The organism is Aeromicrobium sp. UC242_57 (genome assembly GCF_044452305.1).
In the GTDB taxonomy this organism is placed as follows: domain Bacteria; phylum Actinomycetota; class Actinomycetes; order Propionibacteriales; family Nocardioidaceae; genus Aeromicrobium.
Genome location: NZ_JBIOAM010000003.1, coordinates 907,052 through 961,502, shown reverse-complemented (window position 1 = coordinate 961,502; position 54,451 = coordinate 907,052). Strand labels below are relative to the sequence as shown.

Here is a 54,451-nt window from a genome sequence, read left to right as displayed (position 1 = left end):
CCGTGCCGTCGTCGCGATCCTCGAAGATCTCGACGGTTTCGCGAGCGCGCAGGAGATCCACGACATCCTCAAGAAACGCGGCGAGTCCGTCGGCCTGTCGACGGTGTATCGCAGCCTGCAGGCACTGGCCGATGCGGCCGAGGTCGATGCACTTCGCAATGACGACGGCGAGGTCCTCTACCGCCAGTGCAGCGCCGGACACCACCACCACCTGGTGTGCCGCGCGTGCGGTCGCACCGTCGAGGTCGAGGGTCCGACGGTCGAACGGTGGGCCGACAAGATCGCCGACGAGAACGGCTTCCGCGACGTCGCGCACACGCTCGAGATCTTCGGGACCTGCTCGGACTGCGCATGAACGTCCGCATCGTCGCCGGCGACCAGCTGACGGCGCAAGACGTCTACGACATCTGGAAGATCCGCGATGCGGTCTTCGCCTTCGAGCAGCACGTCGAGGACGTCGATGTCGACGGGCTCGACCTGCTGGCGACCACGACCCACCTGTGGCTCGCCGACGTCCACGGGCCCACGAGCTTACCTGCGGGTGTACGTGGCGGACGGCGAGCCCCACGTCGGACGGGTCTGCACCCGCAAGGACCATCGCGGCCGGGGACTCTCCGGACGCCTGATGGCCGAGGTGAGCAGGCTCTGGGGTGACCAGAGCCTGCACCTCAACGCGCAGGCGTACCTCGAGCGGTGGTACGAGTCATTCGGCTACGTGCGGACCGGCCCCAACTTCGACGACGCCGGTATCGATCACGTGCCGATGACTCGCCTTCCCAGCAGCCTCGACACCTGCTCACGATGTCTTCGATGTTGAAGGCAGGCAGGGTGTCGAGATTGCAACGCACCTCGGGTGATGCCAGCACCGCGACCTCACCACCAGTCGCCCCGGCATAGACCTGCACGAAGTCGGTACCCGCGATCGACACCGACCGTTTCACGACCTGGTTCAGCGTCGTCTCGAACTCCACAGGTGTCGCAGGACCGGGGGCCGACAGGCTAAGTCCACCGACCTCCAGCTGCTGCTTCGCAGCCGGGTCTGCACCGGCCTTGTCCTTGTCGCGGAACCCGGTCACGGTCGTGAACGTCGTGCAGGCCTTCGCCGACTTGAACATCACCACCATCGAGTCGAAGCTCTGCAGGGCGCGAGGATGGCTCTTGCCTCCCATCGTCACACTGACGTTCCGCGCACCCGCAGTGGCCGCGAAGTGCGGCGCCGTCGTCAGGTCGATCCACTTGTAGACCGCCGTCGTACGAGCCACACTCGTGCCGGCCCTGACCTTGCCCGACTTGGCCTTCACGACCCGGAAGCTCGTGTTGCCGCCCTTGACGAGCTTGGTCGTCAGCGCGAAGCTGCGGTTCGACTTGATCTTCGCCGTTCCGACCTTGCCCCACCTGCCACCTGCATACTTGCGCTGGACCGTGACCTTGGAACCCTTCAGGCCCTTGGCGCTCTGCCCCGATACCTTTCCGCTGACCGTGACCTTGGAACCGAGGTCAGCGGTCGACTTCGACAGCTTGACCGTCACCTTGAACGATTTCGGCGCTGCCTCGGCTGCCGTGACACTCCCGGCGGCCAGGACTACTCCGAGCGCCATGGCGCCCGCGATCTTCTTCATCTCTTCTCCCCATGCTCGTGTCCCCCGAGCGCTCGTGATCCTACCGAGCGCTTTCGCGGTTCTCGCACGGCCATGAGGGAGAGCTTCTCCCAGGATGTACATCAACGTACAGTGACGTACATGACGGTCTATCCCATCAGCAAGGCACGCGCCGAGCTCGCGGCTCTGCTCGACGAGGTCGAGCGCGGCGGCGAGGTCGTCATCACCCGCAACGGCAGGCCGGCGGCACGGCTGGTCAAGCCGGCCATGCCCAGCCCGCGCACGGCCGACATCATGCAGGCCGCCGATCGCATCTCGGTCGAGCTCGATCTCGCACGTCGTAGAAAACTCTCCCCGCCTGATCCCGACGCGCCCCCGGCCGACGCCTTGGTGTCAGGTCTGCGAGCCGATCGCGATTCCTGGTAGATGGACGCCTTCGACACCGACGTGCTGATCTATGCCAGTGTCGGTGATCCGAGGGGTCAGATCCTCGTCGAGGCCCATGAGTCACGCTCTGGCGACATCTCCGGAGTCGGTTCCACCCTCATCCTGTCCGAGGCCCTGGCCCTTGGCCCGGCAACACCCTCCGCCTTGCGGGTTCACGAGCTGATCGCCTCTCTCCAGCTGGTACCCGTCGACGCACGGATCGCCACGATCGGCGCAGCACTGCGCGCCAAGTATCACCTCAAGACTCCCGACGCCCTCCACCTGGCCACGGCGATCGCGGTGGGAGCCGACAGGTTCGTGACCGGCAACCGGCGCGACTTCGACCGCATCGGCGAGATCGACATCGTGCACCCCGATGGCCTGGCCTCGTAGACATCGTGGCGATTCGTCGCCTACCGCGCCGTGGCCACCGCGTTGATCGCCTCGACCACATCGCCCTTGACGACGATGGCGTAGTCGTCGACGGCGACTGCCACGGTCCTGAACCGTTCGGCATAGCTGAAGAAGTAGCTGCGACCGGCATCGATTCGTCCGGCCAGCCGGGTCGCCTCGTCGATGACGTGCTGCAGCGCCGCGACGACGTCGCGCGCAAGCTGATCCTGACCGCGCGGCACCCGGACGTCCTCGAAGTCCCCGCGGGCGCGAACCAAGGCCGGGATCAGCCGCTCGCGGACGGGCCTGCTGTCTCGCAGCACCCCGTAGCCGACGTGATCAGTGACCTGGAAGGTCAGCGCATCTCGGCAGGCCCGGATGAACTCCAGGGCCACATCGGCGCGCCGCAGCTCACGACGCAGGTCTCGGTAGGGCGTCAGGAACGACTGCTCCAGCCGAGTCGCCTCGGCGTACGCAGCCGACCGCTCGATGCCGTCCGGCGGAGCATCGTCCAGGCTCGGTGGATCGGCGATCGCGGCATCGACGACGCCGACCAGGTCTCCCGGGTCGTCCGCGTTCGAGTCGTTGATCGCCTCGACGACCTCGCTGTGCAGGGCACCGACCTGCCCGACGAATTCCTCGGCTGCCCGGTCGGCCTCGGCGACCCGGTCGGCCTGCGCGTGGTTCTGCACCACGACCATGACACCGATCACTCCCGCCAGCGCGAGCGTCACGAAGACAGGTCCGAAGACCGCCCAACGCCGTCCGCGCTCGTTCACGAGATCACGGTCGCAGTCCTGAGCGCGCAGCGCAATCGCCGGCTCAGCCCGTCAGGATCAGCCTGTGCTGGTCAGCCGGTGATGAAGGGCTGCACGCCGTGCATCCGCAGTCCGTACGTCATGGCATCGACGAGTGCCTCCCAGGACGCCTCGATGATGTTCGGCCCCCACTCCCACCGTGACCCACACGTTCTTGCCGTCCGTCGTCTCGATCAGCACGCGGGTCGTGGCATCTGTGCCGTGCCCCTGGTCGAGGATCCGGTACCCGGAAGTCGGTCAGGTGGAATCGTGCGACATCGGGATAGACCTGCTCGATGGCCTGCCGGAGCGCGTGGTCGAGCGCGTTGACGGGTCCGTTGCCCTCACCGATGACGGCCAGCCGGACGCCGCCTGCGGTCAGCTTGACCGTGGCCTCGGCCACCGCTTCGTCGCTGCGCACCGACTCGGCGAGCACCCGCCACGACTCGACCGTGAAGAACGACGGCCGGGCGCCATCCATCTCCTCGGCCAGCAAGAGCTCGAACGAGGCATCTGCGGGCCTCGAACGTGTAACCGGCCTGCTCCTTGGCCTTGACTAGGTCGGTCAGTCGGGCCAAGCGCTCTGGCTCCCCCGCGAGGTCGTAGCCCAGCCTCCTCGCCCTTGAGCTCGATCGTGGCCCGGCCCGCCATCTCTGAGACGAGCAGCCGCATGTCGTTGCCGACGAGTGACGGATCGATGTGCTGGTACAGGTCGGGGTCGACCCGGATCGCGCTGGCGTGCAGCCCTGCCTTGTGCGCGAAGGACGAGACACCCGTGTACGGCTGTCGGGCATGCGGCGGGTAGTTGGTGATCTCGGAGATGGCGTGGGAGATCCGGGTCGCCTCGGCCAGGTGGCCCGGCGGCAGGACCGGCATGCCCAGCTCGGCTCGAGGTTGGCGATGCACGTGACGAGGTCGGCATTGCCCGTCCGCTCGCCGTAGCCGTTGATGCACCCCTGCAGATGGGTCACTCCCGCCTGCACCGCAGCCATCGAGTTGGCGACCGCGCAGCCCGTGTCGTTGTGGGCGTGGATCCCGAGACGGGCACCCGTCGTCGCGACGTCGGCGACGATCTCGGACACCCAATGCGGCAGCATGCCGCCATTGGTGTCGCACAGCACCGCGACCTCCGCCCCGGCCTCGGCCGCGGTGCGCACGACCTCGAGCGCATAGTCGCGGTTGGCGCGGTAGCCGTCGAAGAAGTGCTCGAGGTCGACGAAGACCCGTTGGCCCTCGTCGCGCAGGTGGGTCACGGAGTCACGCACCATCGCGAGGTTCTCGTCCAGCGTCGTGCGGAGAGCGAGCTCGACGTGACGGTCGTGGCTCTTGGCCACCAGGGTCACGACCGGCGCACCCGAGTCGCGCAGCGCTGCAACCTGCGCATCGTCCGCGGCGCGCACCCCGGCCTTGCGGGTCGAGCCGAAAGCCGCGAGCGTCGCATGTCGCAGGTCGAGCTCCTCGGCCGCCATGCGGAAGAACTCGGTGTCCTTGGGGTTGGAGCCCGGCCACCCTCCCTCGATGTAGCCGACGCCAAGATCGTCGAGATGCCGGGCGATGCGGCTTGTCCTGCACCGAGAGGTTGAGTCCTTCTTGCTGCGCACCGTCACGCATCGTCGTGTCGTAGACGTGGAAGTCGCTGACCTGCTGCTGACCGGGGCTCACGGGGGCTGTGCTCACTGCGTCGTCCTTCGTCCTGGGTGCTGCGCTCGTGGTGGCTTGCTCGTGCTGGCTTGCTGTGCTGTGTCAGAGAAACAAAAAAGCCCCCAGGGTGTGGGAGGCAGCGCGTCGGGGGGTGAACTTCAGTTCCCGGCGCGCCTGTCGATAATGATCGAGATGCTCTGCATGCGGGTCAGTCTAGACTGATCGAGTTATGACCGCCAGACCCGTCCCCGCACGACGGGGCCCCATGTCATGTACGCCGTCATGACCAGTGAGTCCCTCGGCTCCGTCGATCCCGTCGCGATGCCCGCCCTCGAGCTGCTGCGGCACTACGGGACGTCCCCCGAGGCGCTCCTGCGCCTGCGGACCCGCCCCCACCAGTGGCTGGTCATGCGCGGGACGTCGATCGACGACGCTGCCTTCGTGCAGCGCGACGCCCGCATCGAGGCGCTCGAGCTGGCCGAGGCCCATGACGGGGTCGTGATCGACCTGACGATCCCCCGCGTGATCGAGCAGTCCTCACGGTCGGTGTCTCTCGCCCAGGCAACCCAGTGGTACGTCGTCGACTACGCCTCGCTCAACCACTCCGAGCTGCTCACGGTGGGACTGACGTCCTTCGGACTGCCCGAGATCGTGATGACGGGCGTCGACCAGTCACGTCACGCGATGTACAGCGCCGTGCTGGCAGGCCTCGTGCACCGCCTCATCGCGGAGTGGCCGGCCAACGACCCCGTCGGCGATGCCACGATCACGCTGCGCGACATCGCCTACGGGCTCGGCGAACCCGATGCGATCGAGACGCCGAAGGACCGGTCGATCGTCGCCGCCATCGAGTACGACGCGATGTCCGGATCGCTCCTGGTCCATCTGCGAGGCGACCCCGCCACGGCAATCTTCGCCTGACCGCCGGGCGGGACCGACCTTACGGAGTCGTCTCGGGACGCGGTGCGAGATTGGCCAGGACCTCGGGTCGCAAGATCGCCTCGAGCTTCTCGCGCGGCAGCAGACCTCGTTCGAGGACGAGATCGGCCACACCACGTCCCGACTGCAAGGCCTCCATCGCCACCTCGGTGGCGGCGGCGTACCCGATATAGGGATTCAGTGCTGTGACCAGGCCGATCGAGTTCTCGACCTCGCTGCGCAGCAACGCCTCGTTCGCGGTGATGCCGTCGACGCAACGCGTCGCGAGCACCAGCACGGCCTCCCGCAACCGTGAGATTCCGGCCGACAACGAGTAGCAGATGACCGGCTCGAAGGCGTTGAGCTGGAGCTGACCACCTTCGGCAGCCATCGTGACCGTCATGTCGTGGCCGATGACCTGGAAGGCGACCTGGTTGACGACCTCGGGGATCACCGGATTGACCTTGCCGGGCATGATGCTCGACCCCGCCTGGACCGGCGGCAGGTTGATCTCGTTGAATCCCGCGCGCGGACCGGATGACAGCAGACGCAGGTCGTTGCAGATCTTCGAGAGCTTGACCGCCACTCGCTTGAGGGTCCCGGACAGCTGCACGAAGGCACCACAGTCCTGGGTCGCCTCGATCAGGTCGACGGCCGTCTCCAGCGGAAGACCGGTCAGCTCGGCCAGGTGTCCGCACGCGATCGGGACGTAGCCGGCGGGTGCATTGAGCTGGGTGCCGATCGCCGTCGCGCCGAGGTTGATCTCGTGCAGCAGCAGCACTGCCTCGCTGAGCCGCGCCCGGTCCTCGCCGATCATGAGCGAGTAGGTGCGGAACTCCTGTCCCAACGTCATCGGCACGGCGTCCTGGAGCTGGGTGCGCCCCATCTTCAGCACGTCATGGAACTCGTCGGCCTTGCGGGCGAAGGACGTCTCGAGAACTTCCATCGCGGCCAGCAGGTCGTGGGTCGCGAGGATGATCGCGATCTTGACCGCCGTCGGGTAGACGTCATTGGTCGACTGGCTGAGATTGACGTGCTCGTTGGGGTGGATGAAGGCGTAGTCGCCCTTCTTGTGCCCCAGGATCTCCAGCGCCCGGTTGGCGATGACCTCGTTGGCATTCATGTTGGTCGACGTGCCTGCGCCACCCTGGATCACGTCGACGACGAACTCGTCGACGAGCGCACCGCCCCGGATCTCTTCACAGGCGCTGCGGATCGCACCGTACCGCTCGTCATCGAGCAGTCCCAGCTCGTTGTTGGCTGCGGCGGCGGCCTGCTTGACCGAGGCGAGCGCCGCGACCAGGTAGGGGCTCGTGCCGATGGGGATGCCGGTGATGGGGAAGTTCTCGAGCGCACGAAGGGTGTGGACACCCCAGTACGCGTCGAGTGGAACCTCACGGTCTCCGATCAGGTCATGCTCGGATCGTGTGGCGTCGGACATGGATTCTCCTAGGTAGGGGCAGCTTCTCCAGTCCAGTTGATCACAGATTGGATCCAAAGTGGTGAAGGTGGTGGGCAGGTGGTGCTGCCCCGCTGCCGCTACCCAGGAGTAACCAGAACGTACCCGTTCAGGAGCTGCGCGTCAGGCGCTGACCTGACGCAACCAGCCGTGCTTGTCCTCGGCCCGGCCGTACTGGATGTCGACCAGTGCCGACCGGATATCGGTCGTGATCTTGCCCGGCTCACCGTCGCCGCTGACGGCCTCGCCACCGTCCCACTTCAGAGACTTGACCGGTGTGACGACCGCTGCGGTGCCACAGGCGAAGACCTCGGAGATCGTGCCGTCGGCCGCACCCTCACGCCACTCGTCGATCGAGATCCTGCGCTCGACGACCTCATGACCCAGGTCGCGGGCGATCTGCATGATCGAGTCACGGGTGACGCCTTCGAGGATCGAGCCCGACAGCTAGGGGTGACGATCGAGCCGTCGGACTTCACGAAGTACAGGTTCATGCCGCCCAGCTCTTCGATCCACTTCTGCTCGACCGAGTCGAGGAACGCGACCTGTGCGCACCCGTGCGCGCTTGCCTCCTGCTGCGGCAGCAGGCTCGCGGCGTAGTTGCCTCCACACTTGGCCGCGCCGGTGCCACCGGCACCCGCACGCGAGTACTCCGACGACAACCAGATGGAGACTGCCTGCATCTCCCCCGCGAAGTAGGCACCGGCTGGTGAGGCGATGACCGAGTAGGTCACGTGCTGGCTCGGCCGGACACCGAGGAACACCTCGGACGCGAACATGAACGGTCGCAGGTACAGGCTCTTCTCGCCGCCGGCCGGGATCCACTCGCGATCGGCAGCGAGCAACGCCTCGATCGATCCGATGAACCAGTCGAGCGGCAGCTCGGGCAGGGCCAGACGGTGGGCTGAACGCTGCATGCGCTCGCCATTGGCCTCGGGACGGAACAGCCAGACCGAACCGTCATCGTGGACGTACGCCTTCATGCCCTCGAAGATCTCCTGCGCATAGTGCAGGACGGCTGTCGCCGGATCGATCTGGAGCGGACCGTAGGGGACGACGCGCGCGTCGGCCCACCCGGTGTCGGGGGTCCACTCGGACAGGAACATGTGGTCGGTGAAGTAGTTGCCGAAACCGGGCTCGGCCAGGATCGCAGCACGTTCGTCGGCGCTCCTGGGCGCCGGATTGGGCGTGAACGTGGATGCGAAGGGTTGGGAGGTCATGCTTGTCACGCTACAACTTTCTGGGTTCGATGGGAGAAACGGTCAGGCGACCGGTACGCCCGCGGCCGCACCCAGATCCGTGACACGCTGCGTGATGGCCTCTCCACCTCCTCGGTCGTACGTTGTGCTGCGCCGCGCGCGGCGATGTCGGCCTCGACTGCGGCAGTGATCTGCGCAGCAGCCTCGGGGAAGCCCAGGTGGTCGAGCAGCAGACCGGCAGACAGGATCGCAGCCGTCGGATCGGCCTTGGACTGTCCAGCGATGTCGGGAGCCGAGCCGTGGACGGGTTCGAACATGCTGGGTGCAGTGCCGTCAGGGTTGACGTTTCCACTCGCGGCCAGACCGATACCACCGGTGATCGCGGCAGCGAGGTCGGTCAAGATGTCACCGAACAGGTTGTCGGTGACGATGACGTCGAAGCGCGCCGGATCAGTCACCAGGAAGATCGTGGCGGCATCGACGTGCAAGTAGTCGACCGTCACGTCGGGGAACTCCGGCGCGATGGCATTGACCGTGCGGGTCCACAGATGACCGGCGTGCACGAGGACGTTGTTCTTGTGCACCAGCGTCAGCTTCTGGCGAGGCCGTGCTTGAGCGCGGGCGAAGGCATCGCGCACGACCCGCTCGACACCGAACGCCGTGTTGACGCTGACCTCGGTCGCGAGCTCGTGCGGCGTGCCGACGCGGATGGCGCCGCCGTTGCCGACGTACGGTCCTTCTGTGCCTTCGCGCACGACCACGAAGTCGATGTCGCCGGGGTTGCCGAGCGGTGAGCCCACACCCTTGAACAGCTTCGACGGACGCAGGTTGACGTAGTGGTCGAGCTCGAACCGCAGCTTGAGCAGCAGACCGCGCTCGAGCACGCCCGACGGCACACTCGGATCGCCGATCGCGCCGAGCAGAATCGCGTCGTGCCCGCGAATCTCCTCGAGCACCGAACCGGCAACGTCTCGCCGGTCGCGTGATAGCGACGGGCACCGAGGTCGTAGTCCGACGTGGCGAACGAGAGTCCGTGCGCGGGAGCGACGGTGTTCAGCACCTGGAGGGCCTGCGAGGTGACCTCGGGACCGATGCCGTCACCGGCGACAACTGCGAGCGAGAAAGACTTGGTCATGGGCGTCATTCTACGGTCGATGTCTCAGGATGTGAAACTTACGTATCAACATCCGGTCAGTTGTCGTCGGGTCGTTCGGACAGCTCGGGCTCGGCGGACGAGCGTCGTCGCGCAGGTGCGCGGGTCCCCGATTCCATCAGCTGCGGTTCCATGATGATCTCCTGTGAGTTCGGACGTGAAAGGCGGTGCGGGTCCGACGGGAGTCCGCCGTCCAGCACGCCACCAACGACCCGGGATCACCAGGAGTTCAGCGAGTGTGGGATCTGATCGAGATCACCTACCCTGCGGCGGAACGGCGGGCCAACGCCGAAACTCCGCGGCAGGGTGTAGCCCTAAGAGGCCCTGCCGCGGCAAGCGATTACTACAAGCTGCTTCCGCATGATGAGACAAGAGTAGCCCCTCGACCCACGAACCGGGCACACCTCTTCACGCGTGTCTCACCTTGTGGTCACGTCTCACGCAACGAGACATCCGATCCTCGACCAGGGGCACCGACGTGACACACTGGCCGCGTGAGCGCCCCAGCCGAAGTACCTGATCTCGTCGCGAGGGCTCTCGACCTCTCCCGGCAACGCGGATTCATCACCTCGATCCGCAACGAGACCGGACGCCTCCTCGCCTCGCTGGCAGCATCACGCACCGGAACCCTGGCCGAGCTCGGCACCGGGTGCGGCGTCGGATCAGCCTGGCTCTCCAGCGGTGCGCCCACGACCGCTCGAGTCGTGAGTGCCGAGCTCGATCCGGCCTTGGCCGGTGACGTGCAGAAGATGTTCGCCGACACCCCCCAACGTCGACGTCATCGCCGGCGACTGGTCGACGCTCGAGCAGTACGCACCGTTCTCGATGCTGTTCGTCGACGTGCGCGAAGTCATGGAGAGCGTCGACGTCCTGGCGAACCTGATGGAGCCCGGCGGGATCGTGATCCTCGACGACTTCATCCCGTCCGACTACTGGCCGCCGATCGTCGAAGGCCGCGTCGACACGGTGCGCGAGCAGTGGCTCACCGACGAGCGGTTCGCAGCCGTCGAGATGCTGATCGACGTCCACGCCTCGTTGATCATCGCGACGCGACGCTGACCTTCTCGGGCACCTGCACCGACGTCAGCGGCAGGAACAGCTGGACGAGCGGGCCGATCGTCACGGCGTACAGGACCGTCCCGACTCCGACCGTGCCACCCAGCACGAATCCGATCGCCAGCACCGTCACCTCGATCACGGTGCGCCAGAGCCGGACACTGCGACCTGTGCGGCGGACGAGTCCGAGCCACAAGCCGTCACGCGGTCCCGGACCCAGCGCTGCCCCGATGTAGAGGGCGCCGGCGAAGGCGTTGCCGACGACTCCCCCGACCAGCAGCAGGACCCGTAGCCAGAGATCGTCCGGCTGGCTGATCACGGCGATGCCGAAATCGGCCGCGAGCCCGATGATCACGACGTTCAGGACAGTTCCGATGCCCGGCATCTGGCGCAACGGGATCCACAGCAGGAGCACCACCGCGCCGGTTGCGATGACGACCTGGCCGAAGCTCAGCGAGACCTGGTTGGTGACACCTTCGTGGAACACGTCCCAGGGGTCGAGCCCCAAGGTGGACTCGACGAGCATCGCCATCGTGAACCCGTACAGGAACAGCCCCCACGATGAGCTGGAGGAGCCTCGCGACGAGCCCCCTCATCGCTGGAGCTGACGGTCAGCCCACGTGCCGAGCCTTCACGGTGGCTGCGTGGCGGCGGGACCGACCCGTAGCCGTCCCGGGCGATGACGATCCACAGGCGCACGACCGTCCACACGAGGGCAATCACCCCGACCACGACAAGAAGCTCGTTCATAGGTCCACCGTGCACCAGATTGGCCCTTGAATACATAGCCAATTGTGGAACACTGGCCTCATGTCCGTGACACTTTCCGCGCACCGTCTCGCCAGCCTGCTGGGCGATCTCGGCAGCGGTGGCCCCGCCTACCGCCTGATCGCCGAACGGATCCGGTTGCTCGTCGTCGACGGCCGGGTCGCCGACGGCAGCCGACTTCCGTCCGAGCGCGAGCTCGCCACGGCCCTCGGCGTGAGTCGTACCACGACGACCCGGGTCTATGCGGAGCTGCGCGAGAACGGCATCCTGCACTCACGCCAAGGCTCCGGCAGCGTCGTGCGGGTCCCACTGCAGGCATCGAGTGCCAGCAGCCTGATCATCACGCCCGACGACGCCGACACCATCGCCTTGACCTACTCGGCGCCCGTCGGCCCACCAGGACTGGCCCGAGCCTTCGAGGCGGCCGTCGCCAAGCTTCCCGGGCTGCTCGCCACGACCGGCTACCTGCCCGACGGACTCCCGGTCCTGCGAGAGATCCTCGCCCAGAGGTACACCGACAGCGGCCTGGCGACCGATCCCGGCCAGATCATCGTGACCAGCGGCGCGATGGGCGCCATCTCGCTGCTCGTTCGGGCGCTGATCTCCCCCAGCCAACGAATAGTCGTCGAGGGCACGAAGCTATCCCCACGCGCACGACGCGTTCGAGTCGGTCGGCGGGCGTCTCTCGCCGCTGCCCGTCCACAGCTCACCGTGGGACCCCGAATCACTGACGTCAGTCCTGAACGGCTCGCCGCACCAGGCCGCGTACTTCATCCCCGACTTCCACAACCCGACCGCCGCTGTCATGACGGATGACGAGCGCTCCCGCTGGGCGCATGCCATGCGACGGCACGACGTCGTGCCCATCGTCGATGAGTCACTCCGGGAGATCAATCTCGACGGCGTCGAGTGCCCCCCGTCTTCGCCAAGTACGACTCGCGAGCCGTCCTGATGGGATCGTCGTCGAAGGCGTACTGGGGCGGGCTTCGGGTGGGGTGGATCCGCGCACCGCACGACCTGGTCATGCCGCTCGTGCAGGCCAGGATGATGGATGATCTCGGCACGTCGGCCTTCGACCAGCTCGTCGTCGCCGAGCTGTTGGCTGATGGCGGGCAGACTGCGGCCGCCGGGCGGGCGCGACTCCGCAGCGCTCGCGATCATCTCCTGGCCGAGCTCGCCGGCCAGCTGCCCGACGTCGAGGCGCCGTGCCCCACCGGCGGGCTCAACCTGTGGGTCACGCTGCCCGAACGGATGTCATCGAACTTGACCACGGCAGCTGCCCGTCACGGCCTGCTGCTGACGCCGGGCCCCCGGTTCTTCTCGCATGCGAGCGCCGCAGCCGAGCGGCACCTGCGCATCCCGTACACGCAGTCGCACGAGACCCTGACCGAAGCCGTCCACCGGCTCAAGCTGGCGTACCAAGAGGTCCTCGGCAAGCCCCGCCCCGTCCACTCCACCCGCCGCAACGAAACCCTCGACATGATCGCCTAACCCCCATCCCCCTGACGAGGTAGTTATGGCCCCGTGACGAGGTGGTTAGCGCCCCGTGAGGAGGTGGTTGTGGTCTTTCCGACCGAACCAGTTCGCCCTTCCTAGGACGGTAACCACCTCGTCGGAGGGCGGCAACCACCTCGTCAGGGTGGGGTGGGCCAGGTCTCGTGGCGCCAGGCGGCATCCCAGAACATCCACTCGAACCGGGTCGCTCGCCGGTAGGCCGATTCGAGCTCGACCAGATCCGATGATGCTCCGCCAGCAGCGGCCACCTGGTCGAGATATGCCTCGGCTCGACGTACTGCCGCGTCGAACTCCGGCGCAGCATAGGTATCGATCCACGCCGCATAAGGATGCTCGCCCGACGGGCGCCGGGCCAGGACGTGCCGGCCGACCTCGGCGTAGACCCGGAAGCACGGCAGCACGGCAGCAAGTCCCACCTCGAAGGAGCGGGTCGTGGCAGCGGACTCCAGGAAGCCCGTGTACGCGACACAGGTCGGACTCGGCTCGGGAACGCTGTCGACATCGGGATCAAGCCCCCGCGGTGCGAGGAAGTCCCGGTGCCAGCTCCCGCTCCGCCGAGATCGCGCCAGCAGCAAGCGGATGCCATCAGCTCGGTGCCCTCAGCGTCGCCGGCACGCGCCGCGAGCTGGGCCAGCACGCGGGCGTAGCGGTCCAGGTAGTGCGCGTCGTCGACCAGGTAGCGCGCAAAGACGTCAGGCGGCAACGATCCATCGATCAGGCCGAGCACGAACGGATGCTCGCAGATCGCGGCGTACCAGTCGCCGACCGACTCCCAGAGCCGTTCGGACGCGCTCACCGGCCGATCCGATGATCGACCGGGCCGTGTCCGCTGCCGATGTCGAGGCTCATTCCCGCCACCAACGCCCTCGTCAGATAGTCCTTGGCCCCAGCGACCGCATCGGCGACGCTGCGACCCAGGACCAGGTGCGAAGCGATCGCCGACGACAACGTGCACCCCGTGCCATGCGTGTGCACCGTGTCGACGCGCGGAAACCGCCAGACGTTGCACGGCGTCGTGCGACACGAGGACGTCGACGCTGAGATCGCCGGGCAGATGTCCGCCCTTGACCAGCACGTGCTGCGGGCCGACTCCAGCAACACCCGACCCACGACGTCGAGGTCGTCGAGCACCGAGATGTCTCGACCGGCCAGCACCTCGGCCTCTGGCACGTTGGGGGGTCACGACTGTCGCCAACGGCAGCAGCAGGTCGCGGATCGCCTCGACGGCATCCTCGGGCACCAGCCGATCACCCGACGTCGCGACCATGACGGGGTCGAGCACGACAGCCGGGACGGGTCGATCACGCAGCATCTCGGCAACCGTGCGGACGACGTCGACGCTGCCCAGCATCCCGATCTTCACCGCCCGGACGTCGAGGTCGTCGACGACCGCCCGGTACTGCGCCGCGATGAACTCGGTCGGCACCGCGTGGATGCCCGTGACGCCGAGGGTGTTCTGCACCGTCAACGCGGTGATGACGGTCGCGCCGTACACGCCCAGCGCACTGGCGGTCTTCAGATCGGCCTGGATGCCCGCCCCGCCCGACGGGTCGGAGCCCGCGATGGTCAACATCACGGGGGTGCGGCTCATGCGTGCACTCCCCTGGCCTGCAGAGCGTCGTCGACGGCGAGCCGCAACGAGGCCGCAGCCCCAGCCGGGTCGTCGGCAGCACAGATCGCGCTGACCACTGCCACGCCGTTGGCTCCCGCCGCGATGACGTCACGTGCATTGGCAGCGTCGATGCCGCCGATCGCGATCAGTGGCAGTCGGCCGCCCAGTCGCTTCGCGAGCTCGCGGACCCCATCGAGACCGAACGGAGCGGTCGTGTCGGTCTTGGTCGGCGTGGCCCACACCGGGCTGGCCGCGACGTAGTCGCAGGCCGCGAGCTGCACCGCATCGTCGAGCTGCCTCAGATCGTTGACCGACCAGCCGATCACGGCGTCTTCTCCTAGTGCTGCGCGCGCTGTGACCGGATCGGTGTCGCCGACCCCGACGTGCAAGCCGTCACCGGCGCGCGCCGCGGCGACGTCGTCATTGGCGAGCACCGCGACCGAGGCCGGCAGGGCGGCCCGCAGAGCCGCCACTGCTGCCAGGCGGTCGGCCGACGTGCCGGACTTGTCTCGCACCTGCACGCACGTCGCGCCGCCTGCAACGGCAGCCGTCACGACCGAGCCGAGATCGTCGCAGGAAGGATCTGTGACCAGGTAGAGCCGCAGATCGATGCTCATGACTCGACGATCCGGACCGCAGCCAACCGCTCGTCGTCGAGCATGGCGAGCCGTCGAGCAGGCGGACACGGAACGTGCCCGGTCCGGGGGCGTTCTTCCCCGCACGCTCCCCTGCTACGGCGAGCATTGCCATCGCGGTCACCGACGCGTCGAAGGGGTCGTCCGCCACGGCGCAGCACGCGGCGACGAGCGCCGTTGCCGAGCAGCCGAGGGCCGTGACCATCGGCATCAGCGCATGTCCGCCGTGGACGACTGCGGTGCGCACGCCGTCGGTGATGACGTCTTCGACTCCCGTCACGACCACGACGGCCGACAGCTCTCTGGCGAGCGTCCGAGCGCCGTCGAGCGCATCGAGCGAGGCCGCCTGGCTGTCGACGCCCCGGCCACCGGCCTGGGACGTCGCGATGGCGAGGATCTCGCTGGCGTTGCCACGCACGACCGTCGGTGCGTGCCGCAGCAGCTCGGCGACGATGTCGCGCCGATACGACGTCGCGCCGACGGCGACCGGGTCGAGAACCCACGGGGTGCCGACCTCGCGCGCCGACTGTGCGGCGGCGGTCATGCCGTCGACCCACGACGGCGACGGTGTGCCGATGTTGATGCCGACGGCCGAGGAGATCCGCGCGAAATCACCGGCCTCGTGCGGATCGTGCACCATCGCCGGGGAGGCACCCACGGCGTTCAGCACATTGGCCGCGACGTCCATCGAGACGTAGTTGGTGATGTACTGCACCAGCGGCGACTTCTCGCGGACCGCAGCAGCAATCGTGGACGTGACAGTACTCGTCATGAGCAGGCTCCCTCGCGCCGGTGTTAACCGGATCAGGTTCGGCGGGTCTCATCTCAGCCCCCTCGTGGGGCACCCCGGCCTTGCGCCTCGAACCTATCGCACCCATTCCCCGTCCCGCTGAAGAGGTGCTTACCGCCCCGCCGCGAGGTACTTGTCGCCCCCGTGAGGGCAGCAGCCACCTCCCGGAGGGGCAACAACCACCTCCTCGAAGGGCAGTCGGTACCTCCTCGGAGGGCGGTAAGTACCTCTTCAGGGGGAATGGGGAACGCCCCGCCCGGATGGTCCGGGCGGGGCGTCGAGGTGGAGCTGGTGACTAGCGGGCGGCCTGGCCGTCGACGTAGTCAGCGTCCTGCTGCTGCCAGCTGAAGTGCGAGCGCAGGACCTTGCCGGTCTTCTCGATCGGGTGTCCGGCCTCCTTCTCACGCAGCCTCCAGGAACTCCTTGGCGCCATTGTCCTGGTCGTCGATGAAGCGCTTGGCGAACGTGCCGTCCTGGATGTCGGCGAGGACGCCCTGCATGCGCTCCTTGACACCTGCGTCGACGACGCGGGGGCCGGAGACGTAGTCGCCGTACTCGGCGGTGTCGGAGATGCTCCAACGCTGCTTGGCGATGCCGCCCTCCCACATCAGGTCGACGATGAGCTTGAGCTCGTGCAGGACCTCGAAGTAGGCGATCTCGGGCTGGTAGCCGGCCTCAGTCAGCGTCTCGAACCCGGCCTGGACCAGGTGCGACATGCCACCGCACAGGACAGCCTGCTCGCCGAAGAGGTCGGTCTCGGTCTCTTCAGTGAACGTCGTCTTGATGACGCCGGCGCGGGTGCCGCCGATAGCCTTCGCGTACGACAGGGCGATGTCCCACGCCTTGCCGGTCGCGTCCTGCTCGACCGCGATGATGTCGGGGATGCCGCGGCCGTCGACGAACTCGCGACGCACGGTGTGGCCCGGCGCCTTGGGCGCGACGAGGAGGACATCGACACCGGCCGGCGGCGCGATGTAGCCGTAGCGGATGTTGAAGCCGTGACCGAAGACGAGAGCATCGCCGTCGACCAGGTTGGGCTCGATCGACTCGGCGTACACGTGACGCTGCACCTGGTCGGGCGCGAGGATCACGATGACGTCAGCCTCTTCGACGGCCTCGGCGACGTTCAGGACGCGCAGGCCCTCGGCCTCGGCCTTGGCGCGGCTCTTGGAGCCTTCGGGCAGACCGACGCGGACGTCGACGCCGGAGTCACGCAGGTTGAGCGCGTGGGCGTGGCCCTGGCTGCCATAGCCAATAACCGCCACGTTGCGACCCTGGATGATGCTCAGGTCTGCGTCGTCGTCATAAAACAGTTCAGCCACGGGGACTTCTCCTTGAGACTTTTCTTGTATGGGTGAAAACTTGGGGATTTCAGCTTGCCTGCGAGCCGGGGACGGCGCGCAGCGTGCGGTCGGTGATGGAACGGGATCCGCGACCTATGGCCACACGTCCGGACTGGGCGATCTCGCGGATGCCGAACGGTTCGAGAACGTTCAGCATCGCGGTGAGCTTGCCCGCGTCTCCGGTCGCCTCGATCGTCACGGCATCGGTGGCAACATCGACAACTTTAGCCCTGAACAGATTGACGGTCTCCAGCACCTGTCCGCGGGTCTGCGGATCGGTCTTGACCTTGATCAGCATGAGCCACGCTCGACCGCGCTCGCCGAGTCGAGCTCGACGATCTTGAGGACGTTGACGAGCTTGTCGGCTTGCTTGGTGACCTGCTCGAGCGGCAGCTCGTCGACGTTGACGACGATCGTCATGCGGGAGATCTCGGGGATCTCGGTCGGGCCGACGGCCAGCGAGTCGATGTTGAAACCGCGCCGCATGAACAGGCTGGAGACCCGCGCGAGCACACCGGGGGTGTTCTCGACCAGCACGGACAGAGTATGTGAGGTCACGATGAAACTTCCTGCTCGGAGTGACGGTCGCCCACATGCGACCAGGTGATCGGACGGAGCATCAGAGGTCTTCCTCGTCCCACGCGGGAGCGAGGTCGCGCGCAATCTGGATGTCGTCGTTGCTGGTGCCGGCGTGGACCATCGGCCAGACCATCGCGTCGCGCTCGACGACGAAGTCGATGACGACCGGGCGGTCGGTGATGGCCATGGCCTTCTCGATCGTCGCGTCGAGGTCGGCCTCGTTGTCGCACCGCAGGCCGACGCAGCCGTACGCGTCGGCGAGCTTGACGAAGTCGGGGATGCGGCGGGCGCCGATCGACTCGGGACCGGTGTGCAGGTCGGTGTTGGAGTACCGCTTGTCGTACAGCAGGGTCTGCCACTGACGCACCATGCCGAGCGACGAGTTGTTGATGACGGCGACCTTGATCGGGATGCCCTCGATCGCGCAGGTGGCGAGCTCTTGGTTGGTCATCTGGAAGCAGCCGTCGCCGTCGATGGCCCAGACGACCGATCCGGGCAGCCCGACCTGGGCGCCCATCGCGGCGGGCACGGAGTAGCCCATCGTGCCGGCGCCACCGGAGTTGAGCCACTGGCGCGGACGCTCGTAGTCGACGTAGTGGGCAGCCCACATCTGGTGCTGGCCGACTCCCGCGACGTAGGTGGCCTGGGGTCCGGCGAGCGCGCTGATGCGCTCGATGACTGTCTGTGGCGCCAGGCCCTCGGCGGGCTTGTCGTAGCCGACCGGGAACTTGGCCTTCACGCCGAGCATCTGGCTCTTCCAGGCGCTGTAGTCGCCCTGGATCGCATCGTCGGCTGCCTGCTTCTGCAGCACCGACACGAGATCGGCGATGACTTCGCGGCAGTCACCCACGATCGGCACGTCGGCCGTGCGGTTCTTGGAGATCTCGGCGGGATCGATGTCGGCGTGGATGATCTTGGCCAACGGCGCGAAGGTCGCGAGCTGGCCGGTCACGCGGTCGTCGAAGCGCGCACCGAGCGAGATGAGCAGATCGCTCTTCTGCAGGGCCATGACGGCGGCAACGGTGCCGTGCATGCCGGGCATGCCGAGATGCAGCTCGTGGGAGTCGGGGAAGGCACCACGCGCCATCAACGTCGTGACGACCGGAATCTGGGTCAGCTCGGCCAGCACCTTGCAGCTCGGCGGCCGCATCGGCCTTGATGACGCCGCCGCCGACGTAGAGCACGGGTCGCTTGGCCGCAGCCATCAGCCGGGCGGCTTCGCGGACCTGCTTGCCGTGCGGGCGGGTCGTCGGGCGGTAGCCCGGCAGGGCCAGCTCGCTGGGCCAGCGGAACGTCGTGCGTGCCTGCAGGGCGTCCTTGGCGATGTCGACCAGCACCGGACCCGGGGCGGCCCGAGCCGGCGATGTGGAAGGCCTCGGCGATGACCCGCGGGATGTCGGCGGCGTCGGTCACGAGATAGCTGTGCTTGGTGATCGGCAGCGTGATGCCACGGATGTCGGCCTCTTGGAAGCCGTCGGTGCCGATCAGGTGAGTCGCAACCTGACCGGTGATCGCGACGATCGGGACCGAGTCCATGTAGGCGTCGGCAATGGCCGTCACGAGGTTGGTCGCGCCGGGGCCGGAGGTCGCCATGCAGACGCCGACCTTGCCGGTGACCATCGCGTAGCCCTGGGCCGCGTGTCCGGCGCCCTGCTCGTGACGTACCAGGATGTGCCGGATCTTCTCGGAGTCGTACAGCGGGTCGTAGGCCGGAAGGATCGCACCGCCGGGAATACCGAAGATCGTGTCAACCTCGGCATGCTCCAGCGCGCGCACGAGGCTCTGCGCCCCGGTGATCTGCTCAGAGATCTGCTCGGTCATGTGTTCTGGTACCTCACTGTTTGTCTCATCGTAAGCCGGTCGCCATTGATCGATCCTGCCCGGCCGGTCGCATAAAAAAATCCCTCGGCCCGGAGGCAATCGAGGGAGACGCGCGACCCGGCTAGGTCAATCGCGTCAGCTGTTTACTACGAGAATCTGGATCTGCACCCCCTTATTGTTGTCTCCCTGGCCGAGATGGTCAAGTCGTGAGACAAGTCGTACCACCATATGGACCAGTCGCCGGAAAAACTATCGGTGACAGGGAGTCCCTGTTCCAGGCTGCTTGCCGTACTGGCACCATTTCTCCTTGGCACCACTTCCGTGCTGGCCCGCACACCATGACGCGGTCCACACCCACCATCGAGGGGAACTATGAAGAAGACACTGTGCGCGGCGATCGCGGCGGCCGCCCTGACCCTGACCGCTGCGTGTGGCGGCGGCGCCGACCGCCCCAGCGCTGACGAGATCTCGAAGGCACTGTCGAGCGACAAGAGCGCCCTCGGCACATCGGTCCCCCAAGAAGGCCGCCGACTGCATGGCGAAGGTCTTCGAGGAGTCCAAGCTCTCCGACAAGACACTCAACGCACTGGTCGAGGGCGACAAGGACTACAAGAACGCCGACGACACCAAGGTGCTCACCGAGCTGACGCCCAAGCTCGGAGAATGCGCCACGGCTTCCTGATCAGCAGCCTGCAGGACGACGGCCCGGACGGTGAGATTCCGTCCGGGCCGTCGTCTGTCACGGCAGTGTCACCAGGGCGATGCTGCGTAGTCCTTGAGGAACACCCCGTGGATGTCTTCGCCGGCCTCGCCTCGGATGATCGGGTCGTAGACCCGTGCTGCACCGTCGACCAGGTCGAGGGGCGCCTTGAAGCCCTCTTCGGCCAGGCGCACCTTGGTGGGGTGCGGGCGTTCGTCGGTGATCCAACCGGTGTCGACCGCGGTCATGAGGATGCCGTCCTGCTCCAGCATCTCCCCCGCGCTCGTGCGCGTCAGCATGTTGAGTGCGGCCTTCGCCATGTTGGTGTGCGGGTGTCCTGGCCCCTTGTACCGACGGCTGAACTGGCCTTCCATCGCCGAGACGTTGACGACGTAGGTGCGTCTGGCCTCGGCCGAGGCCATCGACGGTCGCAGCCGGCTGACCAGGATGAACGGCGCCGTCGTGTTGCACAGCTGGACTTCGAGCAGCTCGAGCGCATCGACCTCGTGCACCCGCTGGGTCCAGCTGTTGATGTCGACGGTGTCGGGCACAAGTCCCCCGGCGTCGATGCGCTCGAGGTCGGCTGACCCGGCGGTCAGCGCCAACGAGGTGAGCTCTTCGGCCGTGTGCGAGTCACCCGCCAGCACCGGATGCGCCGACACCGAGCCGACCAGCGCTGCTGGGTGAGCGTCGCTGGTGTGCCCGAACGTCAGCAGCTCCCGGGAGCGGGCCGTCGGGCAGCGGCGCCGACTCGGCCTCTGCCAAGGGGGCGTACGCACCGGGCGTGCGACGGACGGTCTGCGCCGCGTTGTTGATCAGGATGTCAAGCGGTCCCTGCTCGGCGACCGAGTCGGCCAGGCCGACGACCTGGGCCGGATCGCGCAGGTCGATGCCGACGATGCGCAGCCGGTGGATCCAGTCGGCACTGTCGTCCATCGCGGTGAAGCGTCGCACGGCGTCATGCGGAAACCGGGTCGTGATCGTCGTGTGGGCCCCGTCGCGCAGCAGTCGCAACGCGATGTACATGCCGATCTTGGCCCGGCCACCGGTCAGCAGTGCTCGCTTGCCGGACAGGTCGGTGCGGGCATCGCGCTTGGAACGGTTGAGCGCCGCGCAGTCGGGGCAGAGCTGGTGGTAGAACGCGTCGACGATCGTGTACTTCTGCTTGCAGATGTAGCACGGCCGCGCGACCATCAGCGTGCCTGCCGTGGCCCCGGCGGCGTTCGACACCAGCGGGATGCCCTCGGTCTCGTCGTCGATACGCGTCGGTGAACCGGTGGCCGTCGCGGCCACGACCTCGCGGTCGGCCGCCGCTATCTGGGCTCGCTTGTCGAGCCTGCGCTGCTTCTTGACGTCCTTGTAGAACTTGCCGCACGCACGCCGCAGGGCCACATAGGCCTCGTCGTCCTCGGCCAGGAACTGTGCCTCGCCCAAGACCTTGAGTGCTGTCGCGAGCTCGGTGTCGTCGAAGTCTGCTGAACGCGGCGATGGCATCTGACCATTGTCCCCGACGCTCAGCGACGCCACCGCCGGGGCCGCTTGCGTCGGTAGATCACGAACCCATCGGGCAGCGCTGCTCGGATCTCTGCCGGGACGTCTGGCCAGGCGAGGACGTTGACGGCCTTCACTCCCAAGCCCACGGGGTTCCTTCCCACCAGGTCGACGGCTGTCGCCACGACAGCAGGATCGTCGTCACCACCGACGAACGTGTACGCCAGGCATCCCAGGGCAGGGCTCTCGTCGACCGTGTAGACGAAGGCGCGCACCTCGCTCACCGTCTCGCTGCTGGCGGCTGCCGCCACAGCTGGTCGAGGTGGGGTCCGGCCAGCTCGTCCCAGGACGTGACCCGCACAGCCGCCTCGGGCGGGAACGGCACGACGAGGGGCTTGAGCTGGGCGACCTGCGCTGCGCTGGCCGTCATCCCGTCGGGGCGCTCTGGGTCGACCACGACGCCGATGCCCGCTGGCACCAGGGCCAGGAGCTTCACGGACCGAGATCCACTTCAGCTCCCACGACTCGACGTGCAGGGCGTCGGTCGCACGCACCTCGCTGCTCCACACGCACACCATCTGCTGGCCCGGCGCCGGCTCTGATCCCGACCAGACGCCCGAGGACCGGTCGATTCCGACCAGCACCCGGGCGAACAGGAAGTCCCACTTCGTCGCGAAGACGGGGTCGCTCACGACCAGGCCTCTCGACCGTGGATCACCGGACGTCAGCCGGTGATGGCGCCATGAGCCGCCGACGAGACGAGCTTGCGGTACTTGGCCAGGACACCAGTCGTGTACTTGGGCGGCAGCGGCTCCCAGCCGACCTTGCGGGCCTCGAGCCCGTCGGCATCGACCGCGACGTCGAGACGCTTGTTGGCGACGTCGAGGGTGATCTGGTCACCGTCCTTGATGAACGCGATGGGTCCCCCGTCGACCGCCTCGGGAGCGACGTGTCCGACGCACAAGCCGGTTGTTCCTCCGGAGAAGCGCCCGTCAGTCATCAGCAGGACGTCCTTACCGAGTCCCGCGCCCTTGATGGCACCGGTGATCGCGAGCATCTCGCGCATGCCGGGGCCACCCTTGGGGCCCTCGTAGCGGATCACGACGACATCGCCCGCGACGATCGTGCCGTCTTCCAGCGCGTCCATGGCCTTGCGCTCGCCGTCGAACACGCGAGCCGTGCCGGTGAAGACGTCGGAGTCGAATCCGGCGCTCTTGACGACCGCACCCTCGGGTGCCAGCGTGCCGTGCAGGATCGTCAGTCCACCGGTCTTGTGGATCGGCTTGTCGATGTCGCGGATGACATCGCCGTCGAGCTCGGCTCGATGTGGGCCAGGTTCTCGGCCATCGTCTTGCCCGTGACGGTCAGGCAGTCACCGTGCATCAGACCTGCATCGAGCAGTGCCCTCATGATGACCGGGATGCCGCCGACCTTGTCGACGTCGTTCATGACGTAGCGGCCGAAGGGCTTGAGGTCGCCGAGGTGCGGCACCTTGTCGCCGATGCGGCTGAAGTCTTCGAGCGTGAGGTCGACCTCGGCCTCCCGGGCGATGGCCAGGAGGTGCAGGACGGCGTTGGTGGATCCGCCGAGCGCCATGACGACCGTGATGGCGTTCTCGAACGCCTCCTTCGTCAGGATCTGGCGGGCCGTGATGCCCTGGCGGAGCAGCTCGACGACTGCCTCGCCGGACGCGATCGCGTAGTCGTCGCGGCGGCTGTCGATCGCCGGCGGGGCTGACGAACCGGGCAGGCTCATGCCGAGCGCCTCGGCCGCCGAGGCCATCGTGTTGGCGGTGTACATGCCACCGCACGCACCTTCGCCGGGGCAGATGGCGCGTTCGATCTTGTCGACCTGCTCGCGCGACATCTTGCCTGCCAAGCAGGCACCGACGGCCTCGAAGGCGTCGATGATCGTGACGTCCTTGCCGTCGACGTTGCCGGGCATGATCGAGCCGGCGTAGACGAAGACGCTCGCGAGGTCGAGCCGTGCGGCCGCCATCAGCATGCCGGGCAGGCTCTTGTCGCAGCCGGCGAGAAGCACCGAGCCGTCGAGGCGCTCGGCCATCATGACGGTCTCGACGGAGTCGGCGATGACCTCGCGGCTGACCAACGAGAAGTGCATGCCCTCGTGGCCCATGGAGATGCCGTCAGAGACCGAGATCGTCCCGAACTCGAGCGGGTATCCGCCACCGGCGTGGACACCTTCCTTGGCGCGCTTGGCCAGCCGGTCGAGCGACAGGTTGCAAGGAGTGATCTCGTTCCAGCTGGACGCCACGCCGATCTGGGGCTTGACCCAGTCGTCGTCGCCCATGCCTACCGCGCGAAGCATGCCTCGCGATGCGGTGGCCTCGAGGCCATCGGTGACGGTGCGGCTGCGCGGCTTGATGTCGATTTCGTTCTCGGGCATGGTCCAAGATTACGGCGCGGCTTCGATCGACTGCGTGGTGGCGTCCAGTTGACGATGCGAGGATTCACAACATCAGCGCAGGGCTGATATTCGGCGAGTATCAGTGACGGGCTACTTGACCAGCGGGACGAAGACGAGCGCGAGCATCCAGCTGACGAAGCTGCCGACCAGCACGTACTCAGCCTTGTTGCCCGATGCGTCGGACCTGGAGATCTCGGGGAAGCGGACGATGCCCTCGGCCGCGACGACGGCGGCGATGGCACCGAACTGCCCGGCCAGGGCCATCGAGAAGATGAACCACCGCTCGAGCGGCCCCAGGATGCGACCGCCCTTCAGGGTGTTCTCGCTCTCGAGCACGTGGGGTCCTGAACCGGCGAGCACGAGTCGGACCACGACGTTGGCCGAGCTGTGCAGGAACACCAGGCAGCTCGCCGCCAGGACGAACCGTTCGGCGCCCACGTCGTCGAGCGCCGCAATGTCGAGCGTGTGGTACCACCTCACAACGGCACCGCCGTCGGGCCGCAGGTGCTGGCCGAAGGCGAGGACTGTGAGCACAGCGCCGGCAAGCACGCCGATGCCGCAGGCACGGGCGCGCGTGAAGGGCAGTGACGGGACGACCAGCCACGCTGCCAGCACGAGCAGCAGGACGATGACGATCCACCAGGCACCCGGCGGCAGCCCGATCGCCCAGGCACCGAGGAGCGCAGCGGTCAGCCCCGCACCCAGGGTCGAGACGTGCGCCGGAACGGATGGCAGACGCAGCGGGCGCATCACGTCGGCGACGCCGACGACGAACAGCAGCAGAGCCAGGACGAGCATCATCTCAGGACTCCAACAGCCGTGGCCGGCGATCAGCGCGAGCCCTCCGCTGCTGCGCAGGTTCTGCGACACGGCGCCCTGGGTGATGCCCTCAGCAGCAGCCAACGACTGCTGCGTCTCGCCCAGCAGATGGCCGAGAGTCAGTCGACGGCTGCGGTCGCTCAGCGACGTCACGAGCCGTCCCGTGCCAGGAGGGCGGCGTTGACGACACCGGCGTCGACTGTGGCTGGATCAGCAGCGACGAACCAGGTACGCAGCGTCTTGTTGCGGCGCGTCTCACGTCGTTTGGCCTCCTCGATCGCCTCGCGGGCCGACCACCACGCCGAACCGTCCTGGGTCAGACCGTAGTCGGACCGACCGACAACAACGACGTCGCCGAGGCCGATGCCGAATCGGCAGTCGAGCCCGTCGGGCAGGCTGAGGCGCAGCAGCAGGGTGGCGCGAAGCGCCGACCGAAGATCGGTGTAGACGGCCTGGAACTCGTCGCCGATCGTGGGAGCGAGCTCTTGGATCGACGGCTCCCGCTGGTTGACCCGGTCGAGAACGGCGACCAGCTCCGCTGCAACACCGCGCGATCGGCTTGCGCGCGCGACTTGACGACGTCACCGATGAGCGCGACGGCGGTCTGGGGAGCGGACATGGATATCAGGCTACCACTGATATATGAGAAATATCAGACCATGTCTAATATGGCTGTCCGGCACAATAGGATCGTGACTATCGCCTTCGTGACCAGCTCTCACCCACCGGCACCTCGACCCGACCTGCTCCTGCTCGGTGACGCAGCAGCCGCCCGTGGAGCACAGGCCGACATCGTCGTGTGGGACGACCCGACCGTCGACTGGACCAGCGCGACCACGCCGTCGTGGTCCGCTCGTGCTGGGACTACATCGCCCGCCGCGAGGAGTTCCTCAGCTGGGCCTCGTCGGTCCCCCGCCTGCACAACTCGCACGACATCCTGACCTGGAACACCGACAAGGTCTATCTGCAGCAGCTCGAGGCCGCCGGCGTGCCCATCATCACGACGCAGTGGGACGTCACGACGGGCGACGACATCGGTGACCACGCCGAATGGGTCGTCAAGCCGACCATCTCGTCCGGGTCGAAGGACACCGCCCGCTGGGCGAGCCGCGAAGAAGCGTGGGCCCACAGCGCCGAGCTGCGTCTCGGCCGGACGCACGTCGATGACCCAGCCGTACATCGCATCAGTCGACGACGAGGGCGAGACCGCGATGCTCCTGTTCTCAGGAACGTTCTCCCATGCCATCCGCAAGGGACCGTTGCTGGCCGCCGGCGAAGGGGTCCGCCAAGACCGCGACAGCCGCGAGGCCATCACGCCACGCACCCCGACGCCTGCGCAGCGCGAGCCCTCCCAGCACGTCCTCGACGTCACGAGGTCGCTGCTGGGGCTGGCTGCACCGCCGCTGTACGCCCGGGTCGACCTGCTCACCGCCGCCGACGGCTCCCCCGTGCTGATCGAGCTGCAGCCACCGAGCCGAGCCTGTTCCTGCCGCAGTCCGGCGGTGGCAGCCGAACGCTTCGTCGACGCGGTGCTTGCGCTGGTCTGAACCGACGTGGACAATCGGCGCGTGCCACCGACCAGTCCCAGCTTCGTGCGCTACCACGACGTGACGAGCGCCGACGGCACCCGACTGCGGGCCTGGACCAACGGCGCTGAAGGGCCGACCGTGCTGCTCTCCAACGGCCCCGCACCAATCCGCACGCCTGGCCGTCGCTGCTGCAGCCCGACTGCGGCATCCACGTCATCTCGTAGAACCACCAGGCGTCGGCGGGTCGGAGCGTCCCGCCGATGATCGCGTCGACCTCGATGCCTTCGTCGAGGACGCGACCGCCGTCATGGATGATGCCGGGTCGAGTCGTGCATCGTGCTGGCCTGGTCGGCCGGGGTGACGATCGCCTTCAAGCCGCTGCCCGACATCCCAGCGCGTCACCGGAATCCTCGCGGTCGCCGGCGTCCCGGGCAACACGTTCGGGACGATGCTGGCGCCGCTCAAGATGCCGCCGACCATCGCACGAGAGCCATGATCACCCTGACCCGTGCGGCAGGCCTGTCGGGGTCGGCCCTGGCGCTCCCCACCCGACGCATCCCGTGGACCCGCCACACCGCCGATCTCGTGCGCCTGACCCGGTTCGTCAACCCTGCGGCGGACCCTGCCCAGCTGAGCACGCTGATGAAGGAGTTCTGCACGACCCACCCGGCCTGGTACGCCGAGCTTCGCGATCGGCGTGTCAGAGCACGCTCGGGTCACGTTGTCGAAGGATCGACGTGCCGGTCACGTTCATGGCCGGCAAGTGGACGTGTTCGTGGGCGCAGCAGCGCGCTCAGTGGCGGCGCGGCCCAGCGGGTCAAGGGCTCGCGCTACCGCGAGCTCGACGCGACGCACTTCCTTCCCCTGGAGTTCCCCGACATCGTGCTGAACGGCTCCTCGACCTGGTCAGGCGCGTCAGAGCCCAGAGCTGAGCGAACGGTCGACGTCACCCCGGTCGACCATGATCCGGTTACGTCCCTCGGCCTTCGCCCGGTACAGCAGCGCGTCGGCTGCCCGCACAGCCCGGATCCGCCGCACGGGTGACGCCCGCGCTGAACGTCAGACCCGATGCGTGGGTCGACCACGCCTCACGGATCCTGTTCAGCACTGTTGCGGCCTCCGCGAGGGTCGCCTTCTCGAGCACGATCACGAACTCTTCGCCGCCGTAGCGAAACACCGTGTCGCCGGACGCACCCCCGCCTGCAGGACCGAGGCGAAGTCCATCAGGGCGACGTCGCCAGCAAGGTGGCCGCAGCCGTCGTTGAACTGCTTGAAGTGGTCGATGTCGATCATCGCCACAGCGCCCTCGTCACCAGCGCGTTCGAGCCGCAGATCGAGGTCGGAACGGTTCAGCAGCCCGGTCAGGCTGTCCGTCGTGGCCAGCAGCTCCAAGGCCCGCTGCTTGTCACGCAGCTCCATGATCAGCTTGGCCGGCACCTCCGCGCAGATGATCCACACCGCAGCGGCGATCGGGAGCCGCACAGCGCGCCATCTTCGGATCGAGGTCCTGCACCTGGAGGAACAGCAGCGCTGCCGGCGGCAGGAACCAGAAGCCTGCCGGACGTGGCGGCTGGCTCAGACCGATGAACAGGAACGACAGCACGACCAGCCCCATGACCAGGCCTGCTGCCTGATGTGCGACGCGGTCGAGCGCGAAGATCCCCGCGCACAGCGAGAAGGGCCACACCATCAAGGACCAGCGTTGGTGGATCTGCTGGGTGACGACCAACACCGCCGTCACCAAGGCCGTCGCTGCCACCACGGCGAGGAGTGCGAGACACGCATCGCGGCTCGACTCGTCGGTGACTCCGGTCGCGACCGCCAGGACGACGAAGCAGCCGCCGAAGCGGATGCATCCCTCGGCGATGCCACACCGATATGGCATCTGTGCTTCTCATCAGGTATGAGTCTCACGGGTCTCCCTCCCTGGACATCCCGAAAGCCTAGACGCTGTGACGCAGCCCCGCCCTCCGGATCAGGAGGACGGGGCTGCGTCGGCGACGTTGCTAGGACAGCTTCTCGAGGATCAGCCGCCGGACCCGGCCCGCGTCAGCCTTGCCGCGCGCATCTCCTTCATCACCGCACCGATCAGGGCACCGGCGACGCCGAGGTTGCCGCCGCGGATCTTCTCGGCTGCGTCAGGATCGGCTGCGATCGCACGATCTGACGGCCTCCCCCAGCGCACCGTCGTCGGAGACGACCTCGAGGCCTCGCCCGATCACGACCTCTTCAGCCGGTGCCCTCACCGGCGATGACGCCGTCGAAGACCGAGCGCGCCAGCTTGTCCGTTGATGCGGCCCGCATCGATCAGGCCCTGGGATCTCGGCTACCTGTGCCGGCGTGATGCCGAGGGCGTCGATGTCGGTGCCCGACTCGTTCGACCCGACGGGCCATCTCGCCCAGCCACCACTTCTTCGCGGCCTGTGGCGTCGTGCCGGCCTCGACCGTGGCGACGATCAGGTCGAGCGCACCCGCACCGATCGTGTCGCGCATGTCGAGGTCGGAGAAGTCCCACTCGGCCTGCAGGCGCGCGCGGCGCACGGCCGGTGGCTCGGGGCAACGTCGCCGCAGCCCTCGACCCACTCGCGCGACGGCGAGACCGGTGCGAGATCGGGCTCGGGGAAGTAGCGGTAGTCGTCGGCATCGGACTTCTCGCGGCCCCGACAGCGTCGTGCCCGTGTCCTCCTGGAAGTGACGCGTCTCCTGGACGACCTTGCCGCCCTCGTCGAGGATTCCGGCGTGCCGCGAGATCTCGAAGCGCACAGCGCGCTCGACCGACCGGAACGAGTTGACGTTCTTGGTCTCCGAACGGGTGCCGAGCACCGTGGAGCCCTTCGGCTTCAACGACAGGTTGACGTCGGCGCGCAGCGAGCCCTGGTCCATCCGGACGTCGGACACGCCGAGTCCGCCGATCAGGTCGCGCACGTGCGAGACGTAGGCCCGAGCGACCGCAGGTGCCTTCTCGGCCGGGACCTCGATCGTGCGGGTCACGATCTCGATCAGCGGGATACCTGCCCGGTTGTAGTCGACCAGCGAGAAAGTCGGCACCGTGGATGCGGCCGGTGGAGCCGCCGACGTGCAACGCCTTGCCGGTGTCCTCCTCCATGTGGGCGCGCTCGATCTCGATCCGGAACGTCTCGCCGTCGACCTCGACATCGACGTAGCCGTCGAAGGCGATCGGCTCGTCGTACTGCGACGTCTGGAAGTTCTTCGGCATGTCGGGGTAGAAGTAGTTCTTGCGCGCGAACCGGCACCACTCGGCGATCTCGCAGTTGAGCGCCAGGCCCATGCGGATCGCCGACTCGACGGCCTTCGCGTTGACGACCGGCAGGGCGCCCGGCAGCGCCAGGCACACCGGGCAGACCTGGGTGTTCGGCTCGGCGCCGAACTCGGTCGGACAGCCGCAGAACATCTTCGTGGCGGTGTTGCAGCTCGATGTGGATCTCCAGACCCATGACGGGGTCGTAGCGGGAGATGGCCTCGTCGAATGGAACCAGTGTCTCGGTCGTGCTCATGCGCGGACCTCCAGCTCGGGCGCCTTGGACAGCAGCGTGCCGCCCCACTTGTCTTCGAGCAGCCGCTCCAGCGCCGCGGCCGCGTTGTACAGCCGGTCGTCGGCCTTCTGCGGGGCCAGGAACTGCAGCCCGACCGGCAGCGCGTCCTCGTCGGCCAGACCGACGGGCAGCGACAGTCCGGGATGCCGATCAGGTTGGCCGGGATCGTGGCGATGTCACCGAGGTACATCGCGAGCGGATCGTCCAGCTTGTCGCCCAACGGGTAGGCCGTGGTCGGCGACGTCGGCGAGACCAGCACGTCGACGTCGGCGAAGGCTGTCGCGAAGTCGCGGGCCAGGATCGTCCGCACCTTCTGCGCCGAGCCGTAGTAGGCGTCGTAGTAGCCGCTGGACAGGGCGTACGTGCCCAGGATGATCCGGCGCTTGACCTCGTCGCCGAAGCCGGCGTCACGGCTCGATGCCATGACCTGCTCAGCACTCGGGTCGTCGACCCCTGCCGGTGCGACCCGGACGCCGTAACGCATCGCGTCGAACTTGGCGAGATTGCTGCTCGCCTCGCTCGGCATGACCAGGTAGTAGGCGCCCAGGGCGTACTTCAGGCTCGGGATCGAGACCTCGACGACCTCGGCACCTGCGGCGGTCAGCAGCTCGACGGCCTCGGTGAACCGGGCGTTGACACCAGGCTGGAAGCCCTCGCCGCCCAGCCCTTGACGACGCCGATCTTCAGCCCCGCCACATCGGCACGACGCGCGGCCGCGACGACGGCCGGGACCGCCTCGGGGATGCTGGTCGAGTCCATCGGGTCGTGCCCGGCGATCAGCGTGCAGCAGCGCCGCATCCAGCACGGTACGGGTGACCGGACCGGCCTGGTCGAGGCTGCTCGCCATCGCGACCAGGCCGTAGCGGCTGATCCCGCCGTAGGTGGGCTTGACGCCGACCGTTCCGGTCAGCGCACCGGGCTGGCGGATCAGCCGCCGGTGTCGGTGCCGACTGCCAGCGGTGCCTCGAAGGCGGCCACGGCAGCGGCCGAGCCGCCGCCGGATCCTCCGGCACGCGGGTCGTGTCCCACGGGTTGTGGGTCGGGCCGTAGGCGGAGTGCTCGGTGGTCGAGCCCATCGCGAACTCGTCCATGTTGGTCTTGCCGAGGATCGGGAGGCCTGCGGCCTTGATCTTGGCTGTCACGGTCGCGTCGTAGGGCGGGATCCAGCCGTCGAGGATCTTGGAACCGCACGTCGTCGGCATGCCGACGGTCGCGAAGACGTCCTTGACCGCGATCGGCACACCGGCGAGGTACGAGAGCTGTTCGCCAGTGGCGCGGCGGTCGTCGATCTCGAGGGCCGTCGCGAGGGCGCCCTCGGCGTCGACGTGCAGGAAGGCGTGGATGTCGCCGTCGACTGCTGAGATGCGATCGACCAGCGCCTGGGTCACCTCGACCGAGGAGACCTCCTTGTCGGCCAGCATGTGGGCCAGGTCGTCGGCGCTCAGCCGGGTCAGGTCACTGTCTGTCATGACTCCCCCAGGATCTTGGGCACGAGGAACCGCTGCTGGTCGGACGCCGGCGCAGCAGCCAGGGCTGCCTCGGGGGTCAGGCTCGGGCGGACGACGTCTTCGCGGAACACGTTGTCGACCGGCACGGGGTGACTCATGGCCGGCACGTCGGCTCCGGCGGCCTCCTGCACGCTGGCGACGTGCTCGAGGATGGCAGGCAGTTCAGTGGCGAGGTGGTCGAGCTCAGCGTCACTGAGGTCGATGCGGGCGAGGCCGGCCAGATGGGCGACGTCGTCACGCGAGATACCCGTTGCGGGATCGGACATGCAGTTTCCTTGCGTGGTTGGTCTTGCAGGTCGAAGGCGTTGCAAGATTCCATCCTAGTGACCCGCACACCCGCACACTTGCGGGCACCGGCCCGAGCCTCAAGCCTGTTCAGATAACGGGGTTCTCTGACAAGATGTGGGCCATGTCAGACTCCCGCACCTCGCAGATCCGGCACGCCGGCTTCACCTTCGACGTCATCGACACCGGCCCGATCGATGGCGATCCGGTGGTGCTCCTGCACGGCTTCCCCCAGCGCGCGACCTCCTGGGCCGCCGTGTCAGAGCGATTGCACACAGCCGGGTTCAGGACGTACGCGCTCGACCAACGGGGCTACTCTCCCGGTGCACGTCCGGCGTCCCGGTTCGGCTACAAGATCACCTCGCTCGTCGCAGACGCCAAGGCGCTCATCGACCACATCGGCCGTCCCGTCCACCTCGTGGGCCACGACTGGGCGCGGCCGTCGCCTGGGGCGTCGCAGCGCATCACCCCGACTCGTTGCGGACGCTGACCGCTGTCTCGGTCGCGCATCCGGGCGCCTTCGTGAAGTCGATGTTCAGCAGCTCGCAGATCTTGAAGTCGTACTACATGCTCCTGTTCCAGATCCCCTTCCTGCCAGAGCGCATGCTCAGCAAGCCGGGAGGTTTCGGCGAGAAGATGCTGCGCGGGGCCGGCATGGACCGGACGATGATCGAGACGTTCCGCCGCGAGATCGTCGCCGACGGCGCGCTGCGCGGAGGGCTCGGCTACTACCGCTCGATGTTCCTCGCCCCGCCGGGCGAGCTGAGCCGGCAGGTGCACGTGCCGACGACTTACGTGTGGAGCGATGGCGACGCCGCCTTGGTGCGCCGCGGGGCCGAGCTCACCCCCGCAGTACGTCTCGGCGCCGTACGAGCTGGAGGTCTTGCACGGCGCGACGCACTGGCTGCCTGACCAGAATCCCGACGAGGTCGCCGCGAGCATCGTCAGACGGGCCCGATCGGTCTAAGGCTGCTGGGCGCCAGATGTGCGTGCACCTGCGAGACCGCACCGGCCCCTTCGCCGCTGGCTGACGCGACTCGTTTCATGGAGCCGGAGCGGACGTCTCCGGCGGCGAACACGCCAGGAACCGACGTCTCCAGCGGCGCCGGCGGCATGCCGTCGCGCCACAGCTCCTTGGGGACGTCGCGTCCTGTGAGCACGAAGCCGTCCTCGTCGCGGCTGACCACGTCGGGCAGCCAGTCGCAGCCGGGCTCGGCGCCCAGCAGCAGGAACAGGCCGTCGGCGTCGAGCCGTCGACGGCTGCCGTCACTAGACAGCTCGATCCACTGCAGGCGTCCCTCGCCGCCACCGTCGACGACCCGGGCCCCGGTGCACACCGTGATCCGCCGCTGGGTCGAGATCTCGTCGATCAGGTACGCCGACATCGTCTCGGCCAGGCTCGCCCGCCGCACCACGATCGTCACCGAACGGGCGAACCGCGCCAGGTGCAGCGCGGCCTGTCCAGCCGAGTTGCCGCCGCCGACGATGAAGACGTCGCGGCCTTCCATCTCTCGGGCCACGCTCGTCGCGGCGCCGTAGTAGACACCCATGCCGACGAGGGTCTCCAGCCCGGGAACCCCGAGCCGCCGGTAGCGCACGCCGCACGCGATCAGGACTGACCGGGCGCGGAGGACCCCGTCGTCGTAGCTGACCTCGTGCAGGTCACCGACACGCAGTCCGGTGACGGCCCGGCCCGTGAACATCCGTGCGCCGAACCGGGTGGCCTGCAACCGGGCGCGAAACGCCAGCCGCATGCCGGAGACGCCCCTCGGGAAGCCCAGGTAGTTGCGGATCATCGAGTTCGTGCCCGCTTGACCGCCGACCGCTTCGGCGTCGAGCACCACGGTGCCGAGACCCTCCGATGCTCCGTACACCGCAGCTGCCAGTCCGGCTGGACCAGCACCGATGATCAGCAGGTCCGCGACGTGGTCTGCTCCGAGGGCGTCGGGGGAACCGTGAGAACGTCGCCGCGACGAGGCGCTCGTTCGCGCCACCGATGGGTGTACGGCCGTACGCGGAGACGATGGGCAGCCTGGCGCCCTCCCCCGCGGCCGCGACCAGGTCGCGCCCCACGTCGCTGTCGGGGCTGTGGCGGGTCCACGGAGAACCCATCCGGTCGAGGAAGTCCCGGATTCCGGCCACCTCGACCTGCGTGCCGTCATCGACGATCAGGACGCCCGCGACCTCCGGGGTCGAGGTCGTGGTCGCCCACTCCGACAGGTACTCGGTGATCGCGGTGTGGAACTCCTCGTCGCGTGGTGCCTGCGGGATGATCAGGTACGTGTCGAGGCGCCCCGCCGCCAGCTCGGGCCGCAAGACCTCGACCGCATCGCGGAACTGGCCGAACGGGATCAGCACGACCCGCTTGCTGCTCGGCGACACGGCGCGCAGCTCGTCGAGCAGGCCCGACGGGCCGTCTTCCAGGGCGAAGTCGATGCCGATCACCGCGATCTGGCGGCCTGCTGCCACGAGCGGCGGCAAGCTCCCGCACTCCGTCCGGGCCACTGACGGTTCGGACGTCGTAGTCGCGGGCGTAGCGGCTGCCGAACTCGTCTGCCAGGACGTCTCGACTGTGACCCGTCGCCACGAGCAGGATCACCGGGCTGGGGCGGGTCGACTCCGTCATGTCGCGAAAGTAGCACTGTCAGGCTGACCTCATGCCTCCACAGAAACCGACCGACGTCGGCCCGCTCGATTCGCTGGCGCTCCTGTGCGAGATCGCGATGGTCGTGCTGCTCGTCCTGGCCGGTCACGGATTCGACGACGGCTGGCGCGGTTGGGCCATCGGCATCTTCCTGGCACTGGTCGCGCTCGGCATCTGGGTGCAGTGGATGAGCCCCAACTCGGCGCGTCGACTCGAGAACCCCACGCGTCTGGTCGTGCAGATCATGCTGTTCATCACCGTGGCCCTGTATGCCGCTGCGGGCGGCCTGTGGCTGTGGGGCATCGGCTTCGCCGTGGCAGCGATCGTCGTCTTCGTGGCCCTGGCCGTCTCCGAGCTGCCAGAGGCTTGAGGTTCAGCTTTTCCGTCAGTGGAAGCTGGCGGACGCTCCTGAACGATCGTGCGGAGCCGTCGACCGGGTCGGTGAACGCCAGTCGGCAGCCAGCAGCTGCAGCGGGTGAGCGAAGTCGTCGACCGCGACGTCCTGCACGGTCGGATACAACGGATCGTCGACGATCGGGATGCCCAGCCCGTTGAGGTGGACACGCAGCTGATGCGTACGCCCCGTGCGCGGCAGCAATCGATACACGCCTCGGCCGTCGAGCTTCTGCTCCAGCTCGATCACGGTCTCGGCGTTGACCGGAGCATCTGGCACGACCTCGACCTGCCAGGAGCCCCGGCGCTTGACCAGGTGGTTGCTGACCGTGACCGGCAAGCGCAGGTCTGGGTCGATCGGCGCCAACGCGCGATAGACCTTGGTGACTTGGTCGTCCTGGAACAGCGTCTGATAGGCACCGCGCCAGCGCCGCTCGGTGGCCAGCATCAGCAGCCCTGACGTGATCCGGTCGAGCCGGTGCATGGGAGTCAGCTCGGGTAGCCCGCTGCGTCGCGCAGCCTCACCACGACGCTCTGCCGCACGTGCTGGCCGCGCGGGATCGACGACAGGAACGCAGGCTTGTCGATCACGACGAGCCGCTCGTCGCGGTGCACGACGTGGATCTCGCCGGGCACGTCGGCCTCGACGGGCAGGTCGCGATGGAACCAGATGAACGTGTGCGGCGTGTACGGATCGTCCTCCCCGACTGGTCGGAGGTCGGAGTAGACAAACCGCTTCTCGGCCAAAAAGCCGGCGATGTCGACCCGCTCGGGTAGCCGGTGCCGCAGCCACTGCCCCATCGTCGCCCACTGCTCTGGACGCGGCTTGTCGCGGTCGGGGGTGCGAAGCCAGGCGGCCCCCAGCCCGTGACGGGGCGGGAGCGGAGAACGTGGCGGCACCCGTCGAGACTACGGGGCTTCAGGTCGCGCGTGCGGCCCGGCAGTCGGGGTTGAACACCCGCTTCGTCGAGGGCGGATCGTTGACGAGCCGGGAGGCCGACGGCTCCGGACGTCTAGCCAGCTCGCCTCCGCAGTTGGGACAGACGCCGCGCAGGACGTTCTCGGCGCAGTCGCGGCACCACGTGCACTCGTACGAGCAGATCAGCACGTCTTGCGACAGGGGCGAAGGTCTCGGTCACAGCACTCACAGCTCGGCCGGATCTCAAGCATCAGGCTTCGGCCTCTTCGCCCTCTTCGTTCTCGCCGGAGTCTTCGGTCTGTGGCGGGCCCTCGGCGAGAAGCTTGCTCGAACTGCTCCTCGTTGAGGATCGTCAGACCCAACGCCTCGGCCTTGTCGGCCTTGGAGCCGGCGCTCTCGCCGACGACGACGTAGTCGGTCTTCTTGGAGACCGAGCCTGACGCCTTGCCGCCGTGGGCGATGATCGCCTCCTTGACCGAGTCACGGGTGAACCGCTCGAGCCGATCCGGTCACCACGATCGTGAGCCCTTCGAGCGTGCGGACGATCGACTCGTCACGTTCGTCGTGCATGCGGACACCGGCTGCGGCCCAGGCCTCGACGATGTCGACGTGCCAGTCGACCGAGAACCAGTCGACGACGGCCTCGGCGATCGTGGGGCCGACCCCTTCGACGGCGGACAGCCGTCGGCGCCAGCAGCCCGGATCGCGTCCATCGAGGCGAAGTGCGTGGCCAGAGCACGCGCGGCGGTCGGTCCGACGTGCCGGATCGACAGCGCGACCAGCACCCGCCACAACGGCTGCGACTGGCCTTCTCGAGGTTGTCGATCAGGGCCAGGCCGTTGGCGCTCAGCACCCTGCCGTCGACAGCTTGGTCGACCTCGGTCTTCTTGGCGGCACGCGTGTAGAGCTCGGTCTTCATCAGGTCGTCGGCGGTCAACGAGAACAGCCTGCCCTCGTCGGTCAGCACACCGGCCTCGAGCAGCGCCGTTCGCGCCCTCCCAGCCGAACACCTCGATGTCGAAGGCACCACGGCCACCGACGTGCGTCAGCCGCTCCCGGCAGCTGCGACGGACACGACCGGGTGTTGGGACAGCGGAAGTCCTTCTCACCCTCCCGTGAGGGTGCCAGCGGCGTGCCGCAGGAGGGACACTCCGTCGGCATGACGAACTCGCGCTCGCTGCCGTCACGCAGGGCCACGACCGGGCCGACGATCTCGGGGATGACGTCGCCGGCCTTGCGCAGGACGACCATGTCACCGATCAGGACGCCTTTGCGCTTGACCTCGAACTGGTTGTGCAGCGTGGCCATCTCGACGACTGATCCGGCCACCGGATCGGCTCCATGACGCCATAGGGCGTGACTCGTCCCGTTCGGCCGACGTTGACGCGGATGTCGAGCAGCCGGGTGTTGACCTCTTCGGGCGGGTACTTCCAGGCGATCGCCCAGCGAGGCGCGCGCGAGGTGGAGCCGAGACGACGCTGGCGGTCGACCTGGTCGACCTTGACCACGACACCGTCGATCTCGTGGACGACGTCGTGCCGGTGCTCGCCGTAGTAGGCGATGAACTCTTCGACGGCTGCGAGATCAGGCACGACCTTGGCTCGGTCGCTGGTGGGCAGCCCCCAGGCCTTGAGCGCCAGGTACGCCTCGCTCTGGCGTTCGGGGCTGAAACCTTCGCGGTAGCCCAGGCCGTGGCACACCATCGACAGCGGCCGAGACGCGGTGACCGACGTGTCTTTCATGCGCAGCGTTCCGGCTGCGGCATTGCGCGGGTTGGAGAACGGCGTCTTGCCCGACTCGGCCCACGCGGTGTTGAACTCCTCGAACTCCTTGGTCGGGAAGAACACCTCGCCGCGAATCTCGACATAGGCCGGGACCGGGTAGTCGTCGGTGGCCGTCAACCGGTGCGGGATCGCCTTGATCGTGCGGACGTTCTCGGTGACGTCCTCGCCGACGCGGCCGTCGCCCCGCGTCACGCCACGGGTCAGCCGTCCGTCCTCGTAGGTCAACGAGATCGCGAGGCCGTCGACCTTGGCTCGCACAGGAACTCCGCGTCGTCGACGCCTTCGCGGATCAGGCGTCCATGCCAGGCCTCGAGCTCTTCCGCTGCTGAAGGCGTTGTCGAGGCTCAACAGCCGTTCGCGGTGCTCATAGGCCTCGAACGTCGAGGAGATCGCCCCACCGACCTGCTGGGTCGGCGAGTCGGGGGTACGGCTCGGCAGCCGTTTCTTCGAGCGCCTCGGCTCACGCATCAGGTGGTCGTACTCGCCGTCGGAGATCGTCGGCGCATCGTCGCGGTGGTAGCGCTGACGGTGCTCGTCGATCGTCTCGCTCAGCTGCTTGTGCTGCTGACGCAGCTCGTCATCAGTTGTCATGCTGCCTCATCAGGATTGACGGCCCGCAGACCGATCGAGCGCGTGGCCGCCACGAACCGCGCATCACGCGACACCATCGTCAGGCCGTTGTCGCGGGCGACGGCCAGGTGCAACGCTTCTGACGACCGGAGTCCGGCGTCTGCGTGGCACAGCGCCTCGGCGGAGGCGAAGTGCTTGGGCTCGATCGGCAACGTCGCCAACGAGTCTTTCTGGAGCCGCTCGAAGCCGGTGCGGGCCACGGCGCGCCCACGGTCGTCGATGTCTCCGGCTCGGCGCTTGAGCGACAGCGAGCTCGCGAACTCAGTCTGGACCCACGGCGAGATGAAGAAGTCGTGATGGGTCGCGAGCCATTGGCGCACCTGAGTGGCTGACTGCTCGGTCGTCAGCGCTGAGATCAGGACGCTCGTGTCGAGGTAGTGCATCAGTGCCCCTCGTCGCGCATCTGGCGGACAAGCCTCGGCGGAGTCTCCGGAGGTCGCCGGCAGACCCTTCGTCAGCCGTCGAACCACTCCATGGTGATCGGCATGCGCTGCCGTTGCTTGGGGATCAGGTCGGCGACCGGCCTGCCCCGTCTGGTGATCTGCACGTGCTCCCCCTTCTCCACCGCGTCGAGCAGCTCGCTCAGGTGTGCCTTCGCCTCGGCGACGCTGACCGACCGCCCAGGCTCGCTCATGACAACCTCCAGATGACCAAGTAGATGGTCATCTTAGTCGTCATCGCTGACGCGCACCATCAATCTAGTGGCGGCCACTGACAGCGTGCGCGAGCGCCAAGGCATGACGCGCCCACTGTGGAGAAGCTCCGGCCAGACCGCACGTCGGCGTGACCACGAGCCGGTCGGCGTACGTCTCCTCGTCGAAGCCGAACCGACTGAAGAACGTGTCGATGCGCTCTGCCAGAGCCTTCTCGGTGGTCCCACTGACATCGGTCGACGGCACCACGCCGAACCACAGGTCGACGCCCTTCTCGAACGTCTCGGCCCAGACATCATCGGGCCTGGCCAAGGAGAGGTCGAACGAGATCGCGGTGAATCCTGCTCCGGCCAGCAGCTCCACCGGGACGTCGGGCGCGCACGAGTGGACGACCGGCCGGCCGCCAGCCTCGGTGATCGCGTCGACGACGTTGCGCAGCAGCTGATCGGCCTCGGGCGGATGCACACTGCGGTGCCGTGACCAGCCGCTCGCGGTCGGGATGCCCCCGGTCAGCACCGCCGTGATCGCGGGCTCGTCGATCTGCACGACCACGTCGGCCTGGTCGAACCGGCGGCCCACTGCGGACACGTGCGTCCGGAGTCCTTCGGCGAGCGACTGGCTGATCTCGCGACGAGCACCATGGTCGGCGAGCATCTTGTCGCCCTTGGCCCGCTCGACAGCCGCCGCCAACGTGAGCGGACCGGTGACCTGGATCTTGATCGGCCCCTGGTAGCCCTGTGTCAGCTCTTCGGCGACATCGAGGTCGTGGAGCAGCAGCGATCGCGCCCGCCGGACGTCGGTTCCCTCCCCCACGCCGACCCGCCAGCCGTCTGGCTGCAGATCGGCCTCCAGCCCCTCGAGCAGCGCCAGAGTTCGGCCGATCATCCCGGCGTGGACGCCCCGTGCGGGGAGCTCGGGGACGTACGGCAGACCGCCGACCTCCCCCAGGACGATGCGCATCGACTCGGCGAAGTCCGTACCTGGCATCGAGCCGATGCCGGTGGCGAGTGCCATGGAGGTCCTGTTCTGTCGGTTCGATGCTGTGAGCGGTGACATGGCGACCCATCCCCGTCAGATGCGGTGACATGGCGACCTATCGCTGTCGGGGATACGTCGCTGCGTCACCGCCCGCCGGGACGACAGGTCGCTAGGTCACCGCGACGCGGGAGGTGGCGGAGATCGTGGCCGAACCGACGACGCGGGCGCCGTTGTAGATCACGCAGGCCTGGCCGGGGGCGATGCCGCTCGCGGGATCGATCAGCTCGACCGACACAGAGTCGCCCGAGACCGAGACCCTGGCCCGGTGCTCGTCGCCGTGCGCGCGCAGCTGCACCGTGCAGTCGAGCACCTCGTCAGGCGCCGTCCCGCACCACAGGGGCTTGATCGCGTCGAGGCGATCGACCAGCAGCCTTCGCGCGATCCGACCGTGACGGTGCCGCTGACCGGCTCGATGTCGAGCACGAAGCGGGGCTTGCCGTCATCGGCCGGAATGCCCAGCCGGAGTCCGCGGCGCTGCCCGATCGTGAACGCATACGCGCCGTCGTGCTCGCGCAGCACCGTGCCGTCGGTGTCGACGATCGTGCCGGGCTCGGGCCCCAGCTTCTCGCCCAGCCAGCCGGCGTTGTCGCCGTCGGGGATGAAGCAGATGTCGTGGCTGTCGGGCTTCTGCGCGACCTGGATGCCTCGACGGGCCGCCTCGACCCGCACGACGTCCTTGGTCGTGTCGCCCAACGGGAACAACGAGTGCGCCAGCTGCTCCTGCGTCAGGACGCCCAGGACGTACGACTGGTCCTTGCCCATGTCGATCGCCCGGTGCATCTCGATCGTGCCGTCGTCGGCGGTGCGCAGCTGGGCGTAGCGGCCGGTCGCGACGGCGTCGAAACCAAGCGCCAGCGCCCGATCGAGCACCGCTGCGAACTTGATCTTCTCGTTGCACCGCAGACAGGGATTCGGGGTGCGTCCTGCGGTGTACTCGGCGATGAAGTCGTCGACGACGTTGTCGGCGAACTCCTCGCTCATGTCCCACACGTAGAACGGGATGCCCAGCTCGTCGGCTGCTCGCCGGGCGTCGTTGGAGTCCTCGATCGAGCAGCAGCCGCGTGCACCAGAGCGGTAGGAGCGCGGATTGCGGCTCAGCGCCAGGTGCACGCCGGTGACGTCGTGGCCCGCGTCGACGGCGCGCGCAGCGGCCACGGCGGAGTCGACCCCGCCAGACATCGCTGCGACGACTCTCACGACGAGCTCCGCACGAGCGAGGCACGCTGCGCCCGCTGGTGGACGGCGGGCAGCGCCTCGATGAGTCGATCGACATCGGCCTCGGTCGAGGTGTGCCCCAGGCTGAACCGCAACGATCCGCGTGCAGCGACGTCGTCATAGCCCATCGCCAGCAGCACGTGGCTGGGCTGCGGCACGCCGGCGGCGCACGCCGAGCCGGTCGAGCACTCGATGCCCTGGGCGTCGAGGAGCATCAGCATCGCGTCGCCCTCGCAGCCCGGGAAGGTCACGTGGGCGATGTTGGGCAGCCGGTGTGCGGCTCCGGGCAACGGGTCACCGTTGATGATCGCGTCGGGCACGACCCGCACGATGCCCTCGACGAGTCGCTGGCGCAACGCCTCGATACGCGTGACGGTCTCAGCCTGGCGGGCGACGGTGACGTCGACGGCGGCCGCGAAGGCCGCGATCAGGGCGACGCTGACGGTGCCCGAACGCAGATCCCGCTCCTGGCCTCCGCCGTGCATCAACGGGTTCGCATCGATCTCGCGGCCGATCATCAGCGCACCCACCCCGACGGGACCGCCGAGCTTGTGCGCCGTGATCGTCATGGCGTCGAGGCCGCTGTCCTTGAAGCTCAACGGCAGGTAGCCGGCGGCCTGCACGGCATCGCTGTGCACCGGGATGTCGAACTCGCGGGCGATCTCGACGACGTCGGCGATCGGCTGCACCGTGCCCATCTCGTTGTTGGCCCACATCGTGGTGATGGCCGAGATGCTCAACGGATCGCTCGTGACCGCAGCGCGCAGGTCGTCGATCAGGATGCGTCCGTGCTTGTCGACCGGCGTCATCGCGACCTCGGCGCCTTCGTGCTTGGCGAGCCAGGTGACGGGGTCGAGCAGCGCATGATGCTCGATCGAGCTGAAGACGATGCGGTGTCGCGCCGAGTCCTGCGCGAGGCGCGACCAGTACAGCCCCTTGATCGCCAGGTTGTTGGCCTCGGTGCCGCCGGAGCAGAACACGATCTCGCTGGGGCGCGCGCCGAAGCGTTCGGCGATCAGCCGACGCGCCTCTTCGACGGTGCGGCGCGCGGCACGGCCCGAGGCGTGCAGCGAGGACGCATTGCCTGTGACGGCCATCTGCTCGAGCATCGCCGAGATCGCTTCGGGGACCATCGGCGTCGTGGCCGCATGGTCGAGGTAGACCGAACTCTGCCTGTCATTCATCGCGTGGCCAATCCTACGCGCACGACACAGAGCCGGACCGCGGTCATCCGGCATTGGTACTCTGACCGCATTCTGGCACCACTCCTAGGGGGAAGCATGGGAATGTTCGGCAAGAAGAAGAGCCGCGACGAGCGCACCGAGGACGCCATGAAGATGGCCGAGAACCTGGCCGCCGGCAAGGGGCTCACTGGCCGGCTCGGCAAGAAGCTTCATGGGCGCGGAGAACGCAGCCCTGCTCGGCCAGAGCCTCGACAGCGCCCGCGGCGCGCAGGAGGCCGCTGCCTTGGCCGCATCGGGCATTCCCAGCGTGCCGGCGACCGTGACCAACGTCAGCGACACCGGTCAGCTGATCAACTTCGATCCGGTGGTCGTCCTCACCGCGGCTCTCGCCGACGGTCAGGTCGTCACGTTGCAGACGCTGGTGTCGAAGATCCAGGTCCCCCGCATCGGCGACACCGTCTCGCTGATCCAGAACCCCGCCCAGCCCGGCACCTACGTGTATGCCGGGCTGACGCTGCCGCCGCCGACGATCTAGCTGCCGGGCCGGGGCTCAGGCCTTGGCCGTCACGTGCTCGCGGATCTGCGGGATGATCGACTCTCCGTAGACCCGGAGCGTCTCCTCCTTGTTGTCGTGCTGGAGGTAGCCGGCGAACTGGGTCACTCCGACCTCTTGAAGGGCCTTGAGCTTGGCGACGTGGTCGTCGACCGTGCCGAGCAGGCAGAACCGGTCGACGATCTCGTCGGGCACGAAGTCGGCATGGGTGTTGCCGGCCCGACCGTGCTCGTTGTAGTCGTAGCCCTCGCGGCCCTTGATGTAGTCGGACAGCGCCTGCGGTATTGCCACTCCCCCTGAGCCTGTCGAAGGGTCCCCGTACTTCGCCACGATGTCGGCGACGTGGTTGCCGACCATCCCGCCGAACCAGCGGCACTGCTCCCGCATGTGCGCCCAGTCGTCGCCGACGTACATCGGTGCCGCGATGCAGAACGACAACGACTCGGGGTCGCGACCGGCGGCAGCGGCAGCGTCCTTGACGCTCTGGATCATCCAGCGGGTGATGTCGACGTCGGCGAGCTGCAGGATGAAGCCGTCACCGACCTCTCCGGCTGCCTTGAGCGCCATGGGACCGTACGCGGCGACCCACACCTCGAGCGAGGTGTGCGTCGTCCACGGGAACCGCAGGGTCGATCCCTTGTAGTCGACGGCTCGACCGTTCGCGAGCTCGCGGATCACGTGCGTTGCGTCGCGCACCTCCTTCAACGTCGACGGCTTGCCGTTCGTGACGCGCACGGCAGAGTCGCCGCGTCCGATGCCGCAGACCGTGCGGTTGCCGTACATCTCGTTGAGCGTCGCGAACACCGAGGCCGTGACGGTCCAGTCACGGGTCGCCGGATTGGTCACCATGGGCCCGACGATGACCCGGTGCGTCTGCGCCAGGATCGCGCTGTAGATGACGTACGGCTCCTGCCACAGCAGGTGACTGTCGAACGTCCACACGTAGTCGAAGCCGTGCTCCTCTGAGAGCTTGGCCAGCTGGACCGTGCGCCACGCGGGGGGATTGGTCTGTAGAACTACTCCGAAGTCCATGTTTCTCCCTGGCTAGATGAGGTACTGCGAGAGGCCGCGCTTGACGAACTGGCCATGACCTTTCGTGCCGATGTAGGCGTTGTCGTCCACCACGACCGTCCCCCGGGAGATCACAGTGTCGACGTGACCGTCGATCTCGAAACCCTCCCATGCCGAGTGGTCCATGTTCATGTGATGCGACTTTCCTTCGCCGAATCCGATCGATGTGTGACCGTTCGGGTCGTAGACGACGATGTCGGCATCCGCCCCCGGAGCGATGACACCCTTCTTGCCGTACAGGCCGAACATCCGGGCCGGGGTCGTCGACGTGATCTCGACCCAGCGCTCGAGCGAGATCTCGCCGTTGACGACGCCCTGGTACATCAGGTCCATGCGGTGCTCGACCGATCCGATGCCGTTGGGGATCTTGGAGAAGTCGCCCAGGCCGAGGTCCTTTTGCCCCTTCATGCAGAACGGGCAGTGGTCGGTCGAGACCATCTGGATGTCATTGGTGCGCAGCGACTGCCACATGTGGTTCTGGTGGCCCTCGGCCCGTGACCGCAGCGGGGTCGAGCACACCCACTTGGCACCCTCGAACGTCCCCCATTCCTTGCCCTGTGCGGCGAGCTGTTCTTCCAAGGACAGGTAGAGGTACTGCGGACAGGTCTCGCCGAACACGTTCTGTCCGATATCGCGGGCCGCAGCGAGCTGCTCGACGGCCTGCTTGGCGCTGACGTGCACGACGTACAGCGGCGCCCCGGTCAGGTTGGCCAGCATGATGGCGCGGTGTGTCGCCTCCTCCTCCATCTGCCAGGCACGGGCGACACCGTGGAAGTACGGGTCGGTCTTGCCCTGGGCCAGCAGCTGCTCGACCAGGACGTCGATCGCGGGGCCGTTCTCGGCGTGCATCATCGTGACCATGCCCGAGCTGGCCGACTTCTGCATGGCCCGCAAGATCTGGGCGTCGTCGGAGTAGAACACCCCCGGATAGGCCATGAACAGCTTGAAGCCGTGATGCCTTCGTCGACGAGGCCGTCCATGGCCTGCAACGAGTCGTCGTTGACGTCGCCGATGATCTGGTGGAAGGCGTAGTCGATCGCGCAGTTGCCTTCGGCCTTGGCGTGCCAGGCCGCCAGGCCGTCCATGAGTCGTTGCCCGTAGGTCTGCACCGCGAAGTCGATGATCGTGGTGGTCCCGCCCCAGGCGGCCGCCCGGGTGCCGGTCTCGAAGGTGTCGGACGCCGCGGTGCCGCCGAAGGGCAGCTCCATGTGGGTGTGCGCGTCGATCCCGCCGGGGATGACGTACTTGCCGGTCGCGTCGATGACGCGGTCGACGGTGCGCGCCAGGTCGGAGCCCAGCAGGACCGATCCGGGTGCGAGCACCGCGACGATGACCTCGCCGTCGACGAGGACGTCGGCTGCTGAGCGGCCCGTCGCGGTGACGACCGTGCCGCCGGTGATGAGCGTGGTTGCCATGTCGCCCTCCCCCTTACGGCTGCGCGATCGCGGTGTAGGAGTCGGGCCGACGGTCTCGGTAGAACTGCCAGTCGTCGCGCATCTGCCGGACCAGGTCGAGGTCGAGGTCGCGGATCAGGATCTCCTCGGTCGTGTCGGATCCGCGCTCTCCAACGAAGTTGCCGCGCGGGTCGATGACCTGGCTGGTGCCGTAGAAGTCGACGGCCAGCCGCCGTACTCGTTGTCCTCGCGGCCGACCCGGTTGGGCTGGAGCACGAAGTAGCCGTTCGCGACCGCCGCACACGGGCCTTCTACCTCCCACAGCCGGTTGGACAGGCCGGGCTTGGTCGCATTCGGGTTGAACACCAGGTGCGCACCGGCCAGCCCGAGATCGCGCCAGCCCTCGGGGAAGTGCCGGTCGTAGCAGATGTAGACGCCGATCGGCCCGACCGCGGTCTGGAACACCGGGTAGCCCAAGTTGCCCGGACGGAAGTAGAACTTCTCCCAGAACCGGTCGAGGTGCGGCAGGTGGTGCTTGCGGTACTTGCCGAGGATCGTTCCGTCGGAGTCCACGACGACCGCAGTGTTGTAGTAGACGCCGGTCATGGCCTCTTCGTAGATCGGCAGGACCATGACGAGCGACAGCTCCTGGGCCAGCGCAGCGAAGCGTTGCACGATCGGTCCGTCGGCCGGCTCGGCGTACGCGTAGTACTTCTTGTCCTCGGTGATGCCGAAGTACGGCCCGTAGAAGCCTCTGGAAGCAGATGACCTGAGCGCCCTCGGCTGCGGCGTCGCGGGCGAACTGTTCATGCTTGGCGAGCATGGACTCCTTGTCGCCGGTCCACGTCGTCTTGGGTGATCGCTGCCCTGATGACTGTCACGTAGTGCCCCTCCGTCTGGCCAGGGCCCTGACGGCCCGTGCAGTCATTGCATGGCAGCGCGGATTTGCGAACGTGTCAACAGATGACGGCCGGTCGCAGCACAATCGCAACATGCCCCCGCCGGAGGTCTCGGGTCTCCGGCAGGGGCGTTGCAGTGGTCGGCCAGCCGAGCGCCGACCACGGTCTCAGGAGGTGCGGCGTTGCGCCTGGGCGAACAGCGCGCACGCACCGAGGGCCATCAGGCCGGGCAGCCAGTACTGCCAGGCCTGCGAGAGCCCGATGAACGTCGCCGTGGTCTGGGTGACCTGGACGAGGAAGACGCCGAACAGGACGCCGATGAAGCTGCCGCGTCCGCCGAACACCGAGGCACCGCCGAGGACGACCGCCGTGACGCTGACGAGCGTGTACGACGTGCCGGCCGTCGGGTCGCCGACACCGATCTGCGCCATCAGCATCAACGCACCGAGGAAGGTGAACAGCGAGCAGCCGATGTACGCCATCATGAAGACCCGATTCACCGGGATGCCCCGCTTGTGCGCCGCGAGATCGTCCGAGCCGGCGGCCCGCAGCCGCAGGCCCGTGCGGGTGCGGCGCGAGGCGACCTCGAGACCGACCAGCAGCAGTGCACCGACGATGACGGCCCACGGAACCGGGCCGATCGTCGCGTTGAGCGCCGAGGTGACCGGCTCGGCGATAGTTCCGCCGGGGGTGTCGCGCATGACGAGCGAGAGGCCCTGCAGCGCCGTCATCGTCACGAGGGTCGCGACGACTGGGCTCACGTTCCCGAACCGGACGAGCGAGCCGTTCACGATGCCGACGAGCACCGCGAACAGGGCCATCAGCACGAGGCCGAGCACCCACCAGCCACCACCGAGATCGGCCGTCACGTAGAACGAGGCGATCACCACCAGGGTGCCGGTCAGCGGCCCCACCGACAGGTCGATGCCGCCTGTCATCACGACCATCAGCTGACCCGCGGCCAGGAACAGCAGCGGCGCCAGCAGGGCCAGGGAGCTGGAGATGTTGAAGCTCGACAGGAACCGGTCGCTGTCCATCGCACCGACGACGATCAACGCGAGGGTCGCCGCGACGAGGAAGGCGCTGGGTCCTTGCTCGCTGCCCAGCATGCGGGTCAGCCACCCGTTCTTGCGACGGATCTCGTCGGACTGGATCGCATGATCCTCGCCACCGGCGGTCAGGGATGCCTCGGTGATCGCGTGATCGGTGATCTGGTCGCCGACGAGCTCGGCGACGACCCGGCCGCGCGAGAAGACCAGGACCCGGTCGCACAGTCCGGCCAGCTCGACGTTGTCGGAGCTCAGCACCACGACCGGGACGCCGTTCTCGGCATTGGAGCGCAGTCGGTGGTAGATGTCAGAGCGCACGCCGACGTCGATGCCTTGCGTCGGCTCGTCGCACAGCAGCACGGTCGGTTCGGACAGCAGGGCGCGGCCGAGCGAGACCTTCTGCTGGTTGCCGCCCGACAACGTCGAGACGGCGACGTCGGGCGAGGCGGTCTTGATGCCGAGATCGACGATCTCGGCATCGACGAGCCGGTTCTCAGCACGTCGGTTGATGACGCCGGCACGGGCCGTCTTGCCCGTCGCGGCGACCGTCAGGTTCTCGCGTACCGAGTGCACCGTCGCGACGCCCTCGATGTGGCGCTCCTGCGGCATCAGCACGATGCCGGCCGCACGGGCCTTGCCCGGGCTGGAGAGGTCGGCGGACCGACCTTCGACCGTGACCGTCCCGGTGCTGGAGACGGCTCCGCCCAGGACGCGGATGAACTCACGCTGGCCGTTGCCCTCGACGCCCGCCAGGCCGATGACCTCGTGACGTCGGACGTCGAGGCGGATCTCGTCGAGGTCACGCGACTGCACGTCGACGCTCAGGACGGTCTCGCCGAGGTCGACAGCCTTGTCGGGGAACAAGGCCTCGACCTTGCGTCCTGCGACCGCCGTGATGATGTCCTGCTCGGTGACCTCACCTGACAGGAACCGTCCGCGCACCTCGCCGTCACGCAGCACCGTGAAACGGTCGGCGAGCGCCATGACGTCGGGCAGGCGGTGGCTGATGTAGATGACCGCGACGCCGAGCGCCGGCGAGCTTGCGGATCTGCTCGAAGAGGCGCTGGGTCTCGTCGATCATGAATGCTTCGGTGGGCTCGTCGAAGATCACGACGTCCGGATCGCAGGCCAGCGCGCCGCAGATCTCGATCGCCTGCTTCTCGGCCAGCGACAGCGAGCCGACCCGCGCCGTCGGCGAGATCGGCATGCCCATGGGCTCCAGCTTCTGCCTGGCCCAGTCCTGCAGCCGGCCGAACGTCGGCCGCTTGCTCTCGGGCACCGACAGCGCGAGGTTCTCCGCGACGGTCAGGTCGGGCAGCAGCGCAGGATGCTGGAACGCGATCGCCAGCCCCTGGTCGCGGGCGGCGACCGGCGAGATCCGGGCCAGCCGCTCGCCATTGATCTCGATAGTTCCCTCATCGGGGGTGATCGCGCCGGATGCCACCGCCATCAGGGTGGACTTGCCGGCACCGTTGCCGCCGACCAGGGCGTGAACTTCGCCTGCGAACGCCTCAAAGCTCACGCCATCGAGTGCAACGACGCCGGGATAGCGCTTGGTGACGCCCTTCATCGAGAGGCGGACTTGGGGTCGAATTCACGGTTGACTCCTAGGTAAGGGGTGGGGCCGTGGCCGCGCGACGGCGGCCACGGCCCCGTCACATCAGTTGAACAGCTTCTCCAGCTGGTCCGAGTCGAGCCGGCCGACGAGATCGCGCTGCTCGGGAGCGCGGGATCGCACTTGGGCTGCTTCGACTCGTCGAAGCTGTCCTCGTAGATCGGGGATGTTGATGATCTCGGGCTCGTCGTTCTTGATGCCCTGCTTGTCGGCGACGGCCTTGCGCAGTGCCAGGCGGATGATCCAGGTGCGGCTCGAGACCGTCATGACGTTGAAGCTGTCCTGCTTGGCGCTCTCCTGCTCGTAGGCGCAGGCGAAGCCGTTGAGGTCGTTGGCCGTCCACAGCGGCAGCTCGCGCTTGGCCGACTTGAAGGCCCGGATGCCGCCGAGCGAGGCGTCACCTGAGTCGGTGATGACGGCATCGATCTTCGGGTACTTGGTCAGCAGGCCCGAGACGACCTTCTGGGGTCTGGGCGGGGTTCCAGTTGGTGTCGATCGGCTTGCCGGGGCTGTTGAGCAGCTTCACGTTGGCGCAGGCCGCGTTGTCCTTGAGCTCGGCCTCGATGCCCGTGAGCTCGGTGATGCTCTGGGTGTTGCCCGGCGTGCCACCCGAGGAACAGGACGTTTCCGCCCTTGTCACCGAGGTGCTCACACGTCCACTTGGTCCAGGTCTTGCCGTCGTTGACGGTGTTGTGGCCCACGAACGTCGTGTAGTCGGTGCCGGGCTTGCCACCCGGGTTCGCCGTCCACGGCACGACGGCGACACCGGCCTTGGTGGCCTCGCGCAGCGTCGGCAGCAGCGCCTCACCGGCGTCGGGGAACACGACGATCACGTCGGCGCCCTTGGCGACGAGTCCCTTGATGTCGCTGATGGCCTTCTGCGGGTTGTTCTGCGCGTCGGCGTACGGCAGGAGGGTCAGGTTCGAGCACTTGGCGGCCTCGTCCTCGAACTCCGCGCGTGCGGTCTTGCGGAAGGCGTTGTCGCCGGTTCCGTCGGCGAGCGCGACCTTCAGCGGCTTGTCGCCGCAGAACTCCTTCATGTCTCCCGGCCGCCAGACATCGCCGGTACGAGCCTCGTCGGAATAGACCTTATCGACGCCACCGGAGGAATCGCTCTCGGTGGACGCGCAGGCGGACAGGGCGAGCAGTCCGGCCACGACGGATGCGCTGAGCGCATACCCGCGGGGGTGCTTGGTGAACATCGACATTCTCCTTGTGGTGGGGGAAACGGGGGTCATGAGGTGCGGCGTCGCAGGAGGCGCTTGATCGGCATCCGGGTCAGCACGACGGCGAGGGCCAGGACGATGGCCTGCACGAGCAGCTGCATCGAGGTCGCTGCGCCGGCGGCGAGCACGACCTGGTTGAGCTGGGTCAGGAACAGCGCTGCGACAGCAGTCGCGGCGGCGCTGCTGACACCGCCGGTCAGGAGGCTGCCGCCGAGGACGACCGCGGCGATCGTCGACAGCTGGTACGGGTTGCCCAGCAGGATGTCGGGGGTGCGCAGGTAGCCGGCGAGCAGCAGCCCGGCCAAGGCGTAGAACAGGCCCGCAACGGCGTAGGCGCCGACCTGGTGGGCCTTCGACCGGATGCCCAGCAGATGGGCGGCCGGTGCGCTGGCGCCCACGGCCATGAACCGGCGGCCGACGACGGTGCGGCTCCGGGCCAGTCCGAGCAGCAGGACGCACAGCACGGCGATGATGACGAGGTTCTGCACGCCCAGGAACGAGCCGACCGCGAAGTCGGAGAACGAGGCATCGGCCGAGCCGGGGAATCCGTCCGACACGTGCAGCACGACGCCGATCAGGATCGAGTTCATCGCCAGCGAGGCCACGAACGCGGCGATCCCGAACCTGACGACGACCAGGCCGATGACGAGCCCGCCGAGCAGTCCGGCGCCGAGTCCCAGCAGGACGGCAAGCCACAACGGCATCCCGGTCTGCTCGGGGATCTTGGTCACGAACACGGCTGCCAGGGCCATCGCGCCGGGCACCGACAAGTCGATGCCGCCCTGCGTGATGACGAGGGTCTGGCCCAACGAGGCGATCACGAGCACCGCCGCGAACGGCAGCATCGAGTCGAGCGAGGACGAGGAGAGGCTTCCGGGAGCGAGCAACGGGCTGATGGCGAACAGCACCACAGCCATGCCCCACACCGGGACGAACGGCCCTCGGGGGAGGTAGCGCGCGCAGCGGCCGGGACCCGGCGTGGCCGGTGGCCGAGGGCGCGCGAAGTTCGGTGGTCACGAGAGATGCCTTTCTGGCGTTGCTGACTTGGCTGACCTTGCTGGCGTTGGCGAGAAGGGAGAGATCAGACGGCGGTGAAGCCACCGTCGACGGGCAGGTCGGCGCCCGTCACGAAGCTTCGCCTCCGAGCTCAGGAGGAAGGCGATCGTCGTCGAGATCTCGGAGGCAGCGGCGATCCGTCTGACCGGGTGCCCGTCGACCAGCGCCTTCTCAGCAGCGACGGGATCGCTCTGCGCGGCCAGGTAGCCACGCAGCTGATCGGTCTGACCGAGCCGGGGCTCACGACGTTGCAGCGGATGCCCTGCTGCGCGAACTCGGCAGCGATCTGCCGGGTCAGCTGCACGACGGCGCCCTTGGAGGCGCAGTAGGCGGGCTGGTTGGGCAGTCCCACCCAGCCGGAGATCGACGACAAGTTCACGATCGACCCTGCCGTGCCCGTCGCGACGAAGGAGCGGATGACGTGCTTGCACGTCAGGAACGTGCCGGTGGCGTTGACCGCCATGACCCGGTTCCAGTCGTCCAGGGCCGTCTCGGTGATCGGGCCGGTCGTCATGGTCGCTGCGCAGTTGACCAGGCCGGTGACCGAGCCGAGCTCGTGCGTCGTCTGCTGCACTGCGGCCTCGACCGCGGTCTCGTCGACGACGTCGAGGACGACCGAGATCGCCTGACCGCCAGCGGCCTTGATGTCGGCTGCGACATCGTGCACCGACGACTGGTTGTCGAGCAGTGCGACGGCATGGCCGCGAGCTGCGAGCAGGCGGCCCGTCTCGGCTCCGATGCCTCCGCCGGCACCGGTCACCATCGTGATTTCTGTCATGTTCAGATCCCTTCGAACTCGGTTGACAATGTCATGCTGCATGCAGCATGTCAACACGATCTGGGCAGAATTTACGTGATTGACATGCTGCATGCAGCATGTCAGGATCGAGAGGTCAGGCGAGTCACCGAAAGGCGGAAAAAGTGTCCACACAGGCCCAGATGCCAGCGCAGATCGCAGTGGCGCAGCAGTCGGCGACCCTGGCTGATGTCGGCGCCAACACGTGGCAGGCACTCGAAGAGATTGCCCGTGCGGGAGAGCGCGGCGACGACCTGCTGATCTTCCCCGAGACCTATCTCAACGGCTACCTGTTCGACTCGGCCGACGAGGTCTCCCGCTCGGCCCTCACCCTCGGGTCACCGTCCCTCGCAGCCGTCGCCGAAGCCAGTGCGGCCCACGGCGTGCACACCGTCATGGGCTTCTTGGAGCGCGACGGCGACGACGTCTACAACTCCGCCGCGATCTTCGGGCCCGACGGGCTGCTCGGCAAGTACCGCAAGCAGCACCTGCCCTTCCTCGGCGCCGACCGCTTCGTCGTCCCCGGCCGCGACCGCGCACCGCGCGTCGTCGCGACGCCCTTCGGCAACGTCGGCATGATGATCTGCTTCGACCTGCGGTTCCCCGAGTCCGCCCGCGAGCTCGCCCTGCAGGGCGCCGACATCATCGCGATGCCCACGGCCTGGCCCATGCACGCGACCTTCCTCGCCGATCACGTCACCCGTGTCCGCGCGCTGGAGAACCTCGTGTACCTCGCCGTCGCCGACCGCGCCGACGAAGAAGCCGGTACCCAGTACCTCGGCCGCAGCCAGATCATCGGCCCTGACGGCAGCGTCGTCCTCGATGCGCTCGACGCGACCGGCACGTTCTCCGCGACGGTCGACCTGGCCTCGGCACGGCGCAAGCGGCTGGTGTTCACACCCGGCGAGTACGCTGGGGCGTGTTCGACTCCCGCCAACCCGATCAGTACGGCGAGCTGGTGCGCCCGCACGACGACGAACGCTGACCTGACCCCACGACCCTGGAGGAGCACCACCGTGTGTGGACCCGAGTTCATCACTGAAGAGACCCGAAACAAGATCGCCGCGCACGCGGCACAGTTCCGGCAGGTCACGCAGAGCCCGTTCGGCCCCGACGACGAGATCGGGATGCTCAACCTGCTCTCGCCCGCGGCAGCCCGTGACGTGCTGCACCGCGCCGACGGCGGTGCCGCGATCGATCTCTCGGTCGACATGTTCATGGGGATGCCCTCCTGGGTCAAGGCCGGCGACCCCGCCTTCCAGCAGTGGATGACGCACACACCGCGCGGCACCGTCCTCGACGACCTGACCGGCGCCGGCGAGCAGAACCGGCTCGTCGGCTACTCCGGCGACGCCGTGTCGATGTACACGCACACCGGAACGCACATCGACACGCTCAACCACTTCGGCTACAACGGCGAGATCTGGAACGGCTTCAACGAGCGCCAGCACCTCAGCTCGCGGCACTGGACCAAGTGCGGCGCCGACAAGATCCCGCCGATCATCGGCCGGGGCGTCCTGTTCGACGTCGCCGCCCTGCACGGCGTCGACATGCTGCCCGACAACTACGGCATCGGCGGCGCCGATCTGCAGGCCGCGCTCGACCGCCAAGGTGTCAAGTTCCGCCCCGGCGACATCGCCCTCGTCAACACCGGACGCATGTCGCAGTGGCCCGACCCGGCCAAGTACATCGACAACAGCCCCGGCCTCAATCTCGACGGCGCACAGTTCCTCGCCCGGGCCGGCGCATCGGTCATCGGCGCCGACAACTCCGCGCTCGAGCAGATGCCGGCGCAGGACGACGAGAACTGGCAGGTCGTCCACACCTATCTCCTCGGCGAGGCCGGCGTCCCGATCATGGGAGTCGTCGACTGCCAGCAGCTGGCCGCCGACAAGCTCTCACGAGTTTGCGTTCGTCGGCGCCTGCCTGAAGATCCGCGGTGCGACCGGGGCGCCGATGCGTCCCCTCGCGATGCCGCTGATCGGCTGACCTCCCGTCTCTCCTGACCTTCCCCACTGAGCAAAGGCACATCCACGATGTCTGACGAAGAATTCACCTCGGCGATCGACCGCAGCCGCACCAACTACGGCGACGACGGCTTCAGCCGGTTCCTGCGCCGCGCCTTCCTCGCGTCGAGCGGCTACGACGACGTCGACCTCGACCGGCCGATCATCGGCATCGCGGTGACCTCGTCGCACTACAACACGTGCCACCGCGACATGCCCGCGCTGCTCGAAGCCGTGCGCCGCGGCGTGCCGAAGCCGGCGGACTTCCGATGGACTTCCCCACGATCTCCCTCGGCGAGATCCTGACGTC

At 67.7% G+C, this 54,451-nt stretch carries 56 protein-coding genes, 18 pseudogenes and 1 riboswitch (2 of these 75 cut by a window edge); of the genes and pseudogenes, 21 read left to right on the top strand and 53 right to left on the bottom strand.

What is annotated here, in order from left to right:
- The 5 genes from ACHMWU_RS16075 to ACHMWU_RS16055 form a co-directional block, all read left to right on the top strand.
- Positions 1–355, top strand: the 3' portion of a protein-coding gene (locus tag ACHMWU_RS16075; RefSeq protein ID WP_396045126.1) for a Fur family transcriptional regulator. 32 nt of this gene lie to the left of the window's left edge; 355 of the gene's 387 nt are visible here — the last part of the coding sequence; its start codon lies beyond the left edge, outside the window; its stop codon occupies positions 353–355.
- A complete protein-coding gene (locus ACHMWU_RS16070; protein WP_396047014.1) occupies positions 352–654 on the top strand; it encodes a hypothetical protein in 303 nt (100 codons plus the stop codon). Before ACHMWU_RS16075 ends, ACHMWU_RS16070 begins: the two co-directional genes overlap by 4 nt.
- The gene (locus ACHMWU_RS16065) at positions 542–817 is read left to right on the top strand and encodes a GNAT family N-acetyltransferase (RefSeq protein WP_396046823.1); all 276 of its coding nucleotides are present in this window, start codon (positions 542–544) and stop codon (positions 815–817) included. The genes ACHMWU_RS16070 and ACHMWU_RS16065 overlap by 113 nt, the downstream gene beginning before the upstream one ends.
- Before the next feature lie 922 nt (positions 818–1,739).
- Positions 1,740–2,024: a type II toxin-antitoxin system Phd/YefM family antitoxin gene (locus ACHMWU_RS16060; protein ID WP_396045124.1), complete on the top strand. Its 285-nt coding sequence runs from the start codon at positions 1,740–1,742 to the stop codon at positions 2,022–2,024.
- Positions 2,025–2,417, top strand: coding sequence for a type II toxin-antitoxin system VapC family toxin (locus ACHMWU_RS16055; RefSeq protein ID WP_396045122.1), 393 nt, complete (start codon positions 2,025–2,027; stop codon positions 2,415–2,417).
- A 20-nt stretch (positions 2,418–2,437) separates the two neighbouring features.
- Here the strand turns inward: ACHMWU_RS16055 and ACHMWU_RS16050 are convergent, their stop codons facing one another.
- Together ACHMWU_RS16050 and cimA are read right to left on the bottom strand one after the other, a co-directional pair.
- Complete coding sequence (locus tag ACHMWU_RS16050; RefSeq protein WP_396045120.1) at positions 2,438–3,196, bottom strand: hypothetical protein; 759 nt, start codon at positions 3,194–3,196, stop codon at positions 2,438–2,440.
- A gap of 71 nt (positions 3,197–3,267) precedes the next feature.
- Positions 3,268–4,825: pseudogene (gene cimA / locus ACHMWU_RS16045) on the bottom strand (citramalate synthase).
- Between the two features lie 312 nt (positions 4,826–5,137).
- Between cimA and ACHMWU_RS16040 the strand changes: the two are divergent.
- On the top strand, positions 5,138–5,776 hold the full coding sequence (locus tag ACHMWU_RS16040; protein WP_396045118.1) for a hypothetical protein: 639 nt from the start codon (positions 5,138–5,140) through the stop codon (positions 5,774–5,776).
- 19 nt (positions 5,777–5,795) lie between these two features.
- Here ACHMWU_RS16040 and ACHMWU_RS16035 read toward each other — a convergent pair whose 3' ends face one another.
- From ACHMWU_RS16035 to ACHMWU_RS16025, 3 genes and pseudogenes are all read right to left on the bottom strand, one after another.
- Complete coding sequence (locus ACHMWU_RS16035) at positions 5,796–7,214, bottom strand: aspartate ammonia-lyase (protein ID WP_396045116.1); 1,419 nt, start codon at positions 7,212–7,214, stop codon at positions 5,796–5,798.
- 141 nt (positions 7,215–7,355) lie between these two features.
- A pseudogene (locus ACHMWU_RS16030) lies at positions 7,356–8,452 on the bottom strand (branched-chain amino acid aminotransferase).
- Between the two features lie 5 nt (positions 8,453–8,457).
- Positions 8,458–9,566: pseudogene (locus tag ACHMWU_RS16025) on the bottom strand (3-isopropylmalate dehydrogenase).
- Between the two features lie 726 nt (positions 9,567–10,292).
- Here ACHMWU_RS16025 and ACHMWU_RS16020 point away from each other — a divergent pair.
- Positions 10,293–10,643, top strand: coding sequence for a hypothetical protein (locus ACHMWU_RS16020; protein WP_396045114.1), 351 nt, complete (start codon positions 10,293–10,295; stop codon positions 10,641–10,643).
- Here the strand turns inward: ACHMWU_RS16020 and ACHMWU_RS16015 are convergent.
- Positions 10,624–11,172, bottom strand: coding sequence for a YitT family protein (locus tag ACHMWU_RS16015; RefSeq protein WP_396045112.1), 549 nt, complete (start codon positions 11,170–11,172; stop codon positions 10,624–10,626). The two genes, ACHMWU_RS16020 and ACHMWU_RS16015, sit on opposite strands and share 20 nt — an antisense overlap.
- 278 nt (positions 11,173–11,450) lie before the next feature.
- Between ACHMWU_RS16015 and ACHMWU_RS16010 the strand changes: the two genes are divergently transcribed.
- Both ACHMWU_RS16010 and ACHMWU_RS16005 read left to right on the top strand, forming a co-directional pair.
- Positions 11,451–12,224 carry a GntR family transcriptional regulator gene (locus ACHMWU_RS16010; RefSeq protein ID WP_396045110.1) on the top strand — a complete coding sequence of 258 codons (774 nt, stop codon included), beginning with the start codon at positions 11,451–11,453 and terminating at the stop codon, positions 12,222–12,224.
- A gap of 93 nt (positions 12,225–12,317) precedes the next feature.
- Entirely contained in the window at positions 12,318–12,899 is a 582-nt protein-coding gene (locus tag ACHMWU_RS16005; RefSeq protein WP_396045108.1) for a hypothetical protein, read from the top strand.
- A 143-nt stretch (positions 12,900–13,042) separates the two neighbouring features.
- Here the strand turns inward: ACHMWU_RS16005 and ACHMWU_RS16000 are convergent, their stop codons facing one another.
- From ACHMWU_RS16000 to ACHMWU_RS15960, 9 genes and pseudogenes are all read right to left on the bottom strand, one after another.
- Positions 13,043–13,498 carry a hypothetical protein gene (locus tag ACHMWU_RS16000; protein WP_396045106.1) on the bottom strand — a complete coding sequence of 152 codons (456 nt, stop codon included), beginning with the start codon at positions 13,496–13,498 and terminating at the stop codon, positions 13,043–13,045.
- Between the two features lie 17 nt (positions 13,499–13,515).
- A pseudogene (locus ACHMWU_RS15995) lies at positions 13,516–13,719 on the bottom strand (thiaminase II); the annotation flags it as partial.
- Positions 13,716–14,093: a bifunctional hydroxymethylpyrimidine kinase/phosphomethylpyrimidine kinase gene (locus ACHMWU_RS15990; RefSeq protein ID WP_396045104.1), complete on the bottom strand. Its 378-nt coding sequence runs from the start codon at positions 14,091–14,093 to the stop codon at positions 13,716–13,718. The pseudogene ACHMWU_RS15995 and the gene ACHMWU_RS15990, both read right to left, overlap by 4 nt.
- A gap of 67 nt (positions 14,094–14,160) precedes the next feature.
- Positions 14,161–14,496: pseudogene (locus ACHMWU_RS15985) on the bottom strand (hydroxymethylpyrimidine/phosphomethylpyrimidine kinase); the annotation flags it as partial.
- Between the two features lie 14 nt (positions 14,497–14,510).
- Positions 14,511–15,152 (bottom strand): thiamine phosphate synthase, encoded by a 642-nt coding sequence (gene thiE / locus ACHMWU_RS15980; protein ID WP_396045102.1) that lies wholly within the window; start codon positions 15,150–15,152, stop codon positions 14,511–14,513.
- A gap of 64 nt (positions 15,153–15,216) precedes the next feature.
- Positions 15,217–15,942 (bottom strand): annotated as a pseudogene (gene thiM / locus ACHMWU_RS15975) (hydroxyethylthiazole kinase); the annotation flags it as partial.
- Positions 15,934–16,029: riboswitch (TPP riboswitch) on the bottom strand. It overlaps the preceding pseudogene by 9 nt.
- Positions 16,030–16,255: 226 nt before the next feature.
- Positions 16,256–17,282: pseudogene (gene ilvC / locus ACHMWU_RS15970) on the bottom strand (ketol-acid reductoisomerase).
- Positions 17,283–17,331: 49 nt separating this feature from the next.
- A pseudogene (gene ilvN, locus ACHMWU_RS15965) lies at positions 17,332–17,861 on the bottom strand (acetolactate synthase small subunit).
- A gap of 61 nt (positions 17,862–17,922) precedes the next feature.
- Positions 17,923–19,703: pseudogene (locus ACHMWU_RS15960) on the bottom strand (acetolactate synthase large subunit).
- Between the two features lie 535 nt (positions 19,704–20,238).
- Here ACHMWU_RS15960 and ACHMWU_RS15955 point away from each other — a divergent pair.
- On the top strand, positions 20,239–20,385 hold the full coding sequence (locus ACHMWU_RS15955) for a hypothetical protein (protein ID WP_396045100.1): 147 nt from the start codon (positions 20,239–20,241) through the stop codon (positions 20,383–20,385).
- 68 nt (positions 20,386–20,453) lie between these two features.
- On the opposite strand, the gene ACHMWU_RS15950 is transcribed toward ACHMWU_RS15955, so the two are convergent.
- From ACHMWU_RS15950 to ACHMWU_RS15925, 6 genes and pseudogenes are all read right to left on the bottom strand, one after another.
- A complete protein-coding gene (locus tag ACHMWU_RS15950) occupies positions 20,454–21,065 on the bottom strand; it encodes a hypothetical protein (RefSeq protein WP_396045098.1) in 612 nt (203 codons plus the stop codon).
- Positions 21,037–21,897: an SDR family NAD(P)-dependent oxidoreductase gene (locus tag ACHMWU_RS15945; RefSeq protein WP_396045096.1), complete on the bottom strand. Its 861-nt coding sequence runs from the start codon at positions 21,895–21,897 to the stop codon at positions 21,037–21,039. The genes ACHMWU_RS15950 and ACHMWU_RS15945 overlap by 29 nt, the downstream gene beginning before the upstream one ends.
- Before the next feature lie 20 nt (positions 21,898–21,917).
- Positions 21,918–22,586: a hypothetical protein gene (locus ACHMWU_RS15940; RefSeq protein ID WP_396045094.1), complete on the bottom strand. Its 669-nt coding sequence runs from the start codon at positions 22,584–22,586 to the stop codon at positions 21,918–21,920.
- Positions 22,587–22,618: 32 nt separating this feature from the next.
- A pseudogene (gene ilvD, locus ACHMWU_RS15935) lies at positions 22,619–24,300 on the bottom strand (dihydroxy-acid dehydratase).
- Positions 24,301–24,411: 111 nt separating this feature from the next.
- Positions 24,412–25,293, bottom strand: coding sequence for a hypothetical protein (locus ACHMWU_RS15930; protein ID WP_396045092.1), 882 nt, complete (start codon positions 25,291–25,293; stop codon positions 24,412–24,414).
- The gene (locus ACHMWU_RS15925; protein WP_396046821.1) at positions 25,290–25,610 is read right to left on the bottom strand and encodes a SatD family protein; all 321 of its coding nucleotides are present in this window, start codon (positions 25,608–25,610) and stop codon (positions 25,290–25,292) included. The genes ACHMWU_RS15930 and ACHMWU_RS15925 overlap by 4 nt, the downstream gene beginning before the upstream one ends.
- 222 nt (positions 25,611–25,832) lie before the next feature.
- Here ACHMWU_RS15925 and ACHMWU_RS15920 point away from each other — a divergent pair, with 222 nt between their 5' ends.
- The 4 genes from ACHMWU_RS15920 (at position 25,833) to ACHMWU_RS15905 (ending at position 27,713) form a co-directional block, all read left to right on the top strand.
- Positions 25,833–26,081 (top strand): hypothetical protein, encoded by a 249-nt coding sequence (locus ACHMWU_RS15920; RefSeq protein WP_396045090.1) that lies wholly within the window; start codon positions 25,833–25,835, stop codon positions 26,079–26,081.
- Between the two features lie 222 nt (positions 26,082–26,303).
- Entirely contained in the window at positions 26,304–26,687 is a 384-nt protein-coding gene (locus tag ACHMWU_RS15915) for a hypothetical protein (RefSeq protein ID WP_396045088.1), read from the top strand.
- Between the two features lie 6 nt (positions 26,688–26,693).
- Positions 26,694–26,933 (top strand): hypothetical protein, encoded by a 240-nt coding sequence (locus ACHMWU_RS15910; RefSeq protein WP_396045086.1) that lies wholly within the window; start codon positions 26,694–26,696, stop codon positions 26,931–26,933.
- 72 nt (positions 26,934–27,005) lie between these two features.
- Complete coding sequence (locus ACHMWU_RS15905; protein WP_396045084.1) at positions 27,006–27,713, top strand: hypothetical protein; 708 nt, start codon at positions 27,006–27,008, stop codon at positions 27,711–27,713.
- Here the strand turns inward: ACHMWU_RS15905 and ACHMWU_RS15900 are convergent.
- From ACHMWU_RS15900 to gatC, 8 genes and pseudogenes are all read right to left on the bottom strand, one after another.
- Positions 27,640–28,088, bottom strand: a pseudogene (locus tag ACHMWU_RS15900) (GGDEF domain-containing protein). The gene ACHMWU_RS15905 and the pseudogene ACHMWU_RS15900 sit on opposite strands and share 74 nt — an antisense overlap.
- Complete coding sequence (locus ACHMWU_RS15895; RefSeq protein WP_396045082.1) at positions 28,075–28,554, bottom strand: hypothetical protein; 480 nt, start codon at positions 28,552–28,554, stop codon at positions 28,075–28,077. Before ACHMWU_RS15895 ends, ACHMWU_RS15900 begins: the two are co-directional and overlap by 14 nt.
- A 141-nt stretch (positions 28,555–28,695) precedes the next feature.
- Positions 28,696–28,854, bottom strand: a complete 159-nt coding sequence (locus ACHMWU_RS15890) for a hypothetical protein (RefSeq protein WP_396045080.1) — start codon at positions 28,852–28,854, stop codon at positions 28,696–28,698.
- 271 nt (positions 28,855–29,125) lie between these two features.
- Positions 29,126–29,651 (bottom strand): annotated as a pseudogene (locus ACHMWU_RS15885) (Asp-tRNA(Asn)/Glu-tRNA(Gln) amidotransferase GatCAB subunit B); the annotation flags it as partial.
- Positions 29,652–29,802: 151 nt separating this feature from the next.
- Positions 29,803–30,081 (bottom strand): annotated as a pseudogene (locus ACHMWU_RS15880) (Asp-tRNA(Asn)/Glu-tRNA(Gln) amidotransferase GatCAB subunit B); the annotation flags it as partial.
- A gap of 326 nt (positions 30,082–30,407) precedes the next feature.
- Positions 30,408–31,094, bottom strand: a pseudogene (locus ACHMWU_RS15875) (amidase family protein); the annotation flags it as partial.
- 56 nt (positions 31,095–31,150) lie between these two features.
- A pseudogene (locus tag ACHMWU_RS15870) lies at positions 31,151–31,644 on the bottom strand (amidase).
- A 44-nt stretch (positions 31,645–31,688) separates the two neighbouring features.
- Positions 31,689–31,997 carry an Asp-tRNA(Asn)/Glu-tRNA(Gln) amidotransferase subunit GatC gene (gene gatC, locus ACHMWU_RS15865; protein ID WP_396045078.1) on the bottom strand — a complete coding sequence of 103 codons (309 nt, stop codon included), beginning with the start codon at positions 31,995–31,997 and terminating at the stop codon, positions 31,689–31,691.
- 143 nt (positions 31,998–32,140) lie between these two features.
- Here gatC and ACHMWU_RS15860 point away from each other — a divergent pair, with 143 nt between their 5' ends.
- Together ACHMWU_RS15860 and ACHMWU_RS15855 are read left to right on the top strand one after the other, a co-directional pair.
- Entirely contained in the window at positions 32,141–32,506 is a 366-nt protein-coding gene (locus ACHMWU_RS15860) for an alpha/beta fold hydrolase (RefSeq protein WP_396045076.1), read from the top strand.
- Positions 32,494–32,928 (top strand): hypothetical protein, encoded by a 435-nt coding sequence (locus tag ACHMWU_RS15855; protein WP_396045074.1) that lies wholly within the window; start codon positions 32,494–32,496, stop codon positions 32,926–32,928. Before ACHMWU_RS15860 ends, ACHMWU_RS15855 begins: the two co-directional genes overlap by 13 nt.
- 32 nt (positions 32,929–32,960) lie before the next feature.
- Here the strand turns inward: ACHMWU_RS15855 and ACHMWU_RS15850 are convergent, their stop codons facing one another.
- Both ACHMWU_RS15850 and ACHMWU_RS15845 read right to left on the bottom strand, forming a co-directional pair.
- Positions 32,961–34,178, bottom strand: a complete 1,218-nt coding sequence (locus ACHMWU_RS15850) for an NAD(P)/FAD-dependent oxidoreductase (RefSeq protein ID WP_396045072.1) — start codon at positions 34,176–34,178, stop codon at positions 32,961–32,963.
- Entirely contained in the window at positions 34,175–34,642 is a 468-nt protein-coding gene (locus ACHMWU_RS15845; RefSeq protein ID WP_396045070.1) for a hypothetical protein, read from the bottom strand. The genes ACHMWU_RS15850 and ACHMWU_RS15845 overlap by 4 nt, the downstream gene beginning before the upstream one ends.
- Before the next feature lie 31 nt (positions 34,643–34,673).
- On the opposite strand from ACHMWU_RS15845, the gene ACHMWU_RS15840 reads away from it, so the two are divergent.
- Positions 34,674–35,030 (top strand): DUF2568 domain-containing protein, encoded by a 357-nt coding sequence (locus tag ACHMWU_RS15840; RefSeq protein ID WP_396045068.1) that lies wholly within the window; start codon positions 34,674–34,676, stop codon positions 35,028–35,030.
- A 10-nt stretch (positions 35,031–35,040) separates the two neighbouring features.
- Here ACHMWU_RS15840 and ACHMWU_RS15835 read toward each other — a convergent pair.
- From ACHMWU_RS15835 to ACHMWU_RS15785, 11 genes and pseudogenes are all read right to left on the bottom strand, one after another.
- Positions 35,041–35,854: pseudogene (locus ACHMWU_RS15835) on the bottom strand (pseudouridine synthase); the annotation flags it as partial.
- A 118-nt stretch (positions 35,855–35,972) separates the two neighbouring features.
- Entirely contained in the window at positions 35,973–36,161 is a 189-nt protein-coding gene (locus ACHMWU_RS15830) for a DUF1272 domain-containing protein (protein ID WP_396045066.1), read from the bottom strand.
- Positions 36,155–36,433: a BRCT domain-containing protein gene (locus tag ACHMWU_RS15825; protein ID WP_396046819.1), complete on the bottom strand. Its 279-nt coding sequence runs from the start codon at positions 36,431–36,433 to the stop codon at positions 36,155–36,157. Before ACHMWU_RS15825 ends, ACHMWU_RS15830 begins: the two co-directional genes overlap by 7 nt.
- Positions 36,434–36,481: 48 nt before the next feature.
- Complete coding sequence (locus ACHMWU_RS15820; protein WP_396046817.1) at positions 36,482–36,757, bottom strand: helix-hairpin-helix domain-containing protein; 276 nt, start codon at positions 36,755–36,757, stop codon at positions 36,482–36,484.
- Positions 36,758–36,932: 175 nt separating this feature from the next.
- Positions 36,933–37,280 carry a hypothetical protein gene (locus ACHMWU_RS15815; RefSeq protein WP_396045064.1) on the bottom strand — a complete coding sequence of 116 codons (348 nt, stop codon included), beginning with the start codon at positions 37,278–37,280 and terminating at the stop codon, positions 36,933–36,935.
- Positions 37,232–38,347: an NAD-dependent DNA ligase LigA gene (ligA, locus tag ACHMWU_RS15810; RefSeq protein WP_396045062.1), complete on the bottom strand. Its 1,116-nt coding sequence runs from the start codon at positions 38,345–38,347 to the stop codon at positions 37,232–37,234. The genes ACHMWU_RS15815 and ligA overlap by 49 nt, the downstream gene beginning before the upstream one ends.
- Positions 38,344–38,769 (bottom strand): type II toxin-antitoxin system VapC family toxin, encoded by a 426-nt coding sequence (locus ACHMWU_RS15805; protein ID WP_396045060.1) that lies wholly within the window; start codon positions 38,767–38,769, stop codon positions 38,344–38,346. The genes ligA and ACHMWU_RS15805 overlap by 4 nt, the downstream gene beginning before the upstream one ends.
- Positions 38,770–38,840: 71 nt before the next feature.
- Positions 38,841–39,020 carry a type II toxin-antitoxin system Phd/YefM family antitoxin gene (locus ACHMWU_RS15800; RefSeq protein ID WP_396045058.1) on the bottom strand — a complete coding sequence of 60 codons (180 nt, stop codon included), beginning with the start codon at positions 39,018–39,020 and terminating at the stop codon, positions 38,841–38,843.
- A 64-nt stretch (positions 39,021–39,084) separates the two neighbouring features.
- Positions 39,085–40,053 (bottom strand): methionine synthase, encoded by a 969-nt coding sequence (locus tag ACHMWU_RS15795; RefSeq protein ID WP_396045056.1) that lies wholly within the window; start codon positions 40,051–40,053, stop codon positions 39,085–39,087.
- A gap of 133 nt (positions 40,054–40,186) precedes the next feature.
- Positions 40,187–41,256 (bottom strand): annotated as a pseudogene (gene mnmA / locus ACHMWU_RS15790) (tRNA 2-thiouridine(34) synthase MnmA).
- A 14-nt stretch (positions 41,257–41,270) separates the two neighbouring features.
- Positions 41,271–42,476, bottom strand: a complete 1,206-nt coding sequence (locus ACHMWU_RS15785) for a cysteine desulfurase family protein (RefSeq protein ID WP_396045054.1) — start codon at positions 42,474–42,476, stop codon at positions 41,271–41,273.
- A gap of 211 nt (positions 42,477–42,687) precedes the next feature.
- Here ACHMWU_RS15785 and ACHMWU_RS15780 point away from each other — a divergent pair, with 211 nt between their 5' ends.
- Positions 42,688–43,011: a hypothetical protein gene (locus ACHMWU_RS15780; protein WP_396045052.1), complete on the top strand. Its 324-nt coding sequence runs from the start codon at positions 42,688–42,690 to the stop codon at positions 43,009–43,011.
- 15 nt (positions 43,012–43,026) lie between these two features.
- Here the strand turns inward: ACHMWU_RS15780 and ACHMWU_RS15775 are convergent, their stop codons facing one another.
- From ACHMWU_RS15775 to ACHMWU_RS15725, 11 genes are all read right to left on the bottom strand, one after another.
- Positions 43,027–44,061, bottom strand: a complete 1,035-nt coding sequence (locus tag ACHMWU_RS15775; protein ID WP_396045050.1) for a TIGR03842 family LLM class F420-dependent oxidoreductase — start codon at positions 44,059–44,061, stop codon at positions 43,027–43,029.
- A 12-nt stretch (positions 44,062–44,073) separates the two neighbouring features.
- Entirely contained in the window at positions 44,074–45,036 is a 963-nt protein-coding gene (locus ACHMWU_RS15770) for an amidohydrolase family protein (protein WP_396045047.1), read from the bottom strand.
- Complete coding sequence (locus tag ACHMWU_RS15765) at positions 44,949–45,515, bottom strand: amidohydrolase family protein (protein ID WP_396045045.1); 567 nt, start codon at positions 45,513–45,515, stop codon at positions 44,949–44,951. The genes ACHMWU_RS15770 and ACHMWU_RS15765 overlap by 88 nt, the downstream gene beginning before the upstream one ends.
- A gap of 13 nt (positions 45,516–45,528) precedes the next feature.
- A complete protein-coding gene (locus ACHMWU_RS15760; RefSeq protein ID WP_396046815.1) occupies positions 45,529–45,690 on the bottom strand; it encodes a hypothetical protein in 162 nt (53 codons plus the stop codon).
- Positions 45,630–46,304, bottom strand: coding sequence for a nitrilase-related carbon-nitrogen hydrolase (locus ACHMWU_RS15755; protein WP_396045042.1), 675 nt, complete (start codon positions 46,302–46,304; stop codon positions 45,630–45,632). Before ACHMWU_RS15755 ends, ACHMWU_RS15760 begins: the two co-directional genes overlap by 61 nt.
- Positions 46,305–46,560: 256 nt before the next feature.
- The gene (locus ACHMWU_RS15750) at positions 46,561–48,426 is read right to left on the bottom strand and encodes an ATP-binding cassette domain-containing protein (protein WP_396045040.1); all 1,866 of its coding nucleotides are present in this window, start codon (positions 48,424–48,426) and stop codon (positions 46,561–46,563) included.
- Entirely contained in the window at positions 48,392–49,012 is a 621-nt protein-coding gene (locus ACHMWU_RS15745) for an ATP-binding cassette domain-containing protein (RefSeq protein ID WP_396045038.1), read from the bottom strand. Before ACHMWU_RS15745 ends, ACHMWU_RS15750 begins: the two co-directional genes overlap by 35 nt.
- A 90-nt stretch (positions 49,013–49,102) precedes the next feature.
- Positions 49,103–49,324, bottom strand: a complete 222-nt coding sequence (locus ACHMWU_RS15740; RefSeq protein WP_396045036.1) for a hypothetical protein — start codon at positions 49,322–49,324, stop codon at positions 49,103–49,105.
- Between the two features lie 173 nt (positions 49,325–49,497).
- Positions 49,498–50,259 (bottom strand): substrate-binding domain-containing protein, encoded by a 762-nt coding sequence (locus ACHMWU_RS15735; protein WP_396045034.1) that lies wholly within the window; start codon positions 50,257–50,259, stop codon positions 49,498–49,500.
- A 32-nt stretch (positions 50,260–50,291) separates the two neighbouring features.
- Positions 50,292–51,200, bottom strand: a complete 909-nt coding sequence (locus ACHMWU_RS15730; protein ID WP_396045032.1) for an ABC transporter permease — start codon at positions 51,198–51,200, stop codon at positions 50,292–50,294.
- A 230-nt stretch (positions 51,201–51,430) separates the two neighbouring features.
- Complete coding sequence (locus ACHMWU_RS15725; protein WP_396045030.1) at positions 51,431–52,117, bottom strand: SDR family NAD(P)-dependent oxidoreductase; 687 nt, start codon at positions 52,115–52,117, stop codon at positions 51,431–51,433.
- A gap of 143 nt (positions 52,118–52,260) precedes the next feature.
- Here ACHMWU_RS15725 and ACHMWU_RS15720 point away from each other — a divergent pair, with 143 nt between their 5' ends.
- The 3 genes and pseudogenes from ACHMWU_RS15720 to ACHMWU_RS15710 form a co-directional block, all read left to right on the top strand.
- On the top strand, positions 52,261–54,141 hold the full coding sequence (locus ACHMWU_RS15720; protein ID WP_396045028.1) for a nitrilase-related carbon-nitrogen hydrolase: 1,881 nt from the start codon (positions 52,261–52,263) through the stop codon (positions 54,139–54,141).
- A 30-nt stretch (positions 54,142–54,171) separates the two neighbouring features.
- Complete coding sequence (locus ACHMWU_RS15715) at positions 54,172–54,447, top strand: hypothetical protein (protein WP_396045026.1); 276 nt, start codon at positions 54,172–54,174, stop codon at positions 54,445–54,447.
- Positions 54,411–54,451: pseudogene (locus ACHMWU_RS15710) on the top strand (hypothetical protein); its annotated part runs 52 nt beyond the window's last position; the annotation flags it as partial. The gene ACHMWU_RS15715 and the pseudogene ACHMWU_RS15710, both read left to right, overlap by 37 nt.

Bases quoted from the DNA above. Each gene is read 5' to 3' on its own strand.
- ACHMWU_RS15725 (WP_396045030.1), bottom strand. From the start codon at position 52,117: ATGACAGAAATCACGATGGTGACCGGTGCCGGCGGAGGCATCGGAGCC.
- ACHMWU_RS16015 (WP_396045112.1), bottom strand. From the start codon at position 11,172: ATGGCGATGCTCGTCGAGTCCACCTTGGGGCTCGACCCCTGGGACGTG.
- ACHMWU_RS15730 (WP_396045032.1), bottom strand. From the start codon at position 51,200: ATGGCTGTGGTGCTGTTCGCCATCAGCCCGTTGCTCGCTCCCGGAAGC.
- ACHMWU_RS16070 (WP_396047014.1), top strand. From the start codon at position 352: ATGAACGTCCGCATCGTCGCCGGCGACCAGCTGACGGCGCAAGACGTC.
- gatC (WP_396045078.1), bottom strand. From the start codon at position 31,997: ATGTCCGATCCCGCAACGGGTATCTCGCGTGACGACGTCGCCCATCTG.
- ACHMWU_RS15955 (WP_396045100.1), top strand. From the start codon at position 20,239: ATGGCGAAGGTCTTCGAGGAGTCCAAGCTCTCCGACAAGACACTCAAC.
- ACHMWU_RS16035 (WP_396045116.1), bottom strand. From the start codon at position 7,214: ATGTCCGACGCCACACGATCCGAGCATGACCTGATCGGAGACCGTGAG.
- ACHMWU_RS15840 (WP_396045068.1), top strand. From the start codon at position 34,674: ATGCCTCCACAGAAACCGACCGACGTCGGCCCGCTCGATTCGCTGGCG.
- ACHMWU_RS15735 (WP_396045034.1), bottom strand. From the start codon at position 50,259: ATGTTCACCAAGCACCCCCGCGGGTATGCGCTCAGCGCATCCGTCGTG.
- ACHMWU_RS16010 (WP_396045110.1), top strand. From the start codon at position 11,451: ATGTCCGTGACACTTTCCGCGCACCGTCTCGCCAGCCTGCTGGGCGAT.
- ACHMWU_RS15860 (WP_396045076.1), top strand. From the start codon at position 32,141: ATGTCAGACTCCCGCACCTCGCAGATCCGGCACGCCGGCTTCACCTTC.
- ACHMWU_RS15795 (WP_396045056.1), bottom strand. From the start codon at position 40,053: ATGGCACTCGCCACCGGCATCGGCTCGATGCCAGGTACGGACTTCGCC.
- thiE (WP_396045102.1), bottom strand. From the start codon at position 15,152: ATGAGCATCGATCTGCGGCTCTACCTGGTCACAGATCCTTCCTGCGAC.
- ACHMWU_RS15815 (WP_396045064.1), bottom strand. From the start codon at position 37,280: ATGGCCACGCTGCACAACCAGTTCGAGGTCAAGCGCAAAGGCGTCCTG.
- ACHMWU_RS15895 (WP_396045082.1), bottom strand. From the start codon at position 28,554: ATGCCATATCGGTGTGGCATCGCCGAGGGATGCATCCGCTTCGGCGGC.
- ligA (WP_396045062.1), bottom strand. From the start codon at position 38,347: ATGACAACTGATGACGAGCTGCGTCAGCAGCACAAGCAGCTGAGCGAG.
- ACHMWU_RS15850 (WP_396045072.1), bottom strand. From the start codon at position 34,178: ATGACGGCACGCAGGTCGAGGTGGCCGGAATCCGGGACTTCCTCGACC.
- ACHMWU_RS15740 (WP_396045036.1), bottom strand. From the start codon at position 49,324: ATGACGGTCTCGAGCCGCACCTGGATCATCCGCCTGGCACTGCGCAAG.
- ACHMWU_RS15800 (WP_396045058.1), bottom strand. From the start codon at position 39,020: ATGAGCGAGCCTGGGCGGTCGGTCAGCGTCGCCGAGGCGAAGGCACAC.
- ACHMWU_RS16040 (WP_396045118.1), top strand. From the start codon at position 5,138: ATGACCAGTGAGTCCCTCGGCTCCGTCGATCCCGTCGCGATGCCCGCC.
- ACHMWU_RS15915 (WP_396045088.1), top strand. From the start codon at position 26,304: ATGACCCAGCCGTACATCGCATCAGTCGACGACGAGGGCGAGACCGCG.
- ACHMWU_RS16060 (WP_396045124.1), top strand. From the start codon at position 1,740: ATGACGGTCTATCCCATCAGCAAGGCACGCGCCGAGCTCGCGGCTCTG.
- ACHMWU_RS15745 (WP_396045038.1), bottom strand. From the start codon at position 49,012: ATGAAGGGCGTCACCAAGCGCTATCCCGGCGTCGTTGCACTCGATGGC.
- ACHMWU_RS16055 (WP_396045122.1), top strand. From the start codon at position 2,025: ATGGACGCCTTCGACACCGACGTGCTGATCTATGCCAGTGTCGGTGAT.
- ACHMWU_RS15845 (WP_396045070.1), bottom strand. From the start codon at position 34,642: ATGACGGAGTCGACCCGCCCCAGCCCGGTGATCCTGCTCGTGGCGACG.
- ACHMWU_RS15805 (WP_396045060.1), bottom strand. From the start codon at position 38,769: ATGCACTACCTCGACACGAGCGTCCTGATCTCAGCGCTGACGACCGAG.
- ACHMWU_RS15785 (WP_396045054.1), bottom strand. From the start codon at position 42,476: ATGAATGACAGGCAGAGTTCGGTCTACCTCGACCATGCGGCCACGACG.
- ACHMWU_RS15765 (WP_396045045.1), bottom strand. From the start codon at position 45,515: ATGGCAACCACGCTCATCACCGGCGGCACGGTCGTCACCGCGACGGGC.
- ACHMWU_RS15715 (WP_396045026.1), top strand. From the start codon at position 54,172: ATGTCTGACGAAGAATTCACCTCGGCGATCGACCGCAGCCGCACCAAC.
- ACHMWU_RS15755 (WP_396045042.1), bottom strand. From the start codon at position 46,304: ATGAACAGTTCGCCCGCGACGCCGCAGCCGAGGGCGCTCAGGTCATCT.
- ACHMWU_RS15770 (WP_396045047.1), bottom strand. From the start codon at position 45,036: ATGGCCTATCCGGGGGTGTTCTACTCCGACGACGCCCAGATCTTGCGG.
- ACHMWU_RS15775 (WP_396045050.1), bottom strand. From the start codon at position 44,061: ATGGACTTCGGAGTAGTTCTACAGACCAATCCCCCCGCGTGGCGCACG.
- ACHMWU_RS15945 (WP_396045096.1), bottom strand. From the start codon at position 21,897: ATGCCATCGCCGCGTTCAGCAGACTTCGACGACACCGAGCTCGCGACA.
- ACHMWU_RS15780 (WP_396045052.1), top strand. From the start codon at position 42,688: ATGGGCGCGGAGAACGCAGCCCTGCTCGGCCAGAGCCTCGACAGCGCC.
- ACHMWU_RS15750 (WP_396045040.1), bottom strand. From the start codon at position 48,426: ATGGCGCTCGCCGACCGTTTCACGGTGCTGCGTGACGGCGAGGTGCGC.